The organism is Flexivirga sp. (assembly GCF_051955415.1).
In the GTDB taxonomy this organism is placed as follows: domain Bacteria; phylum Actinomycetota; class Actinomycetes; order Actinomycetales; family Dermatophilaceae; genus Flexivirga.
Genome location: NZ_JBQCGS010000105.1, coordinates 1 through 42,950, shown reverse-complemented (window position 1 = coordinate 42,950; position 42,950 = coordinate 1). Strand labels below are relative to the sequence as shown.

Annotated in this window: 42 protein-coding genes and 1 riboswitch; of the genes, 23 read left to right on the top strand and 19 right to left on the bottom strand. The window is 69.4% G+C overall.

Annotated features, from left to right (window positions below):
* Positions 1 to 397: dihydrofolate reductase family protein (locus ACTHL4_RS17270; protein ID WP_440284006.1), on the top strand; the 397-nt coding region annotated here is incomplete at its 5' end.
* An 18-nt stretch (positions 398 to 415) separates the two neighbouring features.
* On the opposite strand, the gene ACTHL4_RS17265 is transcribed toward ACTHL4_RS17270, so the two are convergent.
* Genes ACTHL4_RS17265 through ACTHL4_RS17255 form a run of 3 tightly spaced genes read right to left on the bottom strand, consistent with a single transcriptional unit; the run spans position 416 to position 2,017 of the window.
* Positions 416 to 988 carry a GNAT family N-acetyltransferase gene (locus ACTHL4_RS17265; protein WP_440284005.1) on the bottom strand — a complete coding sequence of 191 codons (573 nt, stop codon included), beginning with the start codon at positions 986 to 988 and terminating at the stop codon, positions 416 to 418.
* A gap of 59 nt (positions 989 to 1,047) precedes the next feature.
* On the bottom strand, positions 1,048 to 1,407 hold the full coding sequence (locus ACTHL4_RS17260) for an MmcQ/YjbR family DNA-binding protein (protein ID WP_440284004.1): 360 nt from the start codon (positions 1,405 to 1,407) through the stop codon (positions 1,048 to 1,050).
* 13 nt (positions 1,408 to 1,420) lie between these two features.
* Positions 1,421 to 2,017, bottom strand: coding sequence for a TetR/AcrR family transcriptional regulator C-terminal ligand-binding domain-containing protein (locus tag ACTHL4_RS17255; RefSeq protein WP_440284003.1), 597 nt, complete (start codon positions 2,015 to 2,017; stop codon positions 1,421 to 1,423).
* A 93-nt stretch (positions 2,018 to 2,110) separates the two neighbouring features.
* On the opposite strand from ACTHL4_RS17255, the gene ACTHL4_RS17250 reads away from it, so the two are divergent.
* Together ACTHL4_RS17250 and pcrA are read left to right on the top strand one after the other, a co-directional pair.
* Entirely contained in the window at positions 2,111 to 3,349 is a 1,239-nt protein-coding gene (locus tag ACTHL4_RS17250) for an MFS transporter (protein WP_440284002.1), read from the top strand.
* A gap of 90 nt (positions 3,350 to 3,439) precedes the next feature.
* On the top strand, positions 3,440 to 5,869 hold the full coding sequence (gene pcrA / locus ACTHL4_RS17245) for a DNA helicase PcrA (protein WP_440284001.1): 2,430 nt from the start codon (positions 3,440 to 3,442) through the stop codon (positions 5,867 to 5,869).
* 152 nt (positions 5,870 to 6,021) lie between these two features.
* On the opposite strand, the gene ACTHL4_RS17240 is transcribed toward pcrA, so the two are convergent.
* Entirely contained in the window at positions 6,022 to 6,822 is an 801-nt protein-coding gene (locus ACTHL4_RS17240) for a M23 family metallopeptidase (protein WP_440284000.1), read from the bottom strand.
* A 259-nt stretch (positions 6,823 to 7,081) separates the two neighbouring features.
* Here ACTHL4_RS17240 and ACTHL4_RS17235 point away from each other — a divergent pair, with 259 nt between their 5' ends.
* The 6 genes from ACTHL4_RS17235 to ACTHL4_RS17210 all read left to right on the top strand — a co-directional run bounded on the left by ACTHL4_RS17235 (position 7,082) and on the right by ACTHL4_RS17210 (position 11,884).
* Positions 7,082 to 7,261, top strand: a complete 180-nt coding sequence (locus ACTHL4_RS17235; RefSeq protein ID WP_440283999.1) for a hypothetical protein — start codon at positions 7,082 to 7,084, stop codon at positions 7,259 to 7,261.
* Between the two features lie 316 nt (positions 7,262 to 7,577).
* Positions 7,578 to 8,750 (top strand): ADP-forming succinate--CoA ligase subunit beta, encoded by a 1,173-nt coding sequence (gene sucC / locus ACTHL4_RS17230; RefSeq protein ID WP_440283998.1) that lies wholly within the window; start codon positions 7,578 to 7,580, stop codon positions 8,748 to 8,750.
* Positions 8,751 to 8,786: 36 nt separating this feature from the next.
* Positions 8,787 to 9,671 (top strand): succinate--CoA ligase subunit alpha, encoded by an 885-nt coding sequence (gene sucD, locus ACTHL4_RS17225; protein ID WP_440283997.1) that lies wholly within the window; start codon positions 8,787 to 8,789, stop codon positions 9,669 to 9,671.
* Between the two features lie 187 nt (positions 9,672 to 9,858).
* Positions 9,859 to 10,050 carry a hypothetical protein gene (locus tag ACTHL4_RS17220; RefSeq protein ID WP_440283996.1) on the top strand — a complete coding sequence of 64 codons (192 nt, stop codon included), beginning with the start codon at positions 9,859 to 9,861 and terminating at the stop codon, positions 10,048 to 10,050.
* Positions 10,051 to 10,106: 56 nt separating this feature from the next.
* Positions 10,107 to 10,775 carry a pilus assembly protein TadG-related protein gene (locus ACTHL4_RS17215; RefSeq protein ID WP_440283995.1) on the top strand — a complete coding sequence of 223 codons (669 nt, stop codon included), beginning with the start codon at positions 10,107 to 10,109 and terminating at the stop codon, positions 10,773 to 10,775.
* A gap of 53 nt (positions 10,776 to 10,828) precedes the next feature.
* Positions 10,829 to 11,884, top strand: a complete 1,056-nt coding sequence (locus ACTHL4_RS17210) for an OmpA family protein (protein ID WP_440283994.1) — start codon at positions 10,829 to 10,831, stop codon at positions 11,882 to 11,884.
* Here the strand turns inward: ACTHL4_RS17210 and ACTHL4_RS17205 are convergent.
* Positions 11,862 to 12,161 carry a hypothetical protein gene (locus ACTHL4_RS17205; protein ID WP_440283993.1) on the bottom strand — a complete coding sequence of 100 codons (300 nt, stop codon included), beginning with the start codon at positions 12,159 to 12,161 and terminating at the stop codon, positions 11,862 to 11,864. The two genes, ACTHL4_RS17210 and ACTHL4_RS17205, sit on opposite strands and share 23 nt — an antisense overlap.
* A gap of 34 nt (positions 12,162 to 12,195) precedes the next feature.
* On the opposite strand from ACTHL4_RS17205, the gene ACTHL4_RS17200 reads away from it, so the two are divergent.
* Complete coding sequence (locus tag ACTHL4_RS17200; RefSeq protein ID WP_440283992.1) at positions 12,196 to 12,546, top strand: hypothetical protein; 351 nt, start codon at positions 12,196 to 12,198, stop codon at positions 12,544 to 12,546.
* Positions 12,543 to 13,172: a hypothetical protein gene (locus ACTHL4_RS17195; RefSeq protein ID WP_440283991.1), complete on the top strand. Its 630-nt coding sequence runs from the start codon at positions 12,543 to 12,545 to the stop codon at positions 13,170 to 13,172. Before ACTHL4_RS17200 ends, ACTHL4_RS17195 begins: the two co-directional genes overlap by 4 nt.
* Positions 13,173 to 13,263: 91 nt before the next feature.
* Here ACTHL4_RS17195 and ACTHL4_RS17190 read toward each other — a convergent pair whose 3' ends face one another.
* The 9 genes from ACTHL4_RS17190 to cpaB all read right to left on the bottom strand — a co-directional run bounded on the left by ACTHL4_RS17190 (position 13,264) and on the right by cpaB (position 21,382).
* On the bottom strand, positions 13,264 to 13,473 hold the full coding sequence (locus ACTHL4_RS17190; RefSeq protein ID WP_440283990.1) for a hypothetical protein: 210 nt from the start codon (positions 13,471 to 13,473) through the stop codon (positions 13,264 to 13,266).
* A gap of 175 nt (positions 13,474 to 13,648) precedes the next feature.
* Complete coding sequence (locus ACTHL4_RS17185; protein WP_440283989.1) at positions 13,649 to 14,323, bottom strand: response regulator; 675 nt, start codon at positions 14,321 to 14,323, stop codon at positions 13,649 to 13,651.
* Between the two features lie 16 nt (positions 14,324 to 14,339).
* Complete coding sequence (locus tag ACTHL4_RS17180; protein WP_440283988.1) at positions 14,340 to 15,506, bottom strand: sensor histidine kinase; 1,167 nt, start codon at positions 15,504 to 15,506, stop codon at positions 14,340 to 14,342.
* The gene (locus ACTHL4_RS17175; protein ID WP_440283987.1) at positions 15,499 to 16,416 is read right to left on the bottom strand and encodes a type II secretion system F family protein; all 918 of its coding nucleotides are present in this window, start codon (positions 16,414 to 16,416) and stop codon (positions 15,499 to 15,501) included. Before ACTHL4_RS17175 ends, ACTHL4_RS17180 begins: the two co-directional genes overlap by 8 nt.
* The gene (locus ACTHL4_RS17170) at positions 16,413 to 17,339 is read right to left on the bottom strand and encodes a type II secretion system F family protein (protein WP_440283986.1); all 927 of its coding nucleotides are present in this window, start codon (positions 17,337 to 17,339) and stop codon (positions 16,413 to 16,415) included. Before ACTHL4_RS17170 ends, ACTHL4_RS17175 begins: the two co-directional genes overlap by 4 nt.
* Positions 17,336 to 18,697 (bottom strand): CpaF family protein, encoded by a 1,362-nt coding sequence (locus ACTHL4_RS17165; RefSeq protein ID WP_440283985.1) that lies wholly within the window; start codon positions 18,695 to 18,697, stop codon positions 17,336 to 17,338. The genes ACTHL4_RS17170 and ACTHL4_RS17165 overlap by 4 nt, the downstream gene beginning before the upstream one ends.
* The gene (locus ACTHL4_RS17160; RefSeq protein ID WP_440283984.1) at positions 18,694 to 19,044 is read right to left on the bottom strand and encodes a hypothetical protein; all 351 of its coding nucleotides are present in this window, start codon (positions 19,042 to 19,044) and stop codon (positions 18,694 to 18,696) included. Before ACTHL4_RS17160 ends, ACTHL4_RS17165 begins: the two co-directional genes overlap by 4 nt.
* Positions 19,041 to 20,651: an AAA family ATPase gene (locus ACTHL4_RS17155; protein ID WP_440283983.1), complete on the bottom strand. Its 1,611-nt coding sequence runs from the start codon at positions 20,649 to 20,651 to the stop codon at positions 19,041 to 19,043. The genes ACTHL4_RS17160 and ACTHL4_RS17155 overlap by 4 nt, the downstream gene beginning before the upstream one ends.
* Positions 20,648 to 21,382 (bottom strand): Flp pilus assembly protein CpaB, encoded by a 735-nt coding sequence (gene cpaB, locus ACTHL4_RS17150; RefSeq protein WP_440283982.1) that lies wholly within the window; start codon positions 21,380 to 21,382, stop codon positions 20,648 to 20,650. Before cpaB ends, ACTHL4_RS17155 begins: the two co-directional genes overlap by 4 nt.
* Before the next feature lie 324 nt (positions 21,383 to 21,706).
* Here cpaB and ACTHL4_RS17145 point away from each other — a divergent pair, with 324 nt between their 5' ends.
* Positions 21,707 to 22,165, top strand: a complete 459-nt coding sequence (locus tag ACTHL4_RS17145) for a hypothetical protein (protein WP_440283981.1) — start codon at positions 21,707 to 21,709, stop codon at positions 22,163 to 22,165.
* The gene (locus ACTHL4_RS17140; protein WP_440283980.1) at positions 22,162 to 23,541 is read left to right on the top strand and encodes a hypothetical protein; all 1,380 of its coding nucleotides are present in this window, start codon (positions 22,162 to 22,164) and stop codon (positions 23,539 to 23,541) included. Before ACTHL4_RS17145 ends, ACTHL4_RS17140 begins: the two co-directional genes overlap by 4 nt.
* Positions 23,542 to 23,549: 8 nt before the next feature.
* Here ACTHL4_RS17140 and ACTHL4_RS17135 read toward each other — a convergent pair whose 3' ends face one another.
* Genes ACTHL4_RS17135 through ACTHL4_RS17125 form a run of 3 tightly spaced genes read right to left on the bottom strand, consistent with a single transcriptional unit; the run spans position 23,550 to position 25,576 of the window.
* Positions 23,550 to 24,485, bottom strand: a complete 936-nt coding sequence (locus ACTHL4_RS17135) for a hypothetical protein (RefSeq protein WP_440283979.1) — start codon at positions 24,483 to 24,485, stop codon at positions 23,550 to 23,552.
* 60 nt (positions 24,486 to 24,545) lie between these two features.
* Positions 24,546 to 25,205, bottom strand: coding sequence for a prepilin peptidase (locus ACTHL4_RS17130; protein WP_440283978.1), 660 nt, complete (start codon positions 25,203 to 25,205; stop codon positions 24,546 to 24,548).
* Positions 25,202 to 25,576 (bottom strand): DUF192 domain-containing protein, encoded by a 375-nt coding sequence (locus ACTHL4_RS17125; RefSeq protein WP_440283977.1) that lies wholly within the window; start codon positions 25,574 to 25,576, stop codon positions 25,202 to 25,204. The genes ACTHL4_RS17130 and ACTHL4_RS17125 overlap by 4 nt, the downstream gene beginning before the upstream one ends.
* 157 nt (positions 25,577 to 25,733) lie before the next feature.
* Here ACTHL4_RS17125 and ACTHL4_RS17120 point away from each other — a divergent pair, with 157 nt between their 5' ends.
* The 4 genes from ACTHL4_RS17120 to purH all read left to right on the top strand — a co-directional run bounded on the left by ACTHL4_RS17120 (position 25,734) and on the right by purH (position 29,738).
* Complete coding sequence (locus tag ACTHL4_RS17120; RefSeq protein ID WP_440283976.1) at positions 25,734 to 26,954, top strand: cell division protein PerM; 1,221 nt, start codon at positions 25,734 to 25,736, stop codon at positions 26,952 to 26,954.
* Positions 26,955 to 26,979: 25 nt separating this feature from the next.
* Positions 26,980 to 27,336 carry a TraR/DksA family transcriptional regulator gene (locus ACTHL4_RS17115; RefSeq protein ID WP_440283975.1) on the top strand — a complete coding sequence of 119 codons (357 nt, stop codon included), beginning with the start codon at positions 26,980 to 26,982 and terminating at the stop codon, positions 27,334 to 27,336.
* Between the two features lie 14 nt (positions 27,337 to 27,350).
* The gene (purN, locus tag ACTHL4_RS17110; protein ID WP_440283974.1) at positions 27,351 to 27,992 is read left to right on the top strand and encodes a phosphoribosylglycinamide formyltransferase; all 642 of its coding nucleotides are present in this window, start codon (positions 27,351 to 27,353) and stop codon (positions 27,990 to 27,992) included.
* A gap of 31 nt (positions 27,993 to 28,023) precedes the next feature.
* A riboswitch (ZMP/ZTP riboswitch) is annotated at positions 28,024 to 28,100 on the top strand.
* A 30-nt stretch (positions 28,101 to 28,130) separates the two neighbouring features.
* A complete protein-coding gene (gene purH / locus ACTHL4_RS17105; protein WP_440283973.1) occupies positions 28,131 to 29,738 on the top strand; it encodes a bifunctional phosphoribosylaminoimidazolecarboxamide formyltransferase/IMP cyclohydrolase in 1,608 nt (535 codons plus the stop codon).
* 131 nt (positions 29,739 to 29,869) lie between these two features.
* On the opposite strand, the gene ACTHL4_RS17100 is transcribed toward purH, so the two are convergent.
* Complete coding sequence (locus ACTHL4_RS17100; protein WP_440283972.1) at positions 29,870 to 30,298, bottom strand: cyclic nucleotide-binding domain-containing protein; 429 nt, start codon at positions 30,296 to 30,298, stop codon at positions 29,870 to 29,872.
* 141 nt (positions 30,299 to 30,439) lie between these two features.
* Between ACTHL4_RS17100 and ACTHL4_RS17095 the strand changes: the two genes are divergently transcribed.
* From ACTHL4_RS17095 to ACTHL4_RS17070, 6 genes are read left to right on the top strand one after another with little or no spacing between them, the layout of a single operon-like run.
* Entirely contained in the window at positions 30,440 to 33,517 is a 3,078-nt protein-coding gene (locus ACTHL4_RS17095; RefSeq protein WP_440283971.1) for an adenylate/guanylate cyclase domain-containing protein, read from the top strand.
* Between the two features lie 34 nt (positions 33,518 to 33,551).
* On the top strand, positions 33,552 to 36,656 hold the full coding sequence (locus tag ACTHL4_RS17090) for an adenylate/guanylate cyclase domain-containing protein (RefSeq protein ID WP_440283970.1): 3,105 nt from the start codon (positions 33,552 to 33,554) through the stop codon (positions 36,654 to 36,656).
* A gap of 6 nt (positions 36,657 to 36,662) precedes the next feature.
* Positions 36,663 to 39,779 (top strand): adenylate/guanylate cyclase domain-containing protein, encoded by a 3,117-nt coding sequence (locus tag ACTHL4_RS17085; protein ID WP_440283969.1) that lies wholly within the window; start codon positions 36,663 to 36,665, stop codon positions 39,777 to 39,779.
* A 26-nt stretch (positions 39,780 to 39,805) separates the two neighbouring features.
* Positions 39,806 to 40,210, top strand: a complete 405-nt coding sequence (locus ACTHL4_RS17080; protein ID WP_440283968.1) for a YjbQ family protein — start codon at positions 39,806 to 39,808, stop codon at positions 40,208 to 40,210.
* Between the two features lie 48 nt (positions 40,211 to 40,258).
* Complete coding sequence (locus ACTHL4_RS17075) at positions 40,259 to 41,119, top strand: bifunctional methylenetetrahydrofolate dehydrogenase/methenyltetrahydrofolate cyclohydrolase (RefSeq protein ID WP_440283967.1); 861 nt, start codon at positions 40,259 to 40,261, stop codon at positions 41,117 to 41,119.
* Entirely contained in the window at positions 41,116 to 41,394 is a 279-nt protein-coding gene (locus ACTHL4_RS17070) for a DUF3017 domain-containing protein (protein WP_440283966.1), read from the top strand. Before ACTHL4_RS17075 ends, ACTHL4_RS17070 begins: the two co-directional genes overlap by 4 nt.
* Before the next feature lie 214 nt (positions 41,395 to 41,608).
* Here the strand turns inward: ACTHL4_RS17070 and ACTHL4_RS17065 are convergent, their stop codons facing one another.
* Positions 41,609 to 42,541, bottom strand: coding sequence for an endonuclease domain-containing protein (locus tag ACTHL4_RS17065; protein ID WP_440283965.1), 933 nt, complete (start codon positions 42,539 to 42,541; stop codon positions 41,609 to 41,611).
* Between the last annotated feature and the right edge of the window lie 409 nt (positions 42,542 to 42,950).

Genomic DNA, 42,950 nt, shown 5'->3' with positions numbered 1-42,950 from the left:
GGTGCTCGATCACGAGCAGGTGGTGGACCAGCCCGACAAGTGGCACGACTGGTACGGCGACCGGCCGACCTGGGTTTTCACACACCGCGCCCTCCCCACCGTCCCGGGCGCGGACATCCGCTTCGTCTCCGGAGACGTCGCCGACCATCGTGACGCGGTGAGCGCGTCCGCCGGCGAGCGGAAGGTGTGGCTGCTCGGTGGCGGTGAGCTGGTCGGGGCGTTCGACGATGCCGGTGCCCTGGATGAGATCTGTCTCGGGATGGTCCCCGTCGCGCTCGACACCGGAGCGTCGATGCTGCCGCGCCGCATCACGTCGGAGCGGCTGTCTCTCGTCGACGTGCGGCAGGTGGGGCAACGAATCGACGTGCGCTACAAAGTCGCTCGCCGGCCGGCGTGACACACCAGGCGGCGCGCCTCAGTCCCTCGTGAGATCGACCCAGTAGCGGCGGATCGTGCCGTGGTCGGGCGTCTCGCGGACGTCCTCGAGCACGCCACCGTTGCGTTCGATGGTCCGCGCCGAGCCGGTGTTGTCCTGCTGACAGGTCACCAGAAGCCGCTGCAGGCCAAGGCTTCTCGCCTGCTCGAGGGATAGCTTCAGCGCAGCCGTTGCGACACCCTGACGGCGAGCGGACGGGCGGACGCCATACCCGATGTGACCGCCGACGGCGAGCAGGAAGTCGTTGAGCCGGTGCCGTAGCGAGATCGACCCGAGGATGCGCGTCGGTTCCCGTTCGTCGACGATCCAGGACAACGTGTCGTGGACGCGATCCGGCGGGAGATCGGTGCCCTCGTCGGCGTAGGAGGCGCGTGTGGCGACCCATGCGCTGAACTGCTCGCGGTCCTGGAGCGCGGCGTCGCTGACGGAGTCGGTCGCGAAGCCGTCACGGTGGCCTTCGCCGAACTCGAACGCGCACTCCAGGAACTCCTCGTGCAGCTGAACAGTGGGCTGTATCAGGCGAATTCGCGAAACGACGGAGTCCTGGTCCATTGCTGCATGATCACACGGTAGACCGGGAGTGGACCACCGGGGTTTCCGGCAGTGAGAGCTCAGCCCGGGCCGCTGGGGTGGGTGAGGTCGTAGGCGCGCGAGAGCTTCTGGGGCACCACCATCCGCCAGGCGTCGACGACCAGCTCCCGGGCCTCGACCGGGTCCAGCGACGCGAGCCGGGCGTGGACCCAGTTGAATCGCAGATCGGACGTCGACGGCAGTTCGAACTTCTCGGGCTCACTCGCGACCAGGTCTGCCCGCTCCTGCTTGGGGAAGCCGAAGCCCATCACGGTCTCGTCCGGGGAGAAGGCGACATAGACGATCTGACCGACCCGGAACTTCAACCTGCCGCGCACGTGGACCGGGTAGGAGCGCTCCAGGTCGTTGCCCAGCGCCAGGACGTCCTCGACAGCAGCCATGGCCGGCGGCGCTTCAGGCGTTCCTCGAACGCATCGACATGACGTCGCTGACCAGACCCTCGGCATACGCGGCGTCGGCGGGGAGCGCGAACACGACGTGGTGGTAGATCGGCGCGATGACGTGGTTGAGCACCTGCTCGACCGAGGGCGTGCTCTCGCCGCGGGCCGTCGCGCGGCTGATCATCTCGGCGAGTTGCTCCCGGCGCGCCGTCCAGCACGGGCACGCGTCCAGGAGCACCCCGTCGCGCGCGTTGACCATGGCGCGCAAGTAGCGGGTGCGGCGTGGCCGGACGATGTCCTCGGTGAGGACCCGCGCCCACTCGCGCAGGTCGCCCTCCAGCGACCCGGTGTCGGGCAGGACCTCGTCCTCGCGGGTGAACGCCGCGACGGCGACCTCCTCGAGCAGGGCATCGATGTCGCCCCAGCGCCGATAGACGCTCGTCGGATTGACGCCGGCGAGTTCGGCGACCATCGGAATGGTGATCTGATCGGGGCGCTGTGTTGCCATCAGCTTGCCGACGGCGCTGTAAACGGCGTCCTGCACGCGGGCGCTCCGGCCGCCGGGGCGGCGCTTCACGGGCGTGGACTGGTGTTTGGACGCCGTCGACATACCTGCCATTATTGCAGTGCGCTTGGCATTAGTGCCACCGGAGGCGTACTGTCTGCGACTAAAGCAATAACCATCGCAATTAGCGAGGTTTGTATGTCGTACCGCCTGTCCCGCCCTGTCGGCTTCGTCGTCGCCGGCCTGGCGCTGCTCGGACTGATGGCCGGCGCCGCAGCACCGTCGCCGCTCTACCCGGTCTACCAACAGCTCTGGGGTTTCTCGTCTTTCACGCTCACGGTGATCTTCGCCGTGTATGTCGTGGCCCTGCTCGGCACCTTGCTCACCATCGGCTCGATGGCGGATCACGTCGGCCGGCGGCCGATGCTCGTCGGCGGGCTGCTGTTGCTCGCGGTCGCCATGGTGATCTTCGCGAACGCCGGTGGCGTGGGCGCGCTGCTGCTCGCGCGAATCATCCAGGGCGTCGCCACCGGGGCCATCACCGGCGCGGTCAGCGCACTGATCCTGGACCTGCAGCCCAGCTCGCACACCGGCTCCATCGTGACCGGCGGCGCACCGGGCTTCGGGCTCGCGCTCGGTGCGGCATTGGCCGGTGCCCTGGTGCAGCACGCGCCGTGGCCCCGGGAGCTGGTCTTCTGGGTCATGTTCGGCTGCTACGTGCTCCTTGCCCTCGTCGCGCTGCTTGCGCCGGAGGATGCGCGGCCACGGGCCGGCCGTCGCACGCTCGCACGAGCATTGCGGCCGAGCGTCGGAGTCGCGGCCGAGGCACGCTCCACGTTCGTCGCCTGGGCGCCCGCGCTCGCGGCCACCTGGGCACTGGGTGGCCTCTACCTCTCCCTCGGCTCGTCCGCGGTCTCGCGACTGTTCGGCGTCGGTGACCACTTCGTCGTCGGGCTGGTGCTGGCAACCTTCTTCGCGCCGGCAGGGCTGGTGCTGCTGGTGATCCACCTCGTGCCGCAACCCGCGCGCCGCCCGCTCGGACTGGGCTCGCTGGGCGGGGGAGTGGTGCTCACCATCGCGGGCGTGCTGCTGAGTTCCAGCGCGGTATACGTCATCGGGTCGGCCGTGGCCGGGGTCGGGTTCGGCGTCACCTTCCAGGCCGCGGTCGCCGCCATCGCCGCAGTGACCCCCGCGGACAAGCGCGCCCAGACCTTCGCGGCGACCTACGTGCTGGGCTACACGGCGTTCAGCGTGCCGGCCGTCGTCGCCGGCCTCGCGGCCCAGGACTGGGGCCTGCGGCCCACGCTGATCGGGTACGGCGTCCTGGATGTCGCCCTCGTCGCGGCCGCGGCGCTGCTGGCGGTGCGAGGTGCCCGGCGCGCCGCGACGGCGTGCCCGCAGGCGCAACCGGTTCCCGCATGCCCCGAGGCTCGATGAGCGCTCGGTGTCAGAGCCGGGCGAGGTGGGTGGAGCACGGTCGAGCGCAGACAGCACCCGTCGGTGCTGTTGTCTAGGCTTGACCCCGAGATGAGCAGCCTTTTCGACGACCTCCCCCTGCCCGGCCTCCCTTCCGACGCTGCCTCCGCGACAGTGCCCACCAAGCAGCCCACCAAGCAGCCCACCGATGTCGACGAGCGAGGAGTGCCGACGTGGGCGAGCCTCGGTAAGGAGGCTCCGCGTGCCGCCGACAAACCGGCCGGCCCGTCGATGGCGGATCCGGAGAGTCTCGTCGCCGGCCTCAATCCGCAGCAGCGCGAGGCGGTGCTGCACGAGGGCCCGCCCTTGCTCATCGTCGCCGGCGCAGGCTCCGGCAAGACCCGGGTGCTGACGCACCGCATCGCCCACCTGATGGCCGCACGTCACGTGCAGCCCGGACAGATCCTGGCGATCACCTTCACCAACAAGGCTGCGGCCGAGATGCGCGAGCGCGTCGAGGCCCTGGTCGGTCCGGTGGCCCGCTCGATGTGGGTCTCCACCTTCCACTCCGCCTGCGTGCGGATCCTGCGTCGGGAAGCCACCAAGGTCGGGCTCAAGTCGACGTTCTCCATCTACGACGCCGCGGACAGCCAGCGGATGATGGCGCTGGTGATGCGGGACCTGGACCTCGATCCCAAGCGCTTCCCGCCGCGGTCGTTCAGTCATCAGGTCAGCAACCTCAAGAACGAACTGATCGACGAGAAGACCTACGCCTCGCAGGTCGTCGAGGGCACCCATCAGGAGCGGACGCTGGCCGAGGCCTACTCGTCATACCAACGTCGGCTGCGGCAGGCCAACGCGCTCGACTTCGACGACCTGATCATGACCACGGTCAACATCATGCGGGCCTTCCCGGACGTCGCCGAGCACTACCGGCGGCGCTTCCGGCACGTGCTGGTCGACGAATACCAGGACACCAACCACGCTCAGTACGCGTTGGTGAAAGAGCTTGTCGGGCATGAGGTCTCGGACGCCGCTCTGGGTCAGGTCCCGCCGGCCGAGCTGTGCGTGGTGGGCGACGCGGACCAGTCCATCTACGCCTTCCGGGGCGCCACCATCCGCAACATCGTGGAGTTCGAGCAGGACTACCCCGACGCGCACACCATCCTGCTGGAGCAGAACTACCGATCCACCCAGAACATCCTGCAGGCGGCCAACGCCGTCATCGCCAAGAACGAAGGGCGCCGCCCCAAGAACCTCTGGTCGGAGTCGGGTGCGGGCGCGCAGATCATCGGGTATGTCGGGGACTCCGAGCACGACGAGGCCGCCTTCGTCGCCCGCAGCATCGACCAGCTCGGCGACGGGCACGGAGTCAAGCCCAAGGACGTGGCCGTCTTCTACCGCACCAACGCCCAATCGCGTGCGCTGGAAGAGGTTTTCGTCCGGGTCGGGCTTCCGTACAAGGTGGTCGGTGGCACGCGGTTCTACGAGCGGCGTGAGGTCAAGGACGCGCTGGCCTACCTGCGAGTGGTGTCCAACCCGGCCGACACGGTCAACCTGCGCCGCATCCTCAACGTGCCCAAGCGCGGCATCGGCGACCGGGCCGAGGCGTGTGTCTCGGCATTGGCCGAACGCGAACGCATCCCGTTCATCGCAGCTCTCGGCCGCGCGGGAGACGCACCGGGCATCGCCACCAGGTCCGTCACCTGCATCAACGCCTTCACCGCCTTGTTGGAGTCGCTGCGCACGGTGCACGAATCCGAGGACACCGGCGTGGGGGAGCTGTTGGAGGCAATTCTGGATCAGACCGGCTATCTGTCGGAGTTGCGTCGCAGCCCCGACCCGCAGGACGAGACCCGCGTGGAGAACCTCGCCGAACTGATCGCAGTGGCAAAGGAATTCGACGACAACTACCCGGGCGGATCGCTGGAGGACTTCCTCGAGCAGGTGTCGCTGGTCGCGGACACCGACGAGATCCCGGACGAGGACGGCGAGGACGCCGGAGTCGTCACGCTGATGACGTTGCACACGGCCAAGGGGCTGGAGTTCCCGGTCGTGTTCCTGACCGGCATGGAAGACGGCACGTTCCCGCACCTGCGGGCACTCGGCGACCCCAAGGAGCTGGAAGAGGAGCGCCGGCTGGCGTATGTCGGCATCACCCGCGCGCGGGAGCGCCTGCACCTGTCACGCGCCGAGGTGCGCTCCGCCTGGGGTGCGCCGCAGTACAACCCGCCGTCACGATTCCTCGACGAGATCCCGTCCGGACTGGTCGACTGGCAGCGGGTCACCACCACAGCGACGCGTCCCTCCTCGACGCCGGCCGTCGCGCGGCTCGCCGCGAAGCCGGGCGTCCGCAGCCCCGGCAACCGGCCGATCATCTCCCTCGACGCGGGCGACAAGGTCACCCATGACACGTTCGGGCTCGGTTCGGTCATCCGCGTCGAGGGCCAGGGCGACCGGGCGATGGCGCACATCGACTTCGGTGGCGACACCGGGGTGAAGCGGCTGCTCTTGCGCTACGCGCCGGTCGAGAAGCTTTGACCCGCAGACTCGTTCCTCGTCTGCGTGTCAAAGCTGCTGATGTTGTTTGTCCGTCCTCCGGCCGGCACGGTGACCCGCAGACTCGTTCTTCGTCTGCGTGTCAAAGCTGCTGATGCTGTTTGTCCGTCCTTCGGCCGGCACGGTGGAGGCGCTCAGTAGATCCCGTGCGCTCTGAGCCAGGGAGTCGGGTCCACCGCCACGCCGTCCAGATGGATCTCCAGGTGCAAGTGGGGACCGGTCGAGATCCCGGTGCTGCCCGAGCGCCCGACCAGTTGTCCGCGCGAGACCCGCTGACCGGGCACGACGTCGACGCGGGACATGTGCCCGTAGACGCTCTGGGTGCCGCCGCCGTAATCGATCGTCACATGGATGCCGAGGCCCGAGACCCAGCCGGTCGACATGACGGTGCCGGTGTGCATCGAGCGCAGCGCAGTGCCCCAGGCGACCGCGAAGTCGTCGCCCCGGTGGTAGGTCGAACCGATCCCGCCGGGGGATACGCGCGCGCCGAAGCCGGACACCATCGGTCCGGCGCAGCCGGCGACCGCGCAGGTCCAGACATCAGCCGACGTCTCGGACACGGTCTTGCTGTTCGCCGCGGTCGCGGTGGTCGCCGCTGCCGACGCACCGTTCGTGTCCGGTCGGGCGGGCGCACGGTCCCGTGACGCCGCCCCGGGCAGTGACCGCTCAGGGGTCACGACGGGTGACGGCTGTACGGCGCTCGTGGTGATCGTTGCCGCGCTCGCGTCGTAGAGCCCGGGGTCCATGGCCAGGCTCCGGCCGCCGAACGGCATCGGCGCGATGCCCGAGACCACGACGCCGCCGACGGTCGCTGCGAGGGCGACCCCGGTGGGCAGGCCCACCCGGCGCAGTCTCCGGCCGCGAACGGACGCCGCGCGGTGACGACCACGTGCCCGGCCCTGCTTCAGGCGGTGCCGGCCCTCGTACCTGCTCATCGGTCAGTGTTCATCGGTCAGTGGACATCGGTCGGTGGTCATCGATCTGCGTTCGGGAGGTGTCGGGGCAGGGGGCGCGCACCCGCACCATCCTAGAAGTTGCGTACTGCCGCGGTAGGTCGAGGGTCGACCGGGATCCGTCGGACCGGCCGCACTGATCCCGGGCCGCGTCGCCGCCGCGCAACAGGCCATCGACGAACGGCTCGGTGACGGTGCCTTCCTGTATGTCGAGCGGGGGTACGACACCGCCGGATTCTGGGTGTTCGTGCTCATCGGCGGCGTCTTCGGGCTACTCGTGCTGGTGGCGACGTTGACCTCCACCGCGATGTCGAATGCCGAATCCCACGCGGACAGTGCGACATTCGCGTCTCTGGGCGCGCCGCCGTCGCTGCGGCAGCGGCTCTGGCTGCCATCGCCACGCGAGGCCGCGTCCCGATGACCCGCCGCCTCACCTGACGCCCGGATCTTTGAGACGAGGTGGTGAGCGCTGGGCCAGAGGGGACCGTATCGCGTGAGATCAGTCACGTACCGGCCGGTATCCCTGGGCCCCACCTGTGCGGGTGGCCGCCGGGCTACTAGCATCCGACCTGGACAACGAGGTCCCGGACACGCCGTCCAGCGGCCGTCACGGCGACCTTCATCCCTTCAGAAGTTCATCACGAATCAATGAGGGGGCCTGCCTCGTACCGCGCTCGCCGCCATACGGCGACCGGCCGGTCCGCGGGGTCGACTCCCGGGACGAGGACGGATTCCGCGTGGATCTTTTCGAATATCAGGCGCGCGACATGTTCGAGGCGCACGGCGTGCCGGTGCTCGCCGGCAAGACCGCCACGACGCCGGAGCAGGCCGAGCAGGCTGCTGCCGAGATCGGGGCTACCTCCGGTGGCGTGACCGTGGTCAAGGCGCAGGTCAAGACCGGTGGCCGAGGCAAGGCCGGCGGCGTGAAGGTCGCCAAGTCGCCGGAGGAAGCGCGGGACCGCGCCAGCGAGATCCTCGGCATGGACATCAAGGGCCACACCGTCGGCACGGTGATGATCGCCCAGGGTGCGGACATCAAGGAGGAGTACTACTTCTCCGTCCTGCTCGACCGGGCCAACCGCAGCTACCTTGCGATGTGCAGCAAGGAGGGCGGCATGGAGATCGAGCAGCTGGCCGTCGAGCGCCCCGAGGCCCTCGCCCGCGTCGCCGTCGACCCCAATGTGGGCATCGACGCGGCCAAGGCGCAGGAGATCGTGGACGCCGCCGGTTTCGATGCCGAGCTCGGCGCCAAGATCGCCCCCGTGCTGGAGAAGCTGTGGGACGTCTACCGCGAGGAGGACGCCACCCTGGTCGAGGTCAACCCGCTGGTGCAGACCGGCGCGGGCGACATCGTGGCGCTGGACGGCAAGGTCACCCTCGACGCCAACGCCGACTTCCGCCACCCCGACCACGCGGCGCTGGAGGACAAGGGTGCCGCGGGCCCGCTCGAGGCCAAGGCCAAGGAGAAGGGCCTCAACTACGTCAAGCTCGACGGTCAGGTCGGCATCATCGGCAACGGCGCGGGCCTGGTCATGTCCACCCTCGACGTGGTCGCCTACGCCGGTGAGCAGTATGACGTCAAGCCCGCCAACTTCCTGGACATCGGCGGTGGCGCCAACGCCCAGGTGATGGCCGACGGCCTGGACGTCATCCTCGGCGACGAGCAGGTGAAGTCGGTCTTCGTCAACGTCTTCGGTGGCATCACCGCGTGTGACGAGGTCGCCAACGGCATCAAGGGCGCCCTGGAGATCCTCGGCGACAACGCCACGAAGCCGCTGGTCGTGCGCCTCGACGGCAACAACGTCGACAAGGGCCGGGCGATCCTCGACGAGCTCGACCACCCGCTGGTGACCCAGGTCGACACCATGGACGGCGCCGCGGCCCGAGCCGCCGAGCTCGCCTCCAAGTGACCGCTGACGGCATACGAACTTAAGGAAAAGCAAGCAATGGCAATCTTTTTGGATGCTGACAGCAAGATCATCGTCCAGGGCATGACCGGAGGCATGGGCTCCAAGCACACGGCGCTCATGCTCGAGGCCGGCTCCAACATCGTCGGCGGCGTCAACGCCCGCAAGGCCGGCACCACCGCCGAGATCGGCGGCCAGCAGCTGCCCGTCTACGGCACCGTGAAGGAGGCCATGGAGGCCACCGGCGCCAACGTGTCGGTCGCGTTCGTGCCGCCGAAGTTCGCCAAAGACGCCGCGATCGAGGCCATCGACGCCGAGATCCCGCTGCTGGTCGTCATCACCGAGGGCATCCCGGTCAAAGACAGTGCCGAGTTCTACAACTACTCCATCGGCAAGAAGACCCGCATCATCGGCCCGAACTGCCCCGGCATCATCACCCCGGAGGAGTCGCTGGCCGGCATCACCCCGCACACCATCGCGGGCAAGGGCCCGATCGGCCTGGTGTCCAAGTCAGGCACGCTGACCTACCAGATGATGTACGAGCTGCGTGACTTCGGCTTCACCACGGCGATCGGCATCGGCGGCGATCCGGTCATCGGCACCACGCACATCGACGCACTCGAGGCGTTCGAGGCCGACCCGGACACCAAGGCGATCGTGATGATCGGTGAGATCGGCGGCGACGCCGAGGAGCGCGCTGCGGCATACATCAAGGAGCACGTGACCAAGCCCGTCGTCGGGTATGTCGCGGGCTTCACCGCCCCTGAAGGCAAGACCATGGGCCACGCGGGCGCCATCGTCTCCGGGTCGTCCGGCACCGCCGCGGCGAAGAAGGAGGCCCTGGAGGCCGCGGGCGTGAAGGTCGGCAAGACGCCGTCCGAGACCGCCGAGCTGATGCGCGAGATCCTGAAGGAACTCGCCTGATCGAGCGGAGCACCGACTGACCGAGAGGAGTAGCGAATCCACTGGATTCGCTACTCCTCTCGGTCGTTTGCTACTCCTCTCGGTCGCGTGGCACCACTGGGCCCGTGGACCCTGGGACAGATCCACGCCGGTCGGTAGCGTCGAACCTCCATACGCCTCCTCCGCCGACCGGGACAGGAGCCTCTCGATGATCAGACGTTGCGTCGCGCCGTGGCGTTCCGTCCGGACCAGGGACGAACGCGGCCAGGGCAGCCTGGAGTATGTCGGCATGATCGCCCTCGCGGCGCTGCTCGTGCTGGCCATCGTCGCCGCGTTCGGCAAGGGCACCAGCCTCGCCGACGTCGTCGGTGGAGCCCTGAGCAAGATCACCGGGATCTGATCGGTCACCTGCTGCGTCCAAGCGCGGACGTCCATGGTCGAGAGGAGGTGTGCCGGATGAGCCGTGCGATGCGCGTCGTATGTCGTGGAGCGAAGGACGAGAGCGGTCAGGTGGCCACCGGCCTGATCATCTGCTCGGTGCTGGCACTGGTCGCCGTGACGTTCTGGGTGATGCTGCCGATCGGCTCCGCCGTCAACCAGAAGTCCGCCACCCAGAACGCTGCCGACGCCGCAGCTCTGGCGGGAGCAGGCACCGTCATCGACCACGTCGTCGAGGATCTGGCGACGCTGCCGGTCGGACCGTTCGAGCCGCAGACCTTCTCCTGCGGGCTGGGGGAGTCCGAGGCCCGCAGGCTCGCGACGGACAACGGATCCCGGGTGACCAGTTACTGCTACGACTGGCGGTCCGACCGGGCGACGGTCGACGTGGCATCCATCGCGGCATTGTCCGGCGGGCAGCACTCGAAGGCGAAGGCCGTCGCCCGCACCGGAGTCCTGTGGGGCGCCTGCCACTTCGACGACCTGCCGACCTCCAGGCCATCGCCCACTCCGACCCCGAGCTCGAGCGCCTCGAGTTCTCCCTCGCCGAGCAGCAGCGCGCCGGCCGAGCCGGTGCGGCTCGTGTGCGGCGGTATGACGATCGACTACGACCTCCAAGACGGGCAGCTCGTCCTGCACGATCCGCAGGCGCTGCGCAATATGTTGAAAGCTCGCCTGGTGGAGTGAGCGACGCCATCGAGTTCGTTGATGTGAGCTGCCAGAGAAAGGAACCACCCGACGTGTTTTCCAGTGTGCGAGCCCGAGGAGGAGCCGTCATCGCGTCCGCCGCCGTACTCCTGGCCGGTGCCGCGGCCGTGCCCGCCTCCGCGGCGGACGACGGATCCGGCGACATACCCGTCGCGGGCACGTTCGTCTACAGCAGCTACAACGATCCGTCCGAGGAAGTCGTGCACGGCGCCATCCACGCCGTCGTCCGCGTGCCCGGCGGCACGGCGGTCTACTACTCGATCGGCGGCAAGGGCGCCAAACCCGGCGCCGTCATGCCCGGCAAGGGCATCGGCACGCCCTACCAGATCGGCGCGGCATGGTCGGTCGCGGTGGTCGACACCAAGGACCTGAAGTACTACCTTCCGTTGGCCACCGACGACCGCAAATGCTTGTGCAGCAACCAATCCGACGTCACCGACTATGCGGGGACGACCGCACCCGAGGTCGGTTGGGCGCTCCTGCCACCGCTGCCGCAGGACCTCACCAGCGTCACCGTGCAGTTCGGCTACGGCAACCTCGTCGTCGACGTGCCGGTCACCGACACGTTGCCCGCGCCCGCGACGGCGGCGTCGCCGGTGATGCTCGGCAAGGGATGGCCTCAGCTGCCCGACGCAGCAACGATCAAGCGAGCCGATGCACAGCAGTCGATCCGGCCGCTGGTCAGCAATGTCGCCGACCCGGACACGGCGACCAAACGGACGGCGGACCGCACCGCGATCTCGGTGGACACCGATGTCCTCTTCGCCTACGGGAAGGCCGACCTGACACCGCAGGCCCAGGGCACGCTGCACAAGGTCGCGGCACAGCTGTCCGAGAAGGGCACCGGCAACGTGTCGGTCGTCGGCTACACCGACAGCACCGGCAGCGAGTCGTTCAACCAGACCCTGTCGGAGCAGCGAGCGCGTGCGGTCCGCCAGGCCTTGCAGAAGCTGGTGCACCAGCCCGAGCTGACCTACACCTCGTCCGGCACGGGCGAGAACGACCCGGTCGCCGACAACGCGACAGCGGACGGGCGCAAGCTCAACCGGAGGGTCACCGTCACCTTCACGACGGGAGGCCGGCGATGACCGGCGCATCGATCACCGCCACCCGCTTCGCCTCGTGCGCCGCCGCGGCGCTGTTGACCATCGCTGTCGCCGGCTGCAGCGACGACTCGCCGCGGGTGCACTCCTCATCCTCCGGAACCCCCCGCTCGACCCGCGCATCGGCAGAACCGTCCGGCGGATCCTCCGGTGCTTCGGCCCGGGGATCATCCGCGACCGACGCGGCGATCGCGAAGGTGATGGGCTCCAGCGACAAGTTGCCGGTGCTGGCCTCGAGCAAGGGCACCTTGCAGACGAGCACCGGGTCATCCGCGGTGATCGCAGAGGTGCTGCAGGTGAAGGCCTCGGCGGACGCGACCCGGGTCACCTGGCGGCTGAAGAGCGCCACATCCGCGACCGCGGACACCAAGTCGTTCCAGCTGGCGCGGCCGCCGTTGTTCGACACGCGGCAGCTCGGGGTGGTCGATCCGAAGACCAAGCACACGCTGCATCCCTACACATACGTGCCGGTGTCGGGACACGACGGGCAGGACAACGCGTGCGCGTGCAGTGACCTGCCCGACTCGGTCAACGCCGACGGCGCCGTCCTGTATGCCGTCCTTCCCGCGTTGCCCACCGGCACGACGTCGGTCAACGTCACCCTTCCCGGCTTCCACGACCTGACCGATGTGCGGGTGGGATCATGAGACGGCTGCCGGTGACCACTGCCGTGGTGGGAACGCTGCTGCTGGCCGCGGGGTGCGGAGGGGGATCCGGCGATGCCGGCACGTCCGCAGCACCGTCGACGTCGCTGCCGCCCTCGGCGACCAGCGCGGGGAAGCCGATCTTCCCGGCGTCGGACGGGCCCAGCGGCGCCGGCCGGCTCACCAGGGGACCGGTCTCGATCGCCATGCCGTCGACATTCGAGCAGCAGGGCGATCAGGTCCGGCAGAGCAGGTCCACGACCGTCACCTACGCCTCCAACCGTCGCGAGGGCGGTCAGCGGGTCGCCATCGGCATGACCTGGTCACACGGCGAGGACACCAAGTCGGCGGAGCAGGAAGCGAAGGCGTTCCGTGGCCAGTTGCTCGATGTCGAGCACGTCAAGGATCTGCGGATGGTCAAGGTGGCGTGGCCCGGGCTGCGGGCCGCCTACCAATTCGCCTACACCGATCACAACGTGTCGCCCGGTGTGCAGACGTTCGTGCTGATGGGCAGCACCGCCGCCGGGCAATTCGTCTCGGTCACGGCGAAGGCGCCACCATCGTTGGTCGGGCCCTTGCAGGTCGAGACCATTTGCGGATCCCTGCGCAGCACGTCGGCACAAAAATGAACTGAACGCGACATACGAACGTTCGTGAAATGGCGAGAATAATGGCCGCCTCCTTGATGGAGGCGGCCATTGTCTGTGCTGTGGCCGGTGTTCAGCCGCCGATGCCGGTGATGTCGCTGATCGCGCCGGCCACCTTGGTGGCGAGCGTCTTGCCGTTGCCGAATGCCCCGACGATCGCCATGACCAGCAGCGCCGCCAGAGCGATCATGCCGACGTATTCCAGTGTGCCCTGCCCCTTTTCGGCGCGCTCCTCGAATGCCTTGACGAGCCGGACGCGGGTTGCCACGAGTGCACGAGTCATTGGTTTTCTCCTTGAACAATTCACGGGATGATTTGTCGGGAAGAATGCTCCCGTCCCCCACGGGGATTTGTTGTGCTGATGAGGAAAACATTAGGCGCGAGGTCGATTCGACGGCAGGGCCTGCGGGCCCATTCCCGGGCCCATCTGCACCCGACGCACACAACGGAACGGATTGTCAGGTCAGCCACAAGGACACTGCGGCGGAGCGGGTGGTGACACCGAGTTTGGCGAAGATGTGGTTGACGTGGTTCTTGACCGTCTTCTCGGCCAGGAAGAGCTTGCCGGCGATCTCACCGTTGGCCAGTCCGGCGGCGATGAGGTCCATGATCTCCAGTTCGCGCCTGCTGAGGCCGTAGATGTCGTGCCGGCTCGCGTCGGGAGTGGGTGCGGACTCGGTGAGTGCGCTGTGCACGGCGTCGATCGCGGCCTGGGACAGGACCGAGCCGCCCTGCGCGACCGATCGGATGGCCGCCGAGAGTTCGGTCGGTGAGAACGCGCCGTGGACCAGGTAGCCGCGGGCGCCGGCGGTCAGTGCGCCGCGCACGACGTCGGGTGCGTCGGAGTAGGTGAGCATCAGCACCTGGGTGACATCGTGGACGTCCTGGGCGACGCTGATCCCGTCCGTGAACGGCATGCGCACGTCGACCAGTGCGACGTCGGGCCGTTCGCGGCGGATGAGGTCGATGGCGGCACGGCCGTCGCCGGCCTCGCCGACCACCTCCAGGCAGGCGTCGACCTCGAGCATGTTGCGCAGCCCGACCCGGATGATCTCGTTGTCGTCCACCACTGCGACGCGCAGCCGCGCCCGGTCGGGGCGGGAAGTGGTGCGGTGGGTGTCGATGGTGGTCATGACGGCGGATGCTCCTTCATCGGGGGAGGGAGAGCTGGACGATGGTGCCTCGGGGCGCGCGCGGCGCGACCGACAGCGACCCCTCGGCGGCAGCGGCCCGTTCGTACATCCCGAGCAGCCCGAAGCGTTTGCGCTGCACGGCCGCGGCCGGACTGTCGGCGAATCCCACGCCGTCGTCCTCGATGCTGAGCGCCACGTGGCGTGCGTCGCCGGCGAACACCACGTCGACCGCCTGTGCCTCGGCGTGCCGCTGCACGTTCTCCAGCGCCTCGGCGAGCACGGCCAGCACGACCTCCCGCCGGTGATCGTCGACGTCGGCGACCCCTTCGCTGCGGGTACGGACGGGTATGCCGGTCGCCTCGGACCACTGGTGGCACCGCTCGGTGAGCACTTCGAGCAACGGTCGGTCGGTCTGGTGCGTGCGCAGGCCGACGAGGATGGCCCGCGCCTCCTGTGCGCCGCGTTCGGCGTGTGCGGCGAGGTCGGCGGCCAGCGAGTTCGCGCGCAACGCATCGTGCTCGATCCAGTGCGGCAGCGATGCCGCCGACAACGCGATGCCGTGCATCGTCTTGCCCAGCGAGTCGTGCATGTCGCGCGCCAGCCGGGCGCGTTCGTCGGCCGCGACCCGCTCGCCCTGCACGCGCTGCAGCTCGAGGAGCATCTCGGTCAGCTGCCGGGTGCCGTGGCTGATGGCGCCGCCGATGCCGGCCATTGCCAGATAGACGAACGGCACCCCCACCGTCGCGATGTATGGCGACTGCGCCAGACCCCCGTGCGCCTCGACGGCGCTGAGGTAGCCCAGTTGCAGGATGAACAACAGCAGCGCGGACACGAACCACGGGAAGAGCGCGCCGATGAGCAGCGCCGCCGGGAACGTCGCGAGCAGCAGCACGTTGTCCGGTCCGGCGACCGAGATCATGGTGATGACGACACCGACGTCCAGCACCGCCAGTGACGGGTGGCGTTGCAGCCAGCCGATCCCGTCCACCCGATCGGTGATGCCGACGAAGGTCAGGGCCGCGAGGAGCAGCGCCCACACCCAGAAGTCGGCCCGCCGGCTGCCGGCCAGCGACGCGGCGACCGCCAGCACCAGCGCCACGAGGCGGATGAACAGGGCACTGCGGACCACTGTCCGGAAGAGCCGGTTCGACAGTGGCGCAGCGGGATTCGCACGGTCAACCAAGGAGGCCCCCGAGGTCGGCGCCGGAGCCGATGATGATGCCGACCAGCACCATGATGAGCACGCCCGGGACGAGGACGAGCGACGTGATCAGCGTGATCTGCGGGGCGGCCCGGGCCGCTGTGCGCCGCATCCGCTGGGCCGACTCGCGCCGCATGTCCGAGGCGATCGTGTTGAGGGTGTCCGCCAGCGGCGCCCCGAGTTCCTCCGACTGCAGGAAGGCCGCGACGAACTGCGTCATCGACGCGGCGGCGTTGCGCTCCTTCAACCCGGTGAAGGCCTGGCGGATGCTCGCGCCGTTCTGCAACTGGCCGAGCACGATCGTGATCTCGTCGCCGAGCGGTCCGTCGAAGCGCGCGCCGACCCGGGCCAGTGCCGGCCGGAACGCGACACCGGCCTTGACGGTCACCGCCAGAATGTCCAGGAAGTCCGGCAGATCGTTGTCGATCGCCTCGCGCCGTCTGCGGCGAGCGCCGCTCAGCCCGCCGAACGTCATCAACAGCGGCACCCCGAGCGGACCGGTCGCCAGGACGAGGTTGCCCTGGCCGAGGAAGATCAGGCTCAGCGGTATGGCGAGGACGTACCACATGACGAGTCGGCGTAGGAACGAGTCGACCGTCATACCGTTCGGCCGGCCCGCCTCGTTGATCCGCCGCTGCAGGTCGGTGGTGCGCTTGGGCCCGAGCGCGCGCCGCACGATCGGCACCCATCGGGACGCCAACTTCTCCAGCGGTCGCAACCCCTTGGCCTCCTCCTGCTGGGCGCCGCGCAGCAGTACCAGGTCCTCCACCGCCAGGCCGTCAGCGGCATCCGAACGCATCCGCCGGTAGCCGACCAGGAAGAGCACGAAGCAGATCGTCAGGCCCAGTCCCGCGGCGACCGGCATCCAGGACGCGACCAGGTGGCCGCTCATGGCTCGATCCTGGTGATGCGGCGGATGAGGAACAGGCCGAGCGCGTAGAGACCGCCGGAGACGATCAGGGCGACCTGGCCGAACGTCGAGGTGGTCATCTTCTCGACCGTGCCCGCGTTGATGGTGTTGAGCATGACCAGCATCAGCAGACCCATCGCGGCGACCATGTAGCCGGTCAGCGTCGCCTGCGCGAGCGTGGTGCGGATCTCCCGACGCGTCTCCTTGCGCGCCTCCAGGGTGTCGGCGATGTCCCGCAGTGAGGACACCAGGGACCCGCCGCTGCGCGAGGAGACGAGCAGCGTCGACACGAGCACCTGGATCTCGCGGGACGGCAGCCGGTCGTGGATGCCGGTCAGGCCGTTCTCCAACGAGTCGCCGAACTGCATGGCCCGGGCGACCCGGGACAGTTCCTCCGACGCCGGCTCGGCCAGTTCGTCCGAGGCGAGCGAGATGGCGGTCCGGATCGACAGTCCGGCGCCGGTGGCGTTGGCGAGCACCCGGGCCAGCTCGGGCATCTGCAGGATGAACGCCTCGCGCCGGCGCTCGCGGGCCCGGCGCAGGAAGACCCGCAGTCCCTGGACCGTCAGGGCGAGTCCGAGGACGCCGAAGGCGGGTGCCAGCAGCTTGTCGAGGACCAGGGCGACGAGGAAGGCCGACGCAGCGGTCACCAGGACGACGTGCAGCGGCGCCCGCTTGACGCCGGCGAGGGCCAGCTGTGTGGCCACCCATCGGCCGGGGCGGGTCCGCCGGAAGCGGGCGTCGAGTGAGCTGAGACCGTGGGACCGCGGGGCGTCGTCGTCGGCCAGGATGAGGTCGTGCAGCCGGGCTCGCTCGCTCAGCACGCCGGCGATGTCCCGCACGCCGGCGACGAAGACCGCCGCCACCGTCAGCGTGGCGAGCAACAACAGGGCGGGGCTGTTCATCGGCGCTCCTCGACCGGTATGTCGTCCGGCAGCCGCTCACCGGCGGCGGCCAATCGGTCGCGTAACCGGGGCAACGCGGCGCCGACGACGAATCGTCCTGAGCCGGAAGCATTCTCGGCACTGGCCGGTTCCCAGCGCATCAGCGACCGCAACCGGAACGGCTCGTCATACTCGGAGGTGACGTAGTCGCAGGAGACGACCCGGCGGGTGCCGTCGGAGCCGCGTTGCAGCTGGACGATCACGTCGACCGCCTGGTTGACCTGCTCGTGCAACGCGGGGAACGGGATCTCGACGTCGCTCATGGAGGCCAGGGTCTGCAGCCGGGTCAGTGCGTCGCCGGCGGTGTTGGCGTGCACGGTCGTCAGCGAACCCTCGTGACCGGTGTTCATCGCCTGCAACATGTCCAGCGCTTCCCCGCCCCGGCACTCCCCGACGACGATCCGGTCGGGCCGCATCCGCAGCGAGTTGCGCACCAGCTCACGGATCGGCACCGCGCCGGTGCCCTCGACGTTGGCGGGCCGGGTCTCCAGTCGGATGACGTGCTCCTGCTCGAGCGACAGCTCCGCCGCGTCCTCGATGGTGATGATGCGTTCGTGCTCGGGGATGAATGCCGACAGGGCGTTCAGCATGGTGGTCTTCCCGGAGGCGGTGCCGCCGGAGACGATCACGTTCAGGCGAGCCCGGACGCAGCGTCGCAGCAGTTCCGCCGTGGTGGCGTCGAGGGTGCCGCGGGCCAGCAGCTCGCCCAGGCCGTAGGCCTTCGGGAAGAGCCGGATGGTGACGACCGGCCCGTTCAGCGCGAGCGGCGGAAGGACGACGTGCACCCGGGCGCCACGCGGCATCCGTGCATCGGGTGGCAGCCGGGCGTCGACCATCGGATTCGATTCGTCCACCCGGCGATTGACGGTCGAGACGATCCGGTCGATGGTCTGCACCAGTTGTTCCTCGCTGGAGAACGCCGAGGGGATCCGCTGCAACGTGCCGAAGCGTTCGACATACAGCTCGTGGTGACCGTTGATCATGATCTCGCTGATGGTGTCGTCGGCCAGCAGCGGTTCGAGCACGCCGAGACCGACTGCTTCGTCGACGACCCGCCGGACCAGTTGATTGCGTTGCCGTGAGCTGAGGATGAGGCCTTCGCGGGAGACCAGGTGGGCCATGACCCGCTCGAGCCGCACCCGGCGTTGCGAGGCGTCCATCCGGCTCAGCTCGCCCAGGTCGATCTCGTCCAGCAGGATCGCCTTGAACCGCCGGATCACCGCCTCGTCGGCGTCACCGACGGCGGATGCGCCCTGGCGCACGGGCCGGGCAGGTGCGGCGCGGCGTTCGTCGGACGCGGTCGAGAAGTGCCCTCTCATGGCATCACCACCGTCTTGGTGACGTCGTCCAGCGGCAGCACGCTCAATCGCGGGATGTGCACCGTCACCGACGCCGCATGGTGCGGGCCATGGACGGTGACCCGGACCGGGTGGATGCCGGACGGCAGCGACCGGCGCGCGGCTGCGGCCGGGTCGTCTCCGAGCGAATAGGCGCGCGCGGCGGCGCGAGCGGCGGACTCCGTGGCATGTGCCGTGTATGCCGCTGCGACGAACTGCAGGACCAGCGAGGCGACCAGCGCAACCAGCGGCAGCAGGCCGACGACCTCGATGCTGGCAACCCCGTGTTCCCGAGCGGACGAGACTCGCTTCCTGAGCGGGGTGGTCACGGTTCCTGCACCACCTTGCGCGTGGCGTCGATCGACCAGGGGCCGGAGAACAGGCCCGGGACCAGCAGCGGCACCTTGACGTGGACGCTGACGACGCCGTTGCTCGGCGCACTGCCGTTCGGTGCGACGCTCATCCCCTCGCGGAAGTAGCTCGGAACCTGCTGGTAAGCGGTCGGTCCGGGTGCGTGACCGAGCGAGGCCTGCCGGGCCGCGGCGTCGGCGGCGTGCGATGCGTAGATGGACGACATGCCGACCAGAGCGATCTGCCACAGGAAGACGCAGACCAGCAGGATGGTGGGCAGCAGGCCGACCGTCTCGATGCTGATCTGTCCCGACTCCGCGCCGGACCCGTCGGTGTCGCGCCGCCGACGCCTGCCGCGCCCGCGGCGTTGCGTGCGCCGGCTGCTGATCTCGGCCTGGATCGCCTCGGCCGCCACGTCCGTTCGCGGCTGCACCGGCACCAGCTCGATCTCCTTGCCGATGGCGCGCAGTGCCTTCCACCACGAGCTCTCCCGCACGGTCAGCGGGTCGCGGGAGTTGACCGCTGCCTCGAGCTGCTTGTGCAACGACGGCAACGCGACCGAGATCACCGGCGCCTGGGCGAGACGGTGGACCAGGTCTGCCTGGATCGCATTGCGTCTGCTGCTGCTGTTGACCAACACGCGCGTCGTGTCGGCCTTGCGGACGCCGAGTCCGTCCCAGGAGTCGAGGTTGCGGCGCACACCGCGCAGCGACAGGACGTCCGGGGTGGTCACCACGACGACCTCGTCGGCGAGTTCGACGGCGGCCACCTGGGTCGGTGTGACGTGGGAGCCGCCGTCCACGATGACCAGGTCGTAGGCCTGCCGAAGGGTGGCGATGATGACTCGCACCGATTGCGGCGTGATGAATTCGACGTCCTGCACCTGGTGCGGTGTCAGCAGCAGGTGCAGGCCGGAGTCGTGCGGCACGACGGCGTCAGCGACCGTGCGGACGTTCAGATCATCGCTGACTCTGGCCACGTCCGCGATCGAGGTGCGGTAGCGGACGTCGATCAGACTCGAGACGTCACCCTTCTCCAGGTCCAGGTCGAGCAGTGCGACGCGGAAGTCGGGCACCTCGCGCGCGACATCGAGCGCGAGATGGGTGGCCACCGTCGAGGTGCCGACGCCGCCCTTGGAGCCGGTGAAGCAGATGACTCGTGCACCGATCGCACCGACTGGATCATGAGGAGCGGCAACCACATCGCTCATAGCGCGTGACCACTCCGCGGCCGCGCGCATCCGTGCCTCGACCTTTTCGAAGGCCAGCGGGTAGGTCAGGATGCCTCGTGCGCCGGCTTCGACGAGCGGCATCAGCGACTCGGGCGAGGGATCCCCGCAGACCACGATCGCCGACATGGTCGGTCGACGCAGGGACAGCTCGCGCACCACGTCGATGGCCGGCTGTGGGCCGATCGCGTCGTGCAGGATCACCACCTCGGGCTCCAAACGAATGACCGCAGAGCTGAATTCACTGGTCGTCTCGGCGATGTAGCCGATCTCCAGATCGCCGATCTCGTCCAGCTGGGAACGCAGTTCATAGGCAAGAGCCTGATCGGCGCAGCCGATCACCACGCTGTTGGTCATTTCGATCCCTCCGGCACTGCTTTGCCGCCGAGCTTGTTCGCGTCATACGGGCCGTCCGTGCTGGGGTCCTGCTCGCCGACCGGTGGCAGCTTCACGACGCGCAGGTCGGCGGCGAAGGCGGCGGCGTAGGTCACCGCGAGGGAGTCCTGCGCGGTCAACGCCAAGGTCACCGCGATGAAATTCGCCGGTGCGCTGCTCGTGCCCTTGGCGGATGACGAATTCTGCTCTGTCTGTGGTGAACTCACGGTCACGACCTTCACATCGTGGACCAGCACACGCACCTGTTTGGACAGACCTTCCACGTCCGCGTAGACGGCGTAGGCGTCGACCGCGTCGCCGGCGCGCAGGGTCGTGGCGCCACCGGTCACGGCATCGACCTTGATGGTGATGAACCGCTCGTGCCGGGTCTGATCGGTCGGCGGCACCAACAGGTCCGACGTCAACGTCGAGCCGGCGGAGATGCCGATCGCGAGCCGGTGGCCCACCACCTCGCTGGCGTCGGTGATCGCATGCGGGTCGACCCATCGCTTGGGCACCTCGACGGTCGTCAGGTCGCTCTGGCGGATCACCGCGAACGCGGCTCGTGACTTGTTGAGAGCCAGCACAGCGACTTTCGAACCGACCTGGGTGTTGATGTTGCTGACGTACGACGAGACGCCGGCGAAGACGCCGATGGCTCCGAGGACCGCAATGATGATCAACACCATGCCCCTGCGTTGGCGCGGGTTCATCGCTGTCTTTCCCTTCCGACGGGTGCGGCCCACCGGCCGTGTGTGGCGCGCATCTGCTGCGTGCCGTTACTCGAATGTCGATGTCCCAGAACACAAATCGGTTCCATCGATCCCACGGGGAGTGAGCACCGGGCGCGCGACGCTCCGCCCGGCACCAGCGTTGGCCACCGTGATCCGGTTGTGACAGGGACCGTGGGCCCACATCCGGTCCCAACCGTGCTGGGTCCGCTTTGGGGATCTCGGACCCACCGGCCGGGCCGGCTCCGCCGGAACGATGGCTGCTCGGGTCGGCGCAGGAGCCGATCGCTGGTCGAGGAGATGACGATGGACATGCAGGTGGGAACGGTCTGGCGAGCGGCGCTGATCACCGCTGTGGGCGGTAGCGTCGCGGCACTGTCCGGCGCGTTGATCGCCGGCGCCGGCAACGATGTCGGTCGGGGCTACGTGATGCGCGTGGCGGTGTTCACCGCCGTGCTGATCGCGACGGTGATCATCCTCGCCGGCCGCAGCGTGCGGCTCCGGCAGCGTCATACCTTCGCCGGCTCGGTGCTGGCGGGATCGGCGATCGGCTTCCTGCTCGACCCGGCCACCTGGGCAGGGCGGGCGTATGTCGCTCAACTGTTTCTCGCCCCGGGGCTGCTCACCGGCGCGCTGGACGTGCTGGTCCTGCTGGTCCTGACCGGCACGTTGACCGTGACGCTCGGTGCCCGGTTGGTGCGGCCCGAACGCCGCGACCGCTCGTTCCAGGGCAACAGCTACCTGGGTGAGGGGTCCCGATCATGAGCGGTCGCAGGCCAATTGCGGCGGCGCAGCGCGAACGAGGCCAGTCCACCCTGGAGACGACCGGGATGCTGGCCCTCGCCGCGCTGCTGGTGCTGGCACTGGTCGCGTCGATGACGACCGGTGCTCCCGCCCTCGCCAGCCAGGCGCGAGCCGCGATCTGCAAGGTCGTCACCCTCGGGCAGGGCAGCTGTCAGGCGAGCAGCCCGGAGGCTGTTGCGCACCAACCACCGACGTCGTGCGTCATCGACTCCCAGTCGGCGGACGCCAAGGTGTCGGTGAGCTTCATCGTGACCGGCAGTGAGGGCCAGAAGTTCCAGGTCGAGCGGATGAGCGACGGGACCTACCGCATCACCCACGCCGACTCCGCCGGGGCGTCGATCGGGGTGGGCGTCGGATTCGACGTCACCGGCACCTGGGACAACGACAAGTACGGCGCGAGCGCCAATGCCAACGCGCACATCGGTCTGCAGTTCACCGAGGGCAAGGTCTACACCGCGCGCTCGCGGGCCGAACTCGAGAACGTCATGGGCGCGCTGTTGCAGAGCAACATCGAGGACCACATGGTCGGCCACGACACTCCCTTCCGGTGGCTGACCGACAAGGCCCTGGACGTCACCGGGTTGAAGAAGGACCTCCCACCGCAGACGTCTGAGTTCGTCGAGGGCGGCATCGAGGGCGGCGCCGCGGCCAACGTCACGGTCGTCGCCGATGGTGCGGCCGCGAAGGTCGGCATCGCCGAAGGGCTGGGCTATCAGCAGAATAGTGACGGCTCGACGGTCGCCTATTACCAGGCCGACATGTCCGGCTCCGCCCAGGCGCAGTTGCTGTACGGCGACGAGGCGCCGCAGCAAGCGCAAGCCGCCGCGGGCGGCAAGGTCAAGGTGCTGACCCAGGTGACCCGCGACAAGACCGGGAAGGTCACCGGCGTGACGGTCAAGACACTGCTCGCTGGCACGGCGGACGCCACGATGGACGGCTACGGCGGCGGCGACCCGGATGCGGCGGCCTACCAGGAGACGACCATCACGCTGCCGATCACGAACTCGCAGGACGCCACCGTGGCCAACAACTTCCTGTTGTCGCAAGGCCTGGCACTGGGCGGATCGATGATCTTCCCGCCCGCGGCAGCGGTCGGTTCCGCCGCCACGGTGCCGACGATGGTCGCGTTCACCGACGCGGCCCGTGATCACGGCTACGTGACCAGGCAGAACTTCAGCGAGGACGCACACAGCTACGGCGCCGACTTCGACGCCAAGCTGCTGGCGAAGGTGGGTGGCTCCGTCGAGGTGAACACCAGCAACCTCACCTCGACCGGCGGGAAGTACTGGGACGGCACACAATTCGCCGATTGGCCCGGCTGCGGCGGAGGAGCCTGATCCGACCGCTAGCGCGCGTCGGCCGTCGGCCGGTGGCGTGGCAGCTGGAACGCCTTGCCGACGGTGGGGGGCGGTGCCTCGGGTGCCGTCCCCGGTGCCGGTCCCGGCGTCGCCGCGAGCGGTGCGACCCCCGGCACGGAGACCGGCAACCAGTGGTCGAGTCGAGGCGGCAGGAGATGGCAGAAGGCGCACTGACCCCAGATCGGGTCGCCGCAGGAGGGGCATCGTCCGTCGGGCACCGGCAGCTGCAGAGCGGCCGGGTGCGGCGTGGCGACATACTCGATCGCCCGGTCGGTGCCCCACCGTGCGGCCGGCCGATGCGGCACGGCGAGCACCTCCTGGTGCTGGGCCGCGTAGGCGCGCCGCAGGGCGTCCGCCGTGCGGCGCGCCGGTGCACTGCTCGTGCGCAGCACGCGCGGAGTGGCTGCGGACGTGACGGCCGTCGGCCGCCGTCGCACCGCCGGGGCCGGGTGCAGGGTGACGAAGTAGCCGCCACCGAAGGGCCACCACGAACCCAGGTGTTGTCCGAAGGACGGGCTGGGCGACTCGAGCCTGCCCACGCGGCGCAGCCAGGCTCCGGCGTCCGAAGCGGCGACGTGGGCACGGACGGCGGCGATGAGTTCGGCCCGGTGCCCGAACCGTGGGGCGCAATCGCGGACCGCGGCGAGGATCCCGGTCACATGGGTAGGCAACGTCACGACGGCGACGCGTGGACTGCGCTCGGGCAGCAACTCGTCGAGCTGGGTGCCCTGACCGATCTGTGGTGTCCGCTCGAGTTCGGGCACGAAGACGACCGCGTCGCCGCTCGCGCCGCGGCTGCGGAACAGATCGGTGGCCCACGTCGGAGAGGCCGGGTCGACCACGGCCACCATCGACAGTTCGTCGGTCGCGCCGGCACCGCCGCGGCCGATCACCCCGAGAAAGGGTGCGGAATGCTCGTTCATCTCTGCCTCTCGCACGTGCTGGGGCCGCGCGTGCGAGGGCGCGGCCTGTTTCGGTCCCAGCTACGACGCGAGAAGTGCCAGCACGGTGCCACCGATCATGAACGGCCCGAACGCGATGTAAGTCTGCCGGGTCGCGCGGCGGGTGATCAGCAGACCTGCCGCCCACAGGCCACCGAGGATGAAACCGATGAGCGTGCCGCTGAGCACCGCGGACCAGGAGAACCAGCCGAGCAAGGTGCCGATGCCCAGTGCCAACTTGACGTCACCGAGGCCGAGGCCCGCACCGCCGCGAGAGACCAGGAGCAGCACCAGGTATGCCGCCCCGAGGGCCGCGCCGGCGAGGACCGCGCGCAGCAGGGCGAACCAGTCGCCGGTGGACGCACTGGCGACGGCCGCGATGACCACGGCGACCGGCGCGAGCCGGAGGGTCAGGGCGTCGGGCAAGCGGTGCACGTCGAGGTCGATCGCGGCCAGCGCCGCGAACACCGGCAGGCTGACGCAGTAGGCGAGCGCGAGCAGTGCGTTGTGGCTCTCGGCCAGGGCGCGGCCGACCAGCAGCACGATCACCGGCAGCACCACCACGACCCAGGCGTGGTGTCGGGCGGGGGTGTCGAGCTCGTCGTCGTAGCGATGAGCCGCCGTGCGCAGCCTGCGGCGCAACAGCAGCGCGACCGGGATCGCGACGGCACCCGCGATGCTGCCGACCAGCCAGGAGTTCACGCGCGCACGACGGCGAGGCGGTCCCCGCGGGTCACGCCCCACGCGGCCAGCGCACCTTCGGCCGTCTCCACCGTGGTGGCACCGCGCAGCCGCGGTCGTGTCATACCTGACCAGGGGCGCAGCGTGGTGACGTGCAGCACCGTGCCGTGCTTGTCGAGCACCGCCACGTCGATGGGGTACCGCATGCCGATCATGTGCACGCAGGGACAGCGCGTCAGCCACAGCGCGCCCTCGACCGCCGTGGTGCCCAACAGTCCCTTGCGCCGGCTGCGTGCGGTGTCGGCGACGGCGCAGGCGCTCACCGGTCGCCCGTTGTGCAGCAACCGGTCCGGCCCGGGCCCGAACGTGCGCTGGTGCGTCCGGTGTTCCATGATTTCCCTCCCTGTCGCCTCGCCGACGCGCCCGAGCGTAGCCGCCCGGCGGCGGCGGTGGGTGGGTCCACGGACCCGGCCGACAACCTGTCGATCTGCTGGACACCGGCGAGTCGGCGGGACGCCGGCGGGAGGTGCAGGGACCATGGGGCGCAACATGAGTCTCCTTGATCGCGTGCGCACCACCCTGCCGACGTCCCTGTCCTCCGCGGAGGAGCCGCGGGACTGGCGACAACTGTCGATCGCTGCCGGGTACGGCGCCGTCGGTGCGGTGATGCTGGGGCTGCTGCTGATCGTGCCGGTGATGGTCGCGTGGGCGGCGGACCCGCAGAGCACCACGTCGTGGACCGACGCGCTGAGCTTCAGCGGCGACGGCTGGGCACTGGCTCACCGCGGCCATGTGTCGGTCTCCTCGGCAGGCAGCCACACGGTGACGTTCGCCCCGTTGGTGTTGACTGCCCTCGCGGTCGTGCTGGCGCGGATGGCGGCCAAGGCCATGCTGACCCACCTGTCCGGTCGCGGCGCCTCCTGGTGGGAGGGGCCGGCGGCATACGTCCTCGGGTATGTCGTGACCGGGCTGTTCGTCACCGGGCTGTCGCTGAGCGGTCCGGCCCACCCCAACCTGTTGACCGTTCTGCCCGGGGCCGTCGTGGTCGGCCTGGTCGGCTGCGGGTGGGCGCTGTTGCGCAGCGACGAACCGGTGGCCGACCAGGCGAAGGCGTTCCTGGACGGTCGCATCTCCTTGTCCACCCGTCGGGCCCTACGTCCGGCGACCGAGGGCGTGGTCGGTTACCTGGGGATCGGACTGCTCATCGTGCTGATCCTGGTGCTGACCCACGCCTCGGCGGTCGGCGACGTGGGCGGCCAGCTGCACCCCGGGCTGCTCGGCGGAGTGGTGCTGTGGCTCGGTCAACTCGCGGCCTTGCCCAATCTGTTGCTGTGGTCGGCCGGGTGGACCACCGGGGCCGCGGTGCACATCGGCGCGGTCAGTGTCGGCGCGACGTCCGTGCACGGTGGCCTGCTGCCGATGATCCCGGTGCTCGGCGCCGTGCCGGGTGCCGGAGCGCTCCCGCCCGGGACGGCTTTCGCACCGGTCCTCCCGGTGCTGCTGGGCGGTTTCGTCGGCCACCGGTCGCTGGGCAACCTGACGACCTACGCGTCCCTGAAGACCAAGGCCGTGACCGCCGCTCAGGCCGCCGGGATGACCGCGGCGATCGTGCTGGTGCTCAGCTGGCTGTCCACGGCCGGTGTCAGCGGCGGCTCGCTGGACTACATCGGGCCATCCTTGATGATCGTCCCGCTGCTGGTGGCGGAGCTGCTGCTCGGCGCGCTGCTGACCACGCTCTTCCTGCACTGGAAACGCGCGCTGCGCCGCTGAGCGGCACGCGACATACGGTAGAAGCATGGACGCCGGCCGTGCCGAGACGATCCTGGCCGAACTGCGCCGCGAGGTGATCGCGCGCGCCGGGCTGCTCGACGACACCTTCGACGACGTGGTGACGGCGCTGCGGGACAGCAACGCCGATGACGAGCACGACCCGGAGGGGCACACCATCGCCGTCGACCGAGCGATGGTCGACGCGCTGCGCCGTGACGCGAACGCCCAGCTGACCCGCATCGATGCGGCGCTGGCCCGCGTGCGGGCCGGCAGCTACGGCCGGTGCGAACACTGCGGCGGCGCGATCGTGGACGAACGGCTGGCGGCGCTGCCCACGACCACGACCTGCATCACCTGCGCGCGGCGGACGCCCGGGCGCTGAGGTAGCTTTCCGGGGTGGCATCCCCTCGCGCGCAGACCGGGTCCCCGGCGCCCGTCGTCGTCCTCGTGTCCGGATCCGGGACGCTCCTGCAAGCGTTGCTCGACGCATCGCAGGACCCCGACTACGGCGTGCGCATCGCCGCGGTCGGTGCCGACCGACCGGACATCCAGGGTCTCGCGCGGGCCGAACGGGCCGGGATCCCGACCTTCGTCTGCCGCGTCAAGGACTTCGCGGACCGCGCCGCCTGGGACGCGGCGCTGACCGAGCAGGTCGCGGCCCACGAACCGGCCATGGTCGTCTCTGCCGGATTCTTGAAGCTGGTGGGGGAGCGGTTCCTCGCGGAGTTCGGCGGCCGCTACCTCAACAGCCACAACGCGTTGTTGCCGAGCTTCCCCGGCATACACGGCCCGCGCGATGCGCTGGAGTATGGCGTGAAGCTCGCCGGCGCAACGCTTTTCGTCGTCGATGCCGGAGTGGACACCGGGGCGATCGTGGCCCAGTGTGCCGTGCCGGTGCAGGACGACGACACGGTCGACTCATTGACCGAGCGGATCAAGCAGGCCGAGCGTCCCCAGCTGGTGGAGTGGGTCGGCCGGCTGGCCAGGCAGGGATTCACTGTCGACGGCCGCCGCGTCCGTGTACCGCCGGCCGAATAGCGAGCTCGGAGCGCATCCGGGCCCAGGTACCCTGGTCTCACACGACTGGCGCAGGTGGGTAACCACCAGGGAGTGGAGTCGCGTGCATCGCCCGCCTGGGTGCGCGCATGCACTGCCCGTACCCTCGCAAGGAGAGTCATGTCCGAACCACAAGGCCGTCGTCCCATCAAGCGCGCACTCATCTCCGTCTATGACAAGACGGGCCTGGAAGACCTGGCCCGTGGCCTGCACGAGGCCGGCGTCGAGCTGGTCTCCACCGGTGGGTCCGCCGCACTCATCGAGGGTCTCGGCGTCCCGGTGACCAAGGTGGAGGACCTCACCGGCTTCCCGGAGTGCCTGGACGGCCGGGTCAAGACGCTGCACCCGAAGGTGCACGCCGGCATCCTGGCCGACACCCGCATCCCCGAACACCTCTCGCAACTGGACCAACTCGGTGTTGCGCCGTTCGAGCTCGTCGTCTCCAACCTCTATCCGTTCCGTGCGACGGTCGCCTCCGGAGCGACCCCCGACGAATGCATCGAGCAGATCGACATCGGCGGTCCGTCGATGGTCCGTGCCGCCGCCAAGAACCACCCGAGCGTGGCCATCGTCACCTCGCCGGAGGCCTATGCCGCCACCCTCGAGGCCGTCGCTGCCGGCGGGTTCACCCTTGAGCAGCGGAAGCTGTTGGCCGCGCAGGCTTTTCAGCACACCGCCGACTACGACAACACCGTGGCCAACTGGATCAGCAACGTGTATGTCGACACCAGCGACGGCAGCGGCTTCCCGAGCTGGTCCGGCGCGACTTTCAGCAAGGCACAGGACCTGCGGTATGGCGAGAACCCGCACCAGGGTGCCGCGCTCTACCGGCACTGGCGGCCCGGCATCGCCTCGGCCGAGCAACTCTTCGGCAAGGCGATGTCGTACAACAACTACGTGGATGCCGATGCGGCGGTGCGGGCGGCATACGACCACGGCGACCAGCCGACCGTCGCGGTCATCAAGCACGCCAATCCCTGTGGTATTGCTGTCGGTTCGGACATCGCCGACGCCCATCGCAAGGCACATGCGTGCGATCCGATGTCGGCCTTCGGCGGCGTGATCGCCACGAACCGCCCGGTGACGGTCGAGATGGCCGAGACCGTCAAGGACATCTTCACCGAGGTCGTCGTCGCGCCGGACTTCGAGCCGGGCGTGGTCGACATCCTCGGCAAGCGCAAGGCGATTCGGTTGCTGAAGCTGTCGTCGCAGGACGCGCAGCAGCGCGACCCGGTGGAGATCCGGCCGATCAGCGGCGGCATGCTCATGCAACGGGTGGACAAGGTCGACGCCGTGGTCCGTGACGAGGACGGCAACGTCACCGGTGGCGACGACGCCGCCAACTGGCGGCTGGTCTCCGGTGCTCCGGCCGACCAGGCGACACTGGCCGACCTGCAGTTCGCCTGGCGGGCGATCCGCGCCGTGAAGTCCAACGCGATCCTGCTCGCCTCCGGGGGTGCCTCGGTCGGCGTCGGCATGGGCCAGGTCAACCGGGTCGACTCCTGCCACCTGGCGGTCGACCGCGCCGGTGCGGAGCGGGCGCGCGGCTCGGTCGCGGCCTCCGACGCGTTCTTCCCGTTCCCGGACGGTCTGCAGGTGCTGATCGACGCGGGTGTGAAAGCCGTTGTCGCGCCGGGTGGTTCGATGCGCGATCAGGCGGTCGTCGACGCTGCGACGGAAGCCGGCATCACCATGTACTTCACCGGCACCCGCCACTTCGCGCATTGAAATGACTCGGCGGGAGCAAGCTCCCGCCGAGTCATGTCAATGTCACTGAGCCCTTGTGCGCCGCTCCTCCGGCCGACCTCGCAGGCTCGGTCAGCCGGCATCGTCCCGGAGGCGGATGTCCGGGACGAGTCTCACTGTTTGTGCGCGGCCGCCTCGACCTTGCGCAGCCGAGCGACCAGCGTCTTCAGCAGGGCCGCGGCGATGTCTCCGTCACCGCGCACCAGCGGCATGAAGGCCATGGGGGAGAGCGCGAAGGTCTCCACACCTTCCGGACCGGCCGTGATCGTCGCCGATCGTGCGGCGCCGTCGATCATCGACAGCTCCCCGACGTAGTCACCGACGCCGATCTGGCCGCGTTCCTCGTCGCCGACGCTGACCGTGGCGGAGCCCTCGAGCACCACGCGCAGGCCGCTGTCCTTGGCACCCTCGGTGATCACCTTGGATCCCGGACCACCGCGGAACGTGGACCCGCTTTCCGCGATCTGCGAGATGGCGGCCGGGCTGAGACCGGCGAACAGGTCGATGCCCGCGAGAATCTGCTTCAACTGGGCGCTTGCCATGGATGAACCCCTTGTGAACTGAGTGATGTGGCAGCTGTGCGGTAACCGAGCCAACCTAGCAGCGCGGACAGGCCTTCGCCGGTCAGATCCGCCGACCGACGCCATACCGTATCCGTCCGTGCTGCGAGGTAAGTTCGCCTCGTGACGACGTGTGCTCGGTGCGGGGCGCAGCTGGCCGAGGAGGCGCGATTCTGCTCCTCGTGCGGTGCTGCGGTGGCGCGGGGTGCATTGCAGGCTCCGGTGCGCAAACACGTGGTGATCCTCTTCTGTGACATCGTCGGCTCCACCGGGCTGGGCGAGTTCGCCGATCCCGAAGCGCTCCGCGACCGGCTCGCTCGTTACTTCGCGGCCGTGTCACGGGTGATCTGGGAGCACGGGGGCACGGTCGAGAAGTTCATCGGTGACGCCGTCATGGCGGTCTTCGGGGTGCCCAGCACCCGGGAGGACGACGCCCTGCGGGCGGTGCGCGCCGCGGGCGCCATACACGAGGCGGTGGCCGGGTTGTCCCGGCGTTTCCAGGACGAGATCGGCAAGGAGCTGCACGTCCGCATCGGCGTCAACTCCGGCGAGGTGTTCGTGTCACACCAGCCGGACGGGCAGTTCTCGGTCACCGGCGACGCGGTCAACACCGCGCAACGGCTGGAGTCGGCGGCCGGCGTCGACGAGACGTATGTCGGGGACATCGTCGCCGAACTGGTCGGTGACGGGGTGGCACTGGACGAGGTCGGCGAGATCCTGCACAAGGGCCGCACGGTGCCCCAGCGGGTCTTCCGGGTGGCCCGTGACCAGGACCGCGTGCTCACCGTCCGCGAGCCGGCGTTCGTCGGGCGGCAGGTGGAGCTGGCCGATCTCACCGTGCTCGCCGACCGCTCCGCAGCGCGCCGGCAGGGCTGGTTGCTGACGTATGTCGGCGACCCGGGCATCGGCAAATCACGGCTGGTGCGGCAGTTCGCCGCCGGCCGGCGCGACCGGCTGCGCGTCGTCGCCGGCGGCTGCGAGGCGATGAGCACCGGCGCCTTCGCGCCGCTCGCCGGATGGCTGGCAAGCCTCGCCGACGACTGGCAGGCGTATGTCGAGCAACTCCTCGGCGACGAGGCGGCACCGGTGGTGCAGCGGCTGCGTTCGGCGGTCGGCCTCTCCGACGCGCAGACTTCCACCGAGGACGTGGTGTGGGCGGCGCATGCAGTGCTCGCCGCCATCTGTGAGACCTCGCCCGTGGCGTCGGTGTGGGACGACCTGCACTGGGGGACGGCGACCCAGCTGGACTTCATCGGCAAGCTGGCCGCGGCCTGCCGCGCCCTGCCGGTGCTCACCATCTGCCTTGCCCGGCCGGAGTTGTTCGACATCGACGCCGCGTGGGGTGGCGGCCGCAAAGCCCGGGTCGAGGACGTCGAACCGCTGGACTACGACGACATGCTCGCGGTCGCCGCGGAGCGCATCGCCCTGCAGGCAGGTGACATCGACGTCACCGCCGAAGACCTGGTCGAGCGTGCCGACGGTAACCCGCAGGTGGTGCAGTTGCTGGCGCAGTCGGCCGCCGCCGGTGGTGCGCTCCCGGCCTCGGTCACCCAGCTCTACGAAGCCGCGCTGGACCGGCTGGGCGCCGACGAGCGCGCGATGGTCGAAGCGGCCGCGGTCTATGGCCGGCGATTCCCGGCGGCGCCAGTGAGCGCGGTCGCCGGCACCTCCGATCCGGCAACCGTGCTCGACCGGTTGCGTGACCGCAACGTGTTCGAGGTCGCCCCCGACGGCGACTACCGCTTCGCGCAGACGGTCTTCATGCAGACGGCATACCGCACCATGTCCAAACGCACCCGGATCACCCGGCACACAGCGTTGGCTGACTGGGTCGATCAGCACCGTGACGCAGTGCGCGCCGATTCGATCGCGCTGATCGCGTCCCATCGACAGCGCGCGTTCCATCTGCTGGAGGAGATCGAGGGGTCGCCGGCCGAGCGAATGACGTTGCAGCGTATGGCGTCCGACGCAGCACTGGAGTCGCTGCTGGCGATGCAGTTGCGGGGCGACCCCGGCTTGCCGGATGCGATCGACCGGCTGCTCGGCGTGCTGCCGGTCGGAGATGCCCGGCACTTCGAGGCGGTGCGGTCCGCGTGGTTCCTGCGCAGCCGGGTCGCACCCCAGCGCTGGATCGGCTGGCTCGATCGGCTCGATGCCGCGATGGACACCGACCGCACCTGGCAGATCATCCGGCGCGCTCCGCGTCACCTCGCCGCGGTGCGCAGCGGCGACGTCAGCCTGGAGCAGACGCGCACCGAGGCACTGGAGATCCTCGGCCGGCTCGACGAGGTGTCCGACGTCGACCCGCTCGCGGTGGACATGGTCGCCAATCTGCTGGCGCAGGTGGAGGCCGATCTGGGCAATGTCGCGGCGTGTCACCGGCTCTGCGTCGAGGGAGTGGCCCGTGCGCAACGCAGCGGCCACGTGTTCGTCGAACGCATGTGGCGCAGCTTCGACATTCAGGCGGCATACCTGGGACTGACGCCGTTGCCGGCGGTGATCGCCGACGCGCGGACGTTGCAGAGCATGGTGTCCGGGCAGCGCCAGCTGTGGCGCACGACGACCGCTGTGCTGGCGGGGGCGTTGGCCGGCACCGGGGACTTCGACGGTGCACGCACCCTGTGGCAGGAGTTGACCGCGACCCAGACCGAGGAGTCGGTGGCGGAGCGGGCCTTCGAGCTGCAGCACTATCCGCAGCTGTTGCTGGCCGAGGGGCGGCCGCTGGAGTCGGCGCGCTATTGGGCCGAGCTGGCCGGCGGTGTGGAGTTGGCCAGCTTCGCGGCGAGCCTGTTCGGCTCCGCCGCGCGGGACGCGATCTTCGCCGGTGATCTGCAGTTCGCGATCGACTGCTGCCGCCGGCTCTTGACGGTCGAGCTGCCGGCGACGCTGGCCTTCCTGGAGGACGCCAACACCGCCTTCATGATCGCCGTGCAGTGTGCGCTACGTGGCGATCGGGTGGGAGCACTGCGCCAGATCGCGCACAACGCGCAGATCGGACGGCCGGAGGAGAGCCCGCTCGATGCGGCGTTCCTGCACGCGATGACCGCGATCGTCGAGCGGCTGCTCGGCGACCAGGAGGCGTCGCACGCCGCCGCGGAGCAGGCCCGAGCGGCCTTGACCGCCAAGGGGATCACCGCTCTGGTCCCGCAGGTCGACACCTGGGTCGGCAATGCCGAGAAGCTGCGAGCCGTGGCCGCGTGAGTCGTAAGGTGGCACCGGCGAGGGGGTGAACGACATGACCAGGTGTGCCCGGTGCGGCGCGCAGCTGCCGACAGAGGCGCGCTTCTGTTCGACCTGCGGTGCCGCGGTGGCGCAGGGCGGCCAGCACGCGCCGGCGCGCAAGCACGTGGTGATCCTCTTCTGCGACATCGTCGGCTCGACCACACTCGGGGAGTCGGCGGATCCGGAGGCGTTGCGGGACAGGCTCGCCCGCTACTTCGATGCCGTCTGTGCGGCGATCTGGGCGCAGGGCGGCACGGTCGAGAAGTTCATTGGTGACGCGGTCATGGCGGTCTTCGGTGTGCCGAGCACCCGTGAGGACGACGCCGTGCGAGCCGTGCGCGCTGCCGACGGCATACATCGGGCGGTGGCCGAGCTGTCCGAACAGTTCGAGCAGGAGATCGGTGTCGGACTGCATGCACGCATCGGCGTCAACTCCGGTGAGGTCTTCGTGACCCACCAGCCGGACGGGCAGTTCTCGGTCACCGGTGACGCGGTCAACACCGCGCAGCGGCTGGAGGCGGCCGCGGGATCTGACCAGACCTATGTCGGTGACACCGTCGCCGAGCTCGTACGCAGCGAGATCGCCTTGGACGACGTGGGCGAGATCCTGCACAAGGGCAAGAGCGTGCCGCAGCAGGTGTACCGCGTCGCCGCCGACCAGGACCGGGCTCTGCAGGTGCGCGAGCCGGCCTTCGTCGGCCGCGCGGCGGAGCTGGCCGACCTGACTGCCCTCGCGGAACGCTCGGCTGCTCGCCAGGAGGGCTGGCTGCTGACGTATGTCGGGGAGCCGGGGATCGGCAAGTCGCGGCTGATCCGGCAGTTCGCGGCTGGGTACGGCGACGGTTTGCGCGTGGTCTCCGGTGCGGCGGACGCCCTGAGCACCGGCGCGTTCGCACCGCTCGCCGGCTGGTTGAGCAGTCTCGACAGCGACTGGGAGGCGTATGTCGCCGGGTTGCTGGGCGACGACGCGCCACCGGTGCTGCAGCGGTTGCGTTCCGCGGTCGGCCGGTCCGACGCGCAGACGTCGGTCGAGGACGTGGTGTGGGCCGGCCACTCGGTCCTTGCAGCGATGTGCGAGTCGTCTCTGGTCGCCTCGGTGTGGGACGACCTGCACTGGGCGACCGAGGCGCAGCTGGACTTCATCGGCAGGACAGCCGCAGCGAGTCGCGGACTGCCGGTGCTGACGATCTGCCTGTCCCGTCCCGAACTCTTCGACATCGACGCCCGCTGGGGTGGCGGGCGCAAGTCTCGCGTCGAGGACGTCGCACCACTGGACGACGACCAGTTGCTCGCGATCGCGGCGGAACGGCTCGCCATACCGGGCGGCGACACCGGCGTGACCCCCGAGGACCTCGTCCGCCGTGCAGACGGCAACCCGCAGGTGGTGCAGCTGCTGGCCCAGTCGGCCGCGGCAGGGGAGACGCTACCTGCGTCCGTGACCCAGCTCTACGAGGCCGCACTCGACCGGCTGACCCCTGACGAACGGCTGCTCGTCGAGGTGGCCGCGGTCTACGGTCGCCGTTTCCCGCTCGCACCCGTCGCGGCGACGGCCGGCTCGGCGAACGCCTCCGACGTTGTCGGCCGGCTGCGCAGCCGCAATGTGCTGGAGGTCGCAGGCGCAGGCGACTACCGGTTCGCGCAGGCGGTGTTCATGCAGACCGCATACCGGACCATGCCGAAACGCACTCGAATCATTCGGCATTCGGCGCTCGCAGACTGGATCGCGGCACATCCCGGTGAGATCGCCGCCGACCCGGTCGCGCTGGTCGCCTCGCACCGCCGCCGGGCTTACGCCTTGCTGCGGGAGATCGACGGCCCCGCCGAGGAGCGACGCTCGTTGCAGCAGTCGGCAGCCGACGCCGCCATGGCCCTGCTGAGAGTCCGCCTGCTGCGCGGCGACCCGGCCATGCCGGACTCCATCGACATGCTGCTCGCATTGCTGCCGCCCGGTGATGCCCGACACTTCGAGGCCGCATACGCGGTCGTCCTCGCCCGCAACAGCGGTGCGCCCGCGGAGCGCTGGCGAAGCTGGCTCGACCTGCTCGACGAAGCCATGGCGCAGGACCCGGCCTGGCGGATCGTCGGGAGCGCGCCGCGACGCCTGGTCGAGATGCGGCAGGGCACGTTGACCATGGACCAGGCACGTGAGGAGGCAGCGTCGATGGTGGACGTCATGGCCACCCGGGCCGAGGCGCCGCCCTACGCGAGCGAGCTCGCGTCGATCTACCTGGCTCAGACGCACGCCGACCTGGGCAACCTGCAGGCCTGCCACGAGTTGTGCGTGGCCGGGGCGCGGGCCGCGGCGGACAGCCGGCGCCGCATCCTGGAGCGGATCTGGCTCAACTTCGACCTGCAGATCTCCTACGCCGGCAATACGCCGCTGGCCGACGTGATCGCCGCTGCGCAGCGACTGCAGGTGGTGGTCTCCGGGCACCGCGGGCTGTGGGGCACCACGACTGCCGTGCTCGCGGGGGCGCTCGCGTGCAGCGGCCGGTTCGAGGAGAGCCGCGAGCAGTGGACGCTGCACGAGCGCGCGTTCGACGGCGTGGACCGGACCGAGACGCTCTACGACCTGCAGCACTACCACCGCACCCTCGCGGCGGAAGGCGATCTCGCGGCCGCCGCGGAGTTCGCCGCACAACTGGGCCGCCGCGCCGCGAAAGCCTCGTTGTTTGCCTATGCGCCGCCACTGCATGCCTCGGCGGCGCGGTGGGCGTTGTTCGCCGGGGACCTGGTGGCGGCCCGTCAGCAGGTGGCCGCCGCGCTCGCGGTCGAACTGCCGACGACGTTCGACTGGCTGCGCGCCGACGTGCGAGCGTTCACCGCCGCTGTCGGTCACGCTCTCGGCGGCGACCGCGCGCGGGCGTTCGAGCAGCTCCGGGTCGGTGCGCAGGTGGACCGGCCGGAGGAGAGCCTGGTCGACGCCGGCTTCCTCCACGCTGTCACTGCGATCGTGGAGCGGTTGCTCGGTGACGAGGCCGCGTCCCGGGCCGCAGCCGCTGCCGCACGGGAAGCCTTTGATCACAAGGGTGCCGTGGCGTTGCGCGATCAGGTCGACACATGGGTCGGCAACGCCGGCAAACTGAAGGGCAGCGACGGTGCAGACCTGGAAGAATGACGCATCGTGATCACCTGTTGGCGTTGCGGTTTCGAGTCACCCGCCGGCACGAAGTTCTGTCCCAACTGCGGTGCGGCGCTGGCCCAGGGCGGTCTGCAGGCACCGGTGCGCAAGCACGTGGTCATCCTCTTCGTCGACATCGTGGGCTCCACCGGACTCGGCGAGTCGCTCGATCCCGAAGCGTTGCGGGCCAGCCTGGCCCGCTACTTCGATGCCGTCTCACGCATCGTGTGGAAGTACGGTGGGACCGTCGAGAAGTTCATCGGCGATGCCGTCATGGCGGTGTTCGGCGTACCGGCGACCCGCGAGGACGACGCGGTGCGGGCCGTGGCGGCCGCGACCGACATACATGAGGCGATGCGCGACCTGTCCAAGCGGATGCAGGGGCGGCTCGGGCAGCGGCTGCGGGTGCGGATCGGCATCAACTCCGGCGAGGTCTTCGTGACCCACCAGCCCGACGGGCAGTTCTCGGTCACCGGCGACGCGGTCAACGTCGCGGCGCGGCTCGAGGCGGCGGCCGGGCCGGACGAGACCTATGTCGGTGACACCGTGGCGGCGCTCGTGGGCGCGGAGGTCGCCCTCGACTTCGTCGGCCCGATCACCCACCGTGGCAAGACCGAGCCGCAGGACGTCTACCAGGTCGTCGACCGCGCCGCACGCTCCGGCGACATCCGCCGCACCCCGTTCGTCGGTCGCGAGGTCGAGCTGCGCGATCTCGGCGGCATCGCCGACCGATCGCGTCGGCTCGGACAGGGCTGGTTCGTGACGTATGTCGGCGAACCCGGCATCGGCAAGAACCGCATGGTCTCGCACCTGCTGGAGGAGCGCGACGGGCTGCGGGTGCTGCGCGGCACCGCTCAACCGCTGGGCACCGACGGCAACTACGGACCGCTCAACAAACTGTTGTCCAGCATCGGCGAGGACTGGTCGGCGACGGTCACCAAGATGTTCGACGAGCGCACCGCGACCGCGATCATCCGGCGCCTGGAGTCGGCGACCGCACGGTCGGAGGAGACCACGTCGACCGACGACATCGTGTGGGCGGTCCGCAAGGTGTTGTCCCGGCTCGCCCTCGGCGGTCCGATCGCGGTGTGGTGGAAGGATATCCACTGGGCCAGCGAGCCGATGCTGGACCTGATCGAGCAGCTCGTCGAACCGTTGCTGACCTACCCGGTGCTCACCATCTGCACGACCCGGCCCGAGCTCTTCGAGCGGCGCCCGATGTGGGGCGGTGGTCAACAGTCCCGTGTCGAGCCGGTCGATCCGCTCGAAGCCCCGGAGCTGCGGGAGATGGCGGCGGAGCGACTGCCCGAACTCGAAGCAGCGGCAACCGAATCCGGCCGGTCGGTCGAGGTGACGCTCGATGCGTTGATCCGGCGCAGCGATGGCAACCCGCAGGTGTTCGAGGTCCTGCTGAACTCCATGTGCGACGGCGAGGAGCTGCCGGTCTCGGTGCACACCCTTTTCGAGGCGACGCTGGACCGGTTGACGCCGATGGAGCGTGCCTTCTGCGAGGTCGGCTCGATCCTCGGTCGCGAGTTCTACGCGGAGGCGGTCGGGCCGGTCCGCACCGCCAACCCGGACCCGGAGGACGACGGCAACGACGTCGCGCACCGGCTGCGCCAACTCAACATCCTCGAGCTGGGCGACCAGGACAGCTCGGGCTTCACCCGCTATCAGTTCGCGCAGTCGATGCTGATGGAGACGGCATACCGCACCCAGGCACGCCAAGTGCGTTCCGAACGCCACCTGCGGGCAGCCGACTGGATCGCCGCCCACGCGGAGCAACTCGCCGGCTCGCAGCGCCGCGCCATCGCCGAGCACGTGCGCAAGGCCTATGACGAGATCGCCCTCGTCTCCTCCGACGTCTCCCTCATCGAACGCGTGCGCGATCGGGCCGCGCGGGCCTCCTTCGACGCCGCCGAGGAACTCGACCTGCGCGGCGAACCCGGCGCCAGGGCGGCATACCTGGAGCTCATCCCGTTGTATGCCGACGGCGATCCGCGGCTGCACGACGTCGCCCACCGCGCGTTCATGCGCTCCGACCATCAGGACTTCCACCAGATCGAGGAGGTCGTCCAGGCCTTCGACAAGAAGCTCGACGAGGCGCCGGCCTGGTTGGTGCACCGGGAGGGCGTCCTGCTCGCCGGGCGGCTGCACAGCGCCGCGACAACTCCGCTGGAAGGCATCGCCCTGGCAACCGAACTCGTCGGTGACGCAACAGGATTCGACCTACCGTCGTTGACCCTCGACGTGGGCTGGGCGCGTTTGCTGGCCTACGGCCTCGCCGGTCGTATGACGGAAGGGCTCGGCGAGGTGAGCCGCCTCACGGAGCTCGCCGAGCAGCTGGAGGACCGCCCGGTGCGGCGACGGCTCACCTTCGCACGCGTCGAATACGGCATGTGGAGCGACGAACCGGTCAGCCTGGTGCTGGAGGACGTCGACCAGGCGATCAGTTCCGGCGCAGCGCAACACGAACGCATCCTGACCCTCCTGCCGCTACGGGTGTGGCTGCGGGCCATGCAGGGCGACCGGGCAGGCGCGACCGCCGACTGGGAGCAGGTCGAGCAGCTGTTTAGCGGACCCGATTACCTGGCGCGGGAGACCGACCGGTGGGCGATGGCCCTCTACAGCTTCGGCGACGCCCGGGCCGCGGCCGACGCGTTGCAGGACGCGCTACCCCGGCTGAGCGGCATGGCACAGCTGGAGAACAGCATGTGGATCGTGCGCATGCTGCTGCGGACCGGTGACCTGGACGCGGCGTTGGAGGCGTTCGACGGCGACCCGGAGGCACCGACCCTGGAGGACGACGGCTACGCACCCGGGCTGCGCGAGTCGGTCGCCGCACAGCTGCTGGCCGCGACCGGCAACGCCGAGTTGGCCCTGCAGCGGGTGCGCGAGGCGCGCGACGAGACAGCGGGTATGTCGATGCCGATCACCCTCGCCGAGCAGGCGGTCGACGAAGCGGTCACGTTGATCATCCTGGGTGACCGCGCGGGCGCGCAGGCAGCGGCCGACCGAGCGCGGCAGGCCTACCGGCGCAAGGGGGCCCGGATCATGGCCGACCACGTCGACGACTGGCTCAGCGCTGCGGAGAAGCTGCAGCGCGCAGGGACCGACTGAACGCTGTAGGAGGGAATGGACCGATCATGCGCACCGAGACTCGTGAATTCCACACCGGTGACAAGGAAATCGTCCTCGACATCACCCGTGAGTGCGAGCAGTTCGCGGCCGACGGACCGGACGGCGTGTTGCACCTCTTCGTGCCACACGCGACCGCCGGACTCGCGATCATCGAGACGGGCGCCGGCAGCGACGACGACCTGCTCGCCGCACTGCGCGAGCTGTTGCCGGCCGACGACCGCTGGCAGCACGCACACGGCAGTCGCGGACACGGCCGGTCGCACGTGATGCCGGCGCTGATCCCGCCGTACGCCTCCGTGCCGGTCGTCGGGGGCCGCCTCGCGCTCGGCACCTGGCAGAGCATCTGCCTGGTCGACCTGAACATCGACAACGCCGACCGCACCGTGCGCTTCTCGCTCATCCCGGGCTGATCGACCGGGTCCGACGCGGCGCGGGCCACGCGTGAAAAGATGCAAGGCGTGACGGCGACGATCCTGGACGGCAAGGCCACCCTGGTGGCGATCAAGGACGAGTTGCGCGCCCGCGTGGCGGCGCTCGCCGAGCGCGGGATCGTGCCCGGGCTGGGCACCGTGCTGGTCGGCGACGACCCTGCGTCGCACTGGTATGTCGGGGCCAAGCACAAGGACTGCGCCAGCATCGGCATCCATTCCATCCGTCGCGATCTGCCCGCGACCGCGACCCAGGGTGAGGTCGAAGCGGTCATCGACGAGCTGAACGACGATCCGGCGTGCACCGGCTTCCTGGTCCAACAGCCCACCGGACTCGACGAATTCGCACTGCTGTCAAGGGTTTCCCCGGACAAGGACGTTGACGGGCTGCACCCGGTCAACTTGGGCAAGCTGGTGCTGGGGGAGTCCGGGCCGCTGCCGTGCACGCCGATCGGTGCGATCGAGTTGCTGCGCCGGTATGACGTGGGCTTGAACGGCGCCGAGGTGGTCGTGGTCGGACGCGGACTGACCGTGGGCCGGCCGCTGGGTCTGCTGCTGACCCGCCGCACCGAGAACGCCACGGTGACGCTGTGCCACACCGGCACGCGTGATCTGGCCGCGCACACGCGGAGCGCCGACGTCGTCATCGCGGCGGCAGGGGTGCCGGGCCTGATCACCGCCGACATGGTCAAGCCGGGCGCGGCGGTGCTCGACGTCGGCGTCTCACGGGTCGACGGCAGGATCGCCGGTGACGTGGCGCCGGGTGTGGCGGACGTCGCCGGACACCTCACTCCGAACCCCGGCGGTGTCGGCCCGATGACCCGCGCGATGCTCCTCACCAACGTGGTGGTCGCCGCCGAACGACAGGCGGAACGCACGGAGCAGGGGTGAACAAGTTTCGTCTCGGGCCGCTGTGGTGGTTCGTGATCCTGGGAAGCGCGGTCGCCCTGATCGTCCTGACGACCGGCTCGGTCCGTCTCGGCGGCTACCTGCTGGCCGGGGTCTTCGCCGTCGCCGGGCTCGGCCGGATGGCGTTGCCGGACAGCGTTGTCGGCGCATTCGTCATACGTTCGCGGGCCCTGGACGGTGCCGCGTTCCTGCTCATTGCCTGCGCGGTCGGCGTCATCTTCAGCATCGTGAAGCTGACGCCTCTCGCGGGCAGCTAGCGGCAGGGCGTCGACCGGCGGGGGTGAGGCGTGCACAACCGGCAACGGTCGCTGGTTGGGAAGGGGTTTGCGCCGCGAATGCGTGCATAACCGGCAACGGTCGCCGGTTGGGTGTGTGGCTGGCCGCCGAATGCGTCCATAACCGGCAACGGTTGCTGGTTGGTGTGTGGCTGGCCGCCGGTGGTGTGCACAACCGGCAACGGTCGCCGGTTGCTCAGCCGAAGTGGCGCCGCCAGTCGTCTCGGATTCGGATCCGGGGTCCGCCGGCAAGGACGATCTTGTCGCCGATGCGGTCCAAGACGCGGAGTGGCTCGGCATACATCGCGGTCGAGGTGACGATGACGAACGTCCAGCCCATCGTCTCCAACTCCTCCCGGCGCAGGATGTCCTTGTCCCATTGCTGCTCACGCTCGATGTGGTGACGTCCGTCGAACTCCACACCCACCTTCCACTCGGGGAACGCGAGGTCGATCTCCCGCCACCTGCCGGTCTCTTTGTTCTCGACCACGTGGTTGATCTCCGGCGCGGGTAGTCCACCGCTGTGCATGAGCAGGCGCAGGCGACTTTCGTTCGGCGAGCGGACGTTGGAGCGGACCATCGCGGCGACCTCTCTGGCACGCTGTGCGCCGTGGGCGGACTTGTCGGCGACGAATTGCCGCAGGTAGGACGGACTGCAAGGTGCGTTGCGAACCAGTGAATCGCCGAAGACGAGGAGGTCGACGAACTCCAGGGGTCGCGCCATGTCGAGGAACGTCTGACCGGGCGTCGTTGTGAGAACTCCTTTGTAGATGACCAGATCCGGATCCTTCGTGTAGAACCGGAGGCAGATGCCCGCCAGGGTGCAGGGGTGCCGGACGCGGGTGCCGAAGTGCAAGCTCGACGCCGGCGGTGTGATGCCGCCGTAGAGTCGTGCGGCGCTGTGTTCGGCGGCGAATTGCGCGCTCGGCACCGCTCGCAAACCGAACTTCAGTAGCTCGAGGTATGTCGGATCGACGCCCGATCGTGCGTATCCGCCTCGGAAGAGTCGGCGGTAGTCATCGCCGGCGAGGTCGCGGCCGCGGAGTCCAGCGGCATACGCCTCTTGAGTGGTGAACAGATCCGGCAACGGCCTCGCGTTCGGCCGGTCCAACGGTTGAGGAAAGGTCATGCTTCACCGTGGCAGCGACGGAGGCAGGTTCGCAGATGTTATCCACAGTGACCGTCGGTGCAGGTGGGAGTCGCGTGTGCACAACTGGCAACGGTCGCTGGCTGGGAAGGAGTTTGCGCCCGAATGCGTGCACAACCGGCAACGGTCGCCGGTTGGGAAGGAGTTTGCGCCCGAATGCGTGCACAACCGGCAACGGTCGCCGGTTGGGTGTGTGGCTGGCCGCCGAATGCGTGCATAACCGGCAACGGTCGCTGGTTGGGAAGGGGTTTGAGTTGAGTCCCGCATAGTGGTGTAGCGCGGTCGCCGTGATCGTCCTGGTATTGGACGTGGTGCGGCCACCGCGTGATCCTTCGAGTGAACCTCTCACAGCACTCTCGAATGGAGTCATCACGATGACCGCACCACACAT

Bases quoted from the DNA above. Each gene is read 5' to 3' on its own strand.
- ACTHL4_RS17255 (WP_440284003.1), bottom strand. From the start codon at position 2,017: ATGTCGACGGCGTCCAAACACCAGTCCACGCCCGTGAAGCGCCGCCCC.
- ACTHL4_RS17140 (WP_440283980.1), top strand. From the start codon at position 22,162: ATGAGCGGTCGCAGGCCAATTGCGGCGGCGCAGCGCGAACGAGGCCAG.
- ACTHL4_RS17090 (WP_440283970.1), top strand. From the start codon at position 33,552: ATGACCAGGTGTGCCCGGTGCGGCGCGCAGCTGCCGACAGAGGCGCGC.
- pcrA (WP_440284001.1), top strand. From the start codon at position 3,440: ATGAGCAGCCTTTTCGACGACCTCCCCCTGCCCGGCCTCCCTTCCGAC.
- ACTHL4_RS17240 (WP_440284000.1), bottom strand. From the start codon at position 6,822: ATGAGCAGGTACGAGGGCCGGCACCGCCTGAAGCAGGGCCGGGCACGT.
- ACTHL4_RS17135 (WP_440283979.1), bottom strand. From the start codon at position 24,485: ATGAACGAGCATTCCGCACCCTTTCTCGGGGTGATCGGCCGCGGCGGT.
- ACTHL4_RS17155 (WP_440283983.1), bottom strand. From the start codon at position 20,651: ATGACCAACAGCGTGGTGATCGGCTGCGCCGATCAGGCTCTTGCCTAT.
- ACTHL4_RS17260 (WP_440284004.1), bottom strand. From the start codon at position 1,407: ATGGCTGCTGTCGAGGACGTCCTGGCGCTGGGCAACGACCTGGAGCGC.
- ACTHL4_RS17265 (WP_440284005.1), bottom strand. From the start codon at position 988: ATGGACCAGGACTCCGTCGTTTCGCGAATTCGCCTGATACAGCCCACT.
- ACTHL4_RS17120 (WP_440283976.1), top strand. From the start codon at position 25,734: ATGAGTCTCCTTGATCGCGTGCGCACCACCCTGCCGACGTCCCTGTCC.
- ACTHL4_RS17195 (WP_440283991.1), top strand. From the start codon at position 12,543: ATGAGACGGCTGCCGGTGACCACTGCCGTGGTGGGAACGCTGCTGCTG.
- ACTHL4_RS17065 (WP_440283965.1), bottom strand. From the start codon at position 42,541: ATGACCTTTCCTCAACCGTTGGACCGGCCGAACGCGAGGCCGTTGCCG.
- ACTHL4_RS17100 (WP_440283972.1), bottom strand. From the start codon at position 30,298: ATGGCAAGCGCCCAGTTGAAGCAGATTCTCGCGGGCATCGACCTGTTC.
- ACTHL4_RS17250 (WP_440284002.1), top strand. From the start codon at position 2,111: ATGTCGTACCGCCTGTCCCGCCCTGTCGGCTTCGTCGTCGCCGGCCTG.
- ACTHL4_RS17080 (WP_440283968.1), top strand. From the start codon at position 39,806: ATGCGCACCGAGACTCGTGAATTCCACACCGGTGACAAGGAAATCGTC.
- ACTHL4_RS17165 (WP_440283985.1), bottom strand. From the start codon at position 18,697: ATGAGAGGGCACTTCTCGACCGCGTCCGACGAACGCCGCGCCGCACCT.
- ACTHL4_RS17220 (WP_440283996.1), top strand. From the start codon at position 9,859: ATGATCAGACGTTGCGTCGCGCCGTGGCGTTCCGTCCGGACCAGGGAC.
- ACTHL4_RS17190 (WP_440283990.1), bottom strand. From the start codon at position 13,473: ATGACTCGTGCACTCGTGGCAACCCGCGTCCGGCTCGTCAAGGCATTC.
- sucD (WP_440283997.1), top strand. From the start codon at position 8,787: ATGGCAATCTTTTTGGATGCTGACAGCAAGATCATCGTCCAGGGCATG.
- ACTHL4_RS17185 (WP_440283989.1), bottom strand. From the start codon at position 14,323: ATGACCACCATCGACACCCACCGCACCACTTCCCGCCCCGACCGGGCG.
- ACTHL4_RS17170 (WP_440283986.1), bottom strand. From the start codon at position 17,339: ATGAACAGCCCCGCCCTGTTGTTGCTCGCCACGCTGACGGTGGCGGCG.
- purH (WP_440283973.1), top strand. From the start codon at position 28,131: ATGTCCGAACCACAAGGCCGTCGTCCCATCAAGCGCGCACTCATCTCC.
- ACTHL4_RS17215 (WP_440283995.1), top strand. From the start codon at position 10,107: ATGAGCCGTGCGATGCGCGTCGTATGTCGTGGAGCGAAGGACGAGAGC.
- cpaB (WP_440283982.1), bottom strand. From the start codon at position 21,382: ATGAACCCGCGCCAACGCAGGGGCATGGTGTTGATCATCATTGCGGTC.
- ACTHL4_RS17145 (WP_440283981.1), top strand. From the start codon at position 21,707: ATGGACATGCAGGTGGGAACGGTCTGGCGAGCGGCGCTGATCACCGCT.
- ACTHL4_RS17125 (WP_440283977.1), bottom strand. From the start codon at position 25,576: ATGGAACACCGGACGCACCAGCGCACGTTCGGGCCCGGGCCGGACCGG.
- ACTHL4_RS17175 (WP_440283987.1), bottom strand. From the start codon at position 16,416: ATGAGCGGCCACCTGGTCGCGTCCTGGATGCCGGTCGCCGCGGGACTG.
- ACTHL4_RS17115 (WP_440283975.1), top strand. From the start codon at position 26,980: ATGGACGCCGGCCGTGCCGAGACGATCCTGGCCGAACTGCGCCGCGAG.